The 57,671-nt window shown below is 43.0% G+C and carries 58 protein-coding genes (2 of these 58 cut by a window edge); 18 read left to right on the top strand and 40 right to left on the bottom strand.

Going from position 1 to position 57,671, the window contains the following annotated elements:
- The 24 genes from DSL64_RS19740 to DSL64_RS19625 all read right to left on the bottom strand — a co-directional run.
- Positions 1 to 479, bottom strand: partial view of an SMP-30/gluconolactonase/LRE family protein gene (locus tag DSL64_RS19740; RefSeq protein WP_310587860.1) — the 5' portion only. The gene continues 436 nt to the left of window position 1, outside the view; the window shows 479 of its 915 coding nt (coding positions 1–479); the start codon lies at positions 477 to 479; the stop codon falls past the left edge of the window.
- Between the two features lie 87 nt (positions 480 to 566).
- Positions 567 to 1,148, bottom strand: coding sequence for a GTP cyclohydrolase II (locus DSL64_RS19735; protein WP_115832652.1), 582 nt, complete (start codon positions 1,146 to 1,148; stop codon positions 567 to 569).
- A 203-nt stretch (positions 1,149 to 1,351) separates the two neighbouring features.
- The gene (locus DSL64_RS19730; protein ID WP_115832651.1) at positions 1,352 to 1,711 is read right to left on the bottom strand and encodes a DUF4180 domain-containing protein; all 360 of its coding nucleotides are present in this window, start codon (positions 1,709 to 1,711) and stop codon (positions 1,352 to 1,354) included.
- A gap of 34 nt (positions 1,712 to 1,745) precedes the next feature.
- Positions 1,746 to 2,384 carry an ankyrin repeat domain-containing protein gene (locus DSL64_RS19725; RefSeq protein WP_158547953.1) on the bottom strand — a complete coding sequence of 213 codons (639 nt, stop codon included), beginning with the start codon at positions 2,382 to 2,384 and terminating at the stop codon, positions 1,746 to 1,748.
- A 38-nt stretch (positions 2,385 to 2,422) separates the two neighbouring features.
- A complete protein-coding gene (locus DSL64_RS19720) occupies positions 2,423 to 2,956 on the bottom strand; it encodes a DinB family protein (RefSeq protein WP_115832649.1) in 534 nt (177 codons plus the stop codon).
- A 119-nt stretch (positions 2,957 to 3,075) separates the two neighbouring features.
- On the bottom strand, positions 3,076 to 3,606 hold the full coding sequence (locus DSL64_RS19715) for a PH domain-containing protein (protein ID WP_115832648.1): 531 nt from the start codon (positions 3,604 to 3,606) through the stop codon (positions 3,076 to 3,078).
- A 53-nt stretch (positions 3,607 to 3,659) separates the two neighbouring features.
- The gene (locus DSL64_RS19710; protein ID WP_115832674.1) at positions 3,660 to 4,088 is read right to left on the bottom strand and encodes a PH domain-containing protein; all 429 of its coding nucleotides are present in this window, start codon (positions 4,086 to 4,088) and stop codon (positions 3,660 to 3,662) included.
- A 191-nt stretch (positions 4,089 to 4,279) separates the two neighbouring features.
- On the bottom strand, positions 4,280 to 4,633 hold the full coding sequence (locus DSL64_RS19705; RefSeq protein ID WP_115832647.1) for a TfoX/Sxy family protein: 354 nt from the start codon (positions 4,631 to 4,633) through the stop codon (positions 4,280 to 4,282).
- Between the two features lie 141 nt (positions 4,634 to 4,774).
- A complete protein-coding gene (locus DSL64_RS19700) occupies positions 4,775 to 5,200 on the bottom strand; it encodes a VOC family protein (RefSeq protein ID WP_115832646.1) in 426 nt (141 codons plus the stop codon).
- Positions 5,201 to 5,305: 105 nt separating this feature from the next.
- Positions 5,306 to 5,677 (bottom strand): hypothetical protein, encoded by a 372-nt coding sequence (locus DSL64_RS19695; protein ID WP_115832645.1) that lies wholly within the window; start codon positions 5,675 to 5,677, stop codon positions 5,306 to 5,308.
- A gap of 174 nt (positions 5,678 to 5,851) precedes the next feature.
- A complete protein-coding gene (locus tag DSL64_RS19690) occupies positions 5,852 to 6,328 on the bottom strand; it encodes a hypothetical protein (protein WP_229217155.1) in 477 nt (158 codons plus the stop codon).
- Between the two features lie 193 nt (positions 6,329 to 6,521).
- Positions 6,522 to 7,205: a DUF6624 domain-containing protein gene (locus DSL64_RS19685; RefSeq protein ID WP_115832644.1), complete on the bottom strand. Its 684-nt coding sequence runs from the start codon at positions 7,203 to 7,205 to the stop codon at positions 6,522 to 6,524.
- 16 nt (positions 7,206 to 7,221) lie between these two features.
- Entirely contained in the window at positions 7,222 to 8,328 is a 1,107-nt protein-coding gene (locus DSL64_RS19680) for a Gfo/Idh/MocA family protein (RefSeq protein ID WP_115832643.1), read from the bottom strand.
- 408 nt (positions 8,329 to 8,736) lie between these two features.
- Entirely contained in the window at positions 8,737 to 9,117 is a 381-nt protein-coding gene (locus tag DSL64_RS19675; RefSeq protein WP_115832642.1) for a T9SS type A sorting domain-containing protein, read from the bottom strand.
- A gap of 149 nt (positions 9,118 to 9,266) precedes the next feature.
- A complete protein-coding gene (locus DSL64_RS19670) occupies positions 9,267 to 9,578 on the bottom strand; it encodes a type II toxin-antitoxin system PemK/MazF family toxin (RefSeq protein ID WP_115832641.1) in 312 nt (103 codons plus the stop codon).
- Positions 9,571 to 9,801 carry a hypothetical protein gene (locus tag DSL64_RS19665; RefSeq protein ID WP_115832640.1) on the bottom strand — a complete coding sequence of 77 codons (231 nt, stop codon included), beginning with the start codon at positions 9,799 to 9,801 and terminating at the stop codon, positions 9,571 to 9,573. Before DSL64_RS19665 ends, DSL64_RS19670 begins: the two co-directional genes overlap by 8 nt.
- 337 nt (positions 9,802 to 10,138) lie before the next feature.
- Positions 10,139 to 10,522, bottom strand: coding sequence for a T9SS type A sorting domain-containing protein (locus DSL64_RS19660; RefSeq protein ID WP_147300387.1), 384 nt, complete (start codon positions 10,520 to 10,522; stop codon positions 10,139 to 10,141).
- 213 nt (positions 10,523 to 10,735) lie between these two features.
- A complete protein-coding gene (locus DSL64_RS19655; protein ID WP_115832638.1) occupies positions 10,736 to 11,977 on the bottom strand; it encodes an MFS transporter in 1,242 nt (413 codons plus the stop codon).
- A gap of 169 nt (positions 11,978 to 12,146) precedes the next feature.
- Complete coding sequence (locus tag DSL64_RS19650) at positions 12,147 to 12,923, bottom strand: 3-ketoacyl-ACP reductase (protein ID WP_115832672.1); 777 nt, start codon at positions 12,921 to 12,923, stop codon at positions 12,147 to 12,149.
- Between the two features lie 79 nt (positions 12,924 to 13,002).
- On the bottom strand, positions 13,003 to 14,148 hold the full coding sequence (locus tag DSL64_RS19645) for a Gfo/Idh/MocA family protein (protein WP_115832637.1): 1,146 nt from the start codon (positions 14,146 to 14,148) through the stop codon (positions 13,003 to 13,005).
- Between the two features lie 154 nt (positions 14,149 to 14,302).
- Positions 14,303 to 15,121 carry a sugar phosphate isomerase/epimerase family protein gene (locus tag DSL64_RS19640; RefSeq protein WP_115832636.1) on the bottom strand — a complete coding sequence of 273 codons (819 nt, stop codon included), beginning with the start codon at positions 15,119 to 15,121 and terminating at the stop codon, positions 14,303 to 14,305.
- Positions 15,122 to 15,317: 196 nt separating this feature from the next.
- Entirely contained in the window at positions 15,318 to 16,703 is a 1,386-nt protein-coding gene (locus tag DSL64_RS19635) for a glycoside hydrolase family 88 protein (protein WP_115832635.1), read from the bottom strand.
- 93 nt (positions 16,704 to 16,796) lie between these two features.
- Complete coding sequence (locus tag DSL64_RS19630) at positions 16,797 to 17,711, bottom strand: helix-turn-helix domain-containing protein (protein ID WP_229217154.1); 915 nt, start codon at positions 17,709 to 17,711, stop codon at positions 16,797 to 16,799.
- 12 nt (positions 17,712 to 17,723) lie between these two features.
- Positions 17,724 to 18,278 (bottom strand): DUF4126 domain-containing protein, encoded by a 555-nt coding sequence (locus DSL64_RS19625; RefSeq protein WP_115832633.1) that lies wholly within the window; start codon positions 18,276 to 18,278, stop codon positions 17,724 to 17,726.
- 120 nt (positions 18,279 to 18,398) lie between these two features.
- On the opposite strand from DSL64_RS19625, the gene DSL64_RS19620 reads away from it, so the two are divergent.
- The 5 genes from DSL64_RS19620 (at position 18,399) to DSL64_RS19605 (ending at position 22,341) form a co-directional block, all read left to right on the top strand.
- Positions 18,399 to 20,168, top strand: coding sequence for an ABC transporter ATP-binding protein (locus DSL64_RS19620; RefSeq protein ID WP_115832632.1), 1,770 nt, complete (start codon positions 18,399 to 18,401; stop codon positions 20,166 to 20,168).
- Between the two features lie 260 nt (positions 20,169 to 20,428).
- On the top strand, positions 20,429 to 20,665 hold the full coding sequence (locus DSL64_RS19615; RefSeq protein WP_115832631.1) for a helix-turn-helix domain-containing protein: 237 nt from the start codon (positions 20,429 to 20,431) through the stop codon (positions 20,663 to 20,665).
- Between the two features lie 43 nt (positions 20,666 to 20,708).
- On the top strand, positions 20,709 to 20,924 hold the full coding sequence (locus tag DSL64_RS19610) for a hypothetical protein (protein ID WP_115832630.1): 216 nt from the start codon (positions 20,709 to 20,711) through the stop codon (positions 20,922 to 20,924).
- Between the two features lie 169 nt (positions 20,925 to 21,093).
- Entirely contained in the window at positions 21,094 to 21,267 is a 174-nt protein-coding gene (locus DSL64_RS28985) for a hypothetical protein (RefSeq protein WP_158547952.1), read from the top strand.
- Positions 21,268 to 21,279: 12 nt separating this feature from the next.
- Entirely contained in the window at positions 21,280 to 22,341 is a 1,062-nt protein-coding gene (locus DSL64_RS19605; RefSeq protein ID WP_115832629.1) for an NAD(P)H-dependent flavin oxidoreductase, read from the top strand.
- A gap of 348 nt (positions 22,342 to 22,689) precedes the next feature.
- On the opposite strand, the gene DSL64_RS19595 is transcribed toward DSL64_RS19605, so the two are convergent.
- The 3 genes from DSL64_RS19595 to DSL64_RS19585 form a co-directional block, all read right to left on the bottom strand.
- Positions 22,690 to 25,242 (bottom strand): penicillin-binding protein 1A, encoded by a 2,553-nt coding sequence (locus DSL64_RS19595; protein WP_115832627.1) that lies wholly within the window; start codon positions 25,240 to 25,242, stop codon positions 22,690 to 22,692.
- An 81-nt stretch (positions 25,243 to 25,323) separates the two neighbouring features.
- On the bottom strand, positions 25,324 to 25,719 hold the full coding sequence (msrB, locus tag DSL64_RS19590; protein WP_115832626.1) for a peptide-methionine (R)-S-oxide reductase MsrB: 396 nt from the start codon (positions 25,717 to 25,719) through the stop codon (positions 25,324 to 25,326).
- Positions 25,720 to 25,768: 49 nt separating this feature from the next.
- A complete protein-coding gene (locus tag DSL64_RS19585; RefSeq protein ID WP_115832625.1) occupies positions 25,769 to 27,316 on the bottom strand; it encodes a DUF5723 family protein in 1,548 nt (515 codons plus the stop codon).
- Between the two features lie 332 nt (positions 27,317 to 27,648).
- Here DSL64_RS19585 and DSL64_RS19580 point away from each other — a divergent pair, with 332 nt between their 5' ends.
- Entirely contained in the window at positions 27,649 to 29,079 is a 1,431-nt protein-coding gene (locus DSL64_RS19580) for a circularly permuted type 2 ATP-grasp protein (RefSeq protein ID WP_115832624.1), read from the top strand.
- 129 nt (positions 29,080 to 29,208) lie between these two features.
- On the top strand, positions 29,209 to 29,940 hold the full coding sequence (locus tag DSL64_RS19575) for an esterase family protein (RefSeq protein ID WP_115832623.1): 732 nt from the start codon (positions 29,209 to 29,211) through the stop codon (positions 29,938 to 29,940).
- Between the two features lie 58 nt (positions 29,941 to 29,998).
- Here DSL64_RS19575 and pheS read toward each other — a convergent pair whose 3' ends face one another.
- Entirely contained in the window at positions 29,999 to 31,039 is a 1,041-nt protein-coding gene (gene pheS / locus DSL64_RS19570; RefSeq protein ID WP_115832622.1) for a phenylalanine--tRNA ligase subunit alpha, read from the bottom strand.
- 390 nt (positions 31,040 to 31,429) lie between these two features.
- Between pheS and DSL64_RS19565 the strand changes: the two genes are divergently transcribed.
- The gene (locus DSL64_RS19565) at positions 31,430 to 31,822 is read left to right on the top strand and encodes a LytR/AlgR family response regulator transcription factor (RefSeq protein ID WP_229217153.1); all 393 of its coding nucleotides are present in this window, start codon (positions 31,430 to 31,432) and stop codon (positions 31,820 to 31,822) included.
- 101 nt (positions 31,823 to 31,923) lie between these two features.
- Here the strand turns inward: DSL64_RS19565 and DSL64_RS19560 are convergent, their stop codons facing one another.
- On the bottom strand, positions 31,924 to 32,643 hold the full coding sequence (locus DSL64_RS19560; protein WP_115832621.1) for a porin family protein: 720 nt from the start codon (positions 32,641 to 32,643) through the stop codon (positions 31,924 to 31,926).
- Between the two features lie 161 nt (positions 32,644 to 32,804).
- Between DSL64_RS19560 and radA the strand changes: the two genes are divergently transcribed.
- A complete protein-coding gene (gene radA, locus DSL64_RS19555) occupies positions 32,805 to 34,178 on the top strand; it encodes a DNA repair protein RadA (protein ID WP_115832620.1) in 1,374 nt (457 codons plus the stop codon).
- Positions 34,179 to 34,261: 83 nt separating this feature from the next.
- Here the strand turns inward: radA and DSL64_RS19550 are convergent, their stop codons facing one another.
- The 3 genes from DSL64_RS19550 to DSL64_RS19540 are packed head-to-tail and all read right to left on the bottom strand — an operon-like array spanning position 34,262 to position 36,835.
- The gene (locus tag DSL64_RS19550; RefSeq protein WP_115832619.1) at positions 34,262 to 35,410 is read right to left on the bottom strand and encodes a hypothetical protein; all 1,149 of its coding nucleotides are present in this window, start codon (positions 35,408 to 35,410) and stop codon (positions 34,262 to 34,264) included.
- Positions 35,411 to 35,444: 34 nt separating this feature from the next.
- A complete protein-coding gene (locus tag DSL64_RS19545) occupies positions 35,445 to 36,362 on the bottom strand; it encodes a DUF58 domain-containing protein (protein ID WP_115832618.1) in 918 nt (305 codons plus the stop codon).
- Positions 36,363 to 36,382: 20 nt separating this feature from the next.
- Positions 36,383 to 36,835 carry a septal ring lytic transglycosylase RlpA family protein gene (locus DSL64_RS19540; protein WP_115832617.1) on the bottom strand — a complete coding sequence of 151 codons (453 nt, stop codon included), beginning with the start codon at positions 36,833 to 36,835 and terminating at the stop codon, positions 36,383 to 36,385.
- Positions 36,836 to 37,078: 243 nt separating this feature from the next.
- Between DSL64_RS19540 and DSL64_RS19535 the strand changes: the two genes are divergently transcribed.
- Positions 37,079 to 37,426, top strand: a complete 348-nt coding sequence (locus DSL64_RS19535; RefSeq protein WP_115832616.1) for a DUF3276 family protein — start codon at positions 37,079 to 37,081, stop codon at positions 37,424 to 37,426.
- Positions 37,427 to 37,590: 164 nt separating this feature from the next.
- Positions 37,591 to 38,691 (top strand): redox-regulated ATPase YchF, encoded by a 1,101-nt coding sequence (ychF, locus tag DSL64_RS19530; protein WP_115832615.1) that lies wholly within the window; start codon positions 37,591 to 37,593, stop codon positions 38,689 to 38,691.
- 346 nt (positions 38,692 to 39,037) lie between these two features.
- On the opposite strand, the gene DSL64_RS19520 is transcribed toward ychF, so the two are convergent.
- Positions 39,038 to 40,318, bottom strand: a complete 1,281-nt coding sequence (locus DSL64_RS19520) for a type IX secretion system plug protein (protein ID WP_115832613.1) — start codon at positions 40,316 to 40,318, stop codon at positions 39,038 to 39,040.
- Positions 40,319 to 40,423: 105 nt separating this feature from the next.
- On the opposite strand from DSL64_RS19520, the gene DSL64_RS19515 reads away from it, so the two are divergent.
- On the top strand, positions 40,424 to 41,014 hold the full coding sequence (locus tag DSL64_RS19515) for a Uma2 family endonuclease (protein ID WP_115832612.1): 591 nt from the start codon (positions 40,424 to 40,426) through the stop codon (positions 41,012 to 41,014).
- 48 nt (positions 41,015 to 41,062) lie between these two features.
- Here the strand turns inward: DSL64_RS19515 and abc-f are convergent, their stop codons facing one another.
- Positions 41,063 to 43,003 (bottom strand): ribosomal protection-like ABC-F family protein, encoded by a 1,941-nt coding sequence (gene abc-f / locus DSL64_RS19510; protein WP_115832611.1) that lies wholly within the window; start codon positions 43,001 to 43,003, stop codon positions 41,063 to 41,065.
- A gap of 178 nt (positions 43,004 to 43,181) precedes the next feature.
- Between abc-f and DSL64_RS19505 the strand changes: the two genes are divergently transcribed.
- The 3 genes from DSL64_RS19505 to DSL64_RS19495 are packed head-to-tail and all read left to right on the top strand — an operon-like array spanning position 43,182 to position 44,192.
- The gene (locus DSL64_RS19505; protein WP_115832610.1) at positions 43,182 to 43,406 is read left to right on the top strand and encodes a type II toxin-antitoxin system HicB family antitoxin; all 225 of its coding nucleotides are present in this window, start codon (positions 43,182 to 43,184) and stop codon (positions 43,404 to 43,406) included.
- On the top strand, positions 43,403 to 43,603 hold the full coding sequence (locus DSL64_RS19500) for a type II toxin-antitoxin system HicA family toxin (protein ID WP_115832609.1): 201 nt from the start codon (positions 43,403 to 43,405) through the stop codon (positions 43,601 to 43,603). Before DSL64_RS19505 ends, DSL64_RS19500 begins: the two co-directional genes overlap by 4 nt.
- A gap of 10 nt (positions 43,604 to 43,613) precedes the next feature.
- Positions 43,614 to 44,192, top strand: a complete 579-nt coding sequence (locus DSL64_RS19495; RefSeq protein ID WP_115832608.1) for a precorrin-2 dehydrogenase/sirohydrochlorin ferrochelatase family protein — start codon at positions 43,614 to 43,616, stop codon at positions 44,190 to 44,192.
- 78 nt (positions 44,193 to 44,270) lie between these two features.
- On the opposite strand, the gene DSL64_RS19490 is transcribed toward DSL64_RS19495, so the two are convergent.
- The 6 genes from DSL64_RS19490 to cobA all read right to left on the bottom strand — a co-directional run bounded on the left by DSL64_RS19490 (position 44,271) and on the right by cobA (position 53,594).
- Positions 44,271 to 44,741 (bottom strand): nitrate reductase associated protein, encoded by a 471-nt coding sequence (locus tag DSL64_RS19490; RefSeq protein ID WP_229217152.1) that lies wholly within the window; start codon positions 44,739 to 44,741, stop codon positions 44,271 to 44,273.
- The gene (locus DSL64_RS19485) at positions 44,738 to 46,201 is read right to left on the bottom strand and encodes a rubredoxin (protein WP_115832606.1); all 1,464 of its coding nucleotides are present in this window, start codon (positions 46,199 to 46,201) and stop codon (positions 44,738 to 44,740) included. The genes DSL64_RS19490 and DSL64_RS19485 overlap by 4 nt, the downstream gene beginning before the upstream one ends.
- A 9-nt stretch (positions 46,202 to 46,210) precedes the next feature.
- Positions 46,211 to 49,912, bottom strand: a complete 3,702-nt coding sequence (locus DSL64_RS19480; RefSeq protein ID WP_115832605.1) for a nitrate reductase — start codon at positions 49,910 to 49,912, stop codon at positions 46,211 to 46,213.
- A gap of 48 nt (positions 49,913 to 49,960) precedes the next feature.
- Positions 49,961 to 51,271, bottom strand: coding sequence for a NarK family nitrate/nitrite MFS transporter (locus DSL64_RS19475; RefSeq protein ID WP_115832604.1), 1,311 nt, complete (start codon positions 51,269 to 51,271; stop codon positions 49,961 to 49,963).
- Positions 51,272 to 51,400: 129 nt separating this feature from the next.
- Positions 51,401 to 52,759, bottom strand: a complete 1,359-nt coding sequence (locus DSL64_RS19470; RefSeq protein WP_115832603.1) for an alginate export family protein — start codon at positions 52,757 to 52,759, stop codon at positions 51,401 to 51,403.
- Positions 52,760 to 52,835: 76 nt separating this feature from the next.
- Entirely contained in the window at positions 52,836 to 53,594 is a 759-nt protein-coding gene (gene cobA, locus DSL64_RS19465) for a uroporphyrinogen-III C-methyltransferase (RefSeq protein WP_115832670.1), read from the bottom strand.
- Positions 53,595 to 53,874: 280 nt separating this feature from the next.
- Here cobA and nirB point away from each other — a divergent pair, with 280 nt between their 5' ends.
- From nirB to DSL64_RS19450, 3 genes are all read left to right on the top strand, one after another.
- On the top strand, positions 53,875 to 56,391 hold the full coding sequence (gene nirB, locus DSL64_RS19460) for a nitrite reductase large subunit NirB (RefSeq protein ID WP_115832602.1): 2,517 nt from the start codon (positions 53,875 to 53,877) through the stop codon (positions 56,389 to 56,391).
- A 105-nt stretch (positions 56,392 to 56,496) separates the two neighbouring features.
- Positions 56,497 to 56,850, top strand: a complete 354-nt coding sequence (nirD, locus tag DSL64_RS19455) for a nitrite reductase small subunit NirD (protein ID WP_115832601.1) — start codon at positions 56,497 to 56,499, stop codon at positions 56,848 to 56,850.
- A 9-nt stretch (positions 56,851 to 56,859) separates the two neighbouring features.
- On the top strand, positions 56,860 to 57,671 hold the 5' portion of the coding sequence (locus DSL64_RS19450; protein WP_115832600.1) for an ATP-binding protein. 619 nt of this gene lie beyond the right edge of the window; only the first 812 of its 1,431 coding nucleotides appear in the window; its start codon is at positions 56,860 to 56,862; the stop codon falls past the right edge of the window.

The raw sequence follows: 57,671 nt of genomic DNA, 5'->3' as shown, positions 1-57,671 counted from the left end.
TCGCGCTTCCAGTAATCACGTTTATATAATGGATCAGTCAGGTAGATACCGCCTTTCGGATCAATCCAGAGGTCGTTCGGGCCGTTCAGTAGCTTATTGCCGAATTTGGTAACAAGCACCGTTGGTTTTCCTTTTTTATCAAATGACCATACCTGATTTTCCTCATCGGCACAGGTAACCAGATTTCCTTTTTTATCAAAATACATACCGTTGGATCTCCCCGCCTGATCGGAAAAAGTGCTGAATTTGCCGGTCTCGGCGTCCCAGCGGATGATCTTGTTGTTAGGCTGATCTGTAAAAAATACATTGCCGTTTTTATCGGCTACAGGACCTTCTGTAAATTTATACCCGTCACCCAGTTTTTCAACTTCGGCTCCCGGCGCTACAATTGATTTTGAATCCATAATTTGTGCAGACAGTAATACAGGTAAAAGCAGTGTTGCTGTAAGTATTGAAAAAGTTCTTCCGATTTTTTTCATTTGTTTAAACTGAGTTGTGTTCGTGGTAAAAAGCTTGCCAAAGGTATACTTTTACTTGTCTGCCGGATATAGTAGAGGTAACGTAGGTCAGGAAATACCATATCCGTCACCCTTCTTTTCTTCCAGGGATTTGCGCAGCTCTTCGTTGTCTCCGGCATCAATGATAATGGCTTTTACGCCCGTTACCTTAATACCGTATTGGGTTAGCGTAGCAGTTTTTTTGATGTTATTGGTGAGCATGCGGATTGAGGCAACCCCAAGATCATTCAGAATTTCAGCTGCCTTGGTATAGTCACGCGCATCCTTCACGAAACCTGCCGCTTCATAGGCATCGTCCTGTGTCATACCTGCTTTTTTGAACTCCTTACTTTTTAGTAAAGCAAAGTGGCCGTTGGCTTTTCCCTCCTGATCCAGCCAAATCACGATACCTTTTCCCTGTTCCTGTATAAGTTGCTGAGAAATAGCCATCTGTTCCCGGCAATCGCATTCTATGCTGTTGAAATGATGCCCGAAAATACAAGACGAGTGTACCCTGCAAAGGACATCTTCTTCTCCTTCTACATTACCCATTACAAGGGCAAAACTTTCTGTCTGGCCATCGTAATACATCACCTCTTTAAATTCCCCGTAAAGTGTTTTTAGTGATCCTTCTGCAAGCTTAATAATCATGGTGTGTCGTTATATCTTTTAAAAAATTTTGTGATCGGCCTAACCTGCTCCAACTGGTGACCAAGGCACTGCGAATTTGTATGTCGAAAGCAAATGGTGTTCAATGTGAACGTTCATCACATGGGTTGTATTCTATAAATGAAATGGCTTATCCTTTTATGTGAAGATGACTGTGTGTCTGATTAGTGTATGCGCACCGTGAATCAGGCAGTTAGTTTTTGCAAAGCTGCTTCAATGGAATCAACAAAATTGATGTGTCCCTGTTTATTGCTTTCAAAAATAAAATCGCGGATGCTTTTACTCTGATAGGGCGCGAAATCCCCAACAATCGCCAGGCGCATCCGATAGTTGGAAAATTTCTGGAGAATTTCTCCGGCAATACCTGTTTTCAGATCAAAGAAGATGGGGGTGATATTCTTCTCATGCAGAATGATTGCGTCGAAGTTCTGATAGTAGAGGTTTCCCATTAAGTCCAGACCGGTTTCGGCATCAGATATAACAATTTCATCTGCTACTACCTCAGCGATCCGCATTCCATTTACAGCGTGTGATTGAATTTGCATGTGTTTGTGGTTTAGTTAAATTACAAACAACCTATCATTGCAAAAGTTCGCGCACCAGGGTATCATGTTCCGTAAGCATGTCTGAAACTGTTTCTCCGTCTTTGTTCGGTATCGTTTTATCAGCACCATGGGCGAGCAGAAGTTTGATGCACGCTCCATAGTCGGATAGTCGAGCCGGATCGCCGAATTTTGAGCCGCGTACAGCCCAGAACAGGGGAGTGGCTTTGAAATCGATACATAATTGATTGACTTCCGAACCGGCTGAAAGTAAAGTTTTTACAACAACAGGACGACCGCACCAGGAAGCCCAATGCAAAGCGGTGCCACCATGTGTACCCTGATGGTTAATCACTGCCCCGTTTCGGATATACAGCATCGCAACTTCATCAGCATGGAGACTGGATGCTGCAACGAGCGGCGAGTCTTGTCCCGCGGATACACCAAAGCCATTTACGTCGGCACCATGAGAAAGAAACAATTGAGCAATGTGGACAGCTTCTTCATCGGTATAGGTTCCGGAAAAGACACCGTCACAAATGCGGTGCAGCGGATGTGCTTTAGTGGTATTTTGGTTGTCGAAAGGAAGACCTTCATTTGCCAGGCCCGGATTTGCTTTGAGTGCTGCTCCAATGCCTGCCAGGTCGGCTTGGTCGATCAGGTGTTTGATATTCATATTCATCGCTTTAAACCCTGAATGTACAAAATGTGATACTAATCTTTTACTTTGGACAGGTTTATCATTTGATCAATGCGCGCTTTTTGTCTGAAGTGGTGCCGGAAATGCATTTCTGCAAATTGAAACCATTGTAAAGAATTGAAGTATCCTAAACCGGGATGTTTTGTTTTTGAATGCGGAGCATGGGCTATTATCCGGGGATAAAAATTATTGTATTGCTCTTTCAGATTTTGCATCGCATGTTGTATCCGGGCTTTGTTTGTCGGTTGAGGAAGCAAATGATTGGAGGAAGCGCCGACTATTATTTGGTCAGGAAAGTCATTGTTCGCAAAAAGTTGTTTGCCAAATTCCGTGGGTTCCAGTTCTGCGTTTTCATACGTATGTAAACACTCGCTAATCTGTTCTAAGTAAAAGCCGGCATCTGTGATAAGATGGATATACAATTGTCCTATTGACCAGCCTTGTTCGGGTTTGAAAGTCAGGTCACTTTCTGAATACTTACGAAGAGCAATGAGCCATGTGTCAATAGTGCGGTTGAAGTTTTCAAGCAGAAGAAGGTTGTGGCTCATGTTGATGGATATCAATTTTGATGCTTACCGATCTATATATGTGTAGCAGGTGAAGATTAGGTAAATCTTGGACATTATTTGCCGCAAATTTGCGGCGAATAGATGGTGTATTCGATGCATCAAACCCGTAATGGAGTTACGGATGCCAATTTCTCAGTCCAGACCGAGGGTTCGTCTACGGTAAATTTTTCAACCAGTCCATTAGAAGTCGTAACCGCCAGGCCATTATTTAGTAGACCCAGTTTCTTATAACTGAACACACTCTCGATATCTGTCAGAGGGATGGATAGTTCATGAGGCTGAATGTTGAGTCTGTGAGATTTGAAGACAAGCCTTTTGTCGGTGAGTACCAATTTGCCACCAACAGCTTCAATACCTTTCAGATGGGTGCCAAAGGATTGTAATACCATTAACTCATTATTGTCCAATTCAATTTTTGGACCTTGCTCCTGCGGGCTTTTGGTTTTGATAAAACGAGCAGTCAGAAAATAGAAGAGCCAGGAAATGATTCCTGAGATTAGCATACGCCTCAAAGATGATAAGAGTGAATCTTCATCTATAATACCTGCTTGGATCATACTCTCGATAAATGAGAACAGCCCCATAAATACACCGAAGAAAATAGCTGTGTTTTTCTGGCTTCTTGTCATATGTAATAAATGTGTCTTGTAGTAGTAGGGTTGGTGTATGGTGGTAGGAAAAATCAGCCGGGCTTCACAATTTGTATTTCAGGATTAATCCTCAACAAGTTTGTGATGACCTCATCATTATTTTCCGGTGAGATGTAAATTTTGTCGAACCGGTTATATCTGATTGTTAGTCCATTTGGTGAAAGTGCCGGTTTTAATCCGCTCCACATAGTCTTCCCCTTTGTGATTTCCCTGATATTCGATATTTTGATCTTTCCTTTTATAAATCCTGAGTAATAGTATAATTCGTCCTCGGTGATTTTATAAGAGGTATCAAAATAGATCCATAAAATTTGAATTAAAATACCCAAAAGAGGTAGTAGAATGGCCGGACGTTCAAAGAATGTTTGCGGATCTAGTAAGAAAATAATGATGGGAAGGGCGATCGCCACCAATAATAAGTAGTTGATAAATCCTCTTCTGGCAGACTTATATTTTTTCATTTTCATTAGATTTGATTGGTATCTAAGTGGCCTGCCCCGGCAATTAAACAGAAATTTGAAAAGCGAGCAGTTAGTAATTTCAGAGACGCTGATATCCAGTGATCACTCTACAATCTACTGTTTTTTGAGAAGGATTCAAACTGGTAATCAGAAATGAATGTTTTCTTGTAACTGAAAGATTATATCCAATTTTATTTTTTCACTTTCTTCTTCGCTACTACTGCCATAGCATTGTAATCCAGACAAAGATTCAACCAGAATGCAAAATCAGTATGGGTGCGGTAACCAATCGGATCGACATAACAATAGCCGGGTAGTTCTTTCCCCTTCATGATCATCGGTACATATCCGGGCTTTTCAGCAAGCTGTTCGGTTAGTTCAGGATCGAAACGGCACATCAACTGGTCGTCGCCCACGTTGATACACATTTTGTGATTGACCATAAACGCCAATCCGCCAAACATTTTCTTTTCTTCTATCAGATATTCCTCTCTTTGGCTCAGATAGTCGCGTACGCGGTCGGCTAGTTCGTGGTTGTAGGGCATAGGGGTAGAGGCTTAGGGCATGGGGAATAGGGATATGGGCTGAATGATGTTGAAAATAGGTTTCGGTAAGGTTCGGGTGTCACAATAAGATTTTAGTATCCAAATTCTTATTGTAAGTCCGGCTTTCCAATAATTCCATTCTTATTCGCCTTCACTCAAAAACGCCGGATTAAAGACAGCTTCCCAAAGATGTCCGTCAGGATCCTGAAAATAGCCTGCATACCCACCATAGAAAGTATCGGCAGCAGGTTTGATAAGCCTCGCACCCGCTCTTTGCGCCAACTCCATCACAGTATCAACTTCCTCTTTGCTATCCACATTATGTCCCAAAGTGAATTCCAGAGTAGAAGGATTTTGAGGAGCAAGACCGGTATCATGTGCGATACTATCCTTGGGCCAAAGTGCTAATTTCAGACCATTGTGAAGATCAAAAAAGGCAACTGCACCGTATTCGAATTCTGTTCCAATGATACCTTCCGTGGAAAAACCTAGCCCATCCCTGTAAAATTCCACCGACTTTTCCAGATCTGTTACTCCCAATGTTAATACTGAAATTTTTGGTTTCATGTGTTTTTGTTGTTGGTTGATTTAGGAGAGAAATAGTTGTGCCAAGAGATGTTAGTAGCTGGAAATGAGATAAAATACTGATAAGTGTGATTTGAGTATATGGTCCTAATAAGTCCAGCTTTTAGTTACAGATAATTTTAACCTCTGACGGGCAAGACTGTCAAGCTGCTTACTATTAAATAGCTCCAAAAGATAACCTAGCGGTCTTTTCCCTTGTGCACCTTCTGCTCTTTGTTCTCCCTGTGCAGAGTCAAGTTTCATTGCATGGTTATCAGCCGTAGTCAGACTGTCAATCAGTAAATAGTCATTCTCATTCAGGATTTGTTCTGTAAATCCACTGTGATCAGACTCAAGAATTTCCTGTATTGCCGGAGAGTTATTATAACCTTTTTTTAGTAGCTCCCGGAGGTATGTCAGTTTAAATTGGGTAATGTATGTGGATTTGTAATCGGCTTTCAAAGACCTTGTTCTTTGCATGCTCTTACATCTTGTCAATGTCCATAGCAAGCAGAGACAAATAAGAATGGTTAATATTTTCTTTACCGCCATGCAGTCTGTAAAGATCAAAACCTGAATTTTCATTTCAAAGCAATGGTTTTGGCTGGTAACCGTAATATTTCGTAAATCATGTTTTGTCACGTAACCGGTGGCTCACCTCTTCCCTTTCAAAAACTGGTAAGAACGGTGCCCCGCCAACGCAACATCCAGTTTTTCGAGCAGACCATCATTTTTGAAAGCGTACCAGTTGTTTTTGAGCAGGTACAGGCTTACGAAGGATGCGGGGTGGGTGAGGATAAAGGTTTTGGTTTTTTCCAGGAGTACGTTGTATTCTACTGTTTTCTGTTCAATCCAGTAATTTAGACTATCCGTTTTGCCGGTTTTGCGGGCTTTGTTTTCTGCTGAGGTGTAGGTTTTGAATAGCTGGTCGTAGGGCTTCTGTACGGTTTCCTGGAAAAGCTGCCAATCGGGATTACTTCTGAATTGGGTAACGATGGACCTCGATACATCCAGCGTATCCAGATAAATGTGCGTGCCGGGTTCCAGAAAGAAAAACAGTGCTCCTTTCATTTGGGATACATTCAGCTGGTATAGGTCAGGAACGAGGTCGCCGGCTAGTTGCAGATTCACTTGGCCGCTGGTTAGTTTTACGGAATGGACGGTCGCCGCGAAGCCCTTTTCTCTTGTGAGTAATATCGCTTTTCGCCCTCTGAGTGAAGTTGGTGCGGATATATCAATCGTTACGATTTGGGCGAAAACCGAATTTAAACATACTATAAGCAGCAAAACCGGGAGTGTTGTTCGTAACCAATGATGCCACATACTATCTGGACTTCATTTTCAGGACCTCTTCCAACGTCAGCACTCTGTAATCCACCTGCAGGCGCTTGGCATTTTCTTCCACCGTGAGCTCAAAACCGGCTTCTTTTCTGCGCTGGTTCACATTGGCAGGATCCGAAACAGGCCAGATGATAAATGCCTGCTCTGCCTTGCCGGTCTGCTTATTTTTCGTGCTGAAGCTAATGGCTTGCGTGCCATATACCTGCTCCTTTTCGGATTGCACCAGCCAGCGGTCGAGCATCATGGCATATTGGCGAAATGGAAGTTGCTTTTCCTTCGCTGCTTTTTCTACAATCGGGATATACTGGTCAATTTTTTCTGAATGCTGGATGACATAAAAAACCGCTTCGTCGGTAGGGGAGCCTACCATTGAAGTGCCGGGATAGCCATATTGCTTTATAATTTCTTCCACCCGTTGCAGGTTCGATTCGTTCACTTCATTTTGCAAATCCCACAAATGGCTGGTCAGGTTTTCACGGTCGACCTGGTAATGTTTTGCCAAAGAGTCTGCTTTCTGAGGTTTCTGAGCGAGATGCATCAGTTCACGAAACTTTTGATCCATTACATAGATACTGTCGAGCTCCTTTTGCAAAGAGACATTGATATTTTGTCCGGAAGAATAAACACTGACCAGCAGGCCAACGCACAGTAGCGCAGCAAATCTCATAAGCAGATAGAAGGTGTTATTTATTGATAAAAATTTTAGCACCGTTTTTACGAATTGACTCATATACGGCGTCAATCACGACCATATCTTTCAGCCCCTCATGACCTGTAACGTTGGGATCTGGCTTGTTATTGAGAATACAATCCGCAATTCCATCCATCTGATTGGCCTGGTGGTTTACGTCCGGCGCTTCGAGTTTTCCCTTATGCGTAGTACCGCGTATAGGTCCGTAACCAAAAGCAGGATTTACTTCCGCCCAACCTTTTTCACCCATCAATTTAAGGCCCTCAACATGGTTGAAGTTGTAGGTACAGCCACAGTTGGCAATGATGCCACTAGGAAAACCCAGCTGGAATGTGATGGTTTCGTCCACCTCTTTAAATTTAACCGGGTCGGTTTTACTTTCCTGCGCCGTCACCCAAATCGGCTCCTCGCCCGTGCAATAGCGTGCTCCGTTCAGGGAATATACGCCCACGTCCATCATAGCGCCTCCACCCGCCAGCGATTTTTTGAGTCGCCATTGCGTAGGATCGCCAATTTTAAAGCCAGCGTAATTATTTACATGCATGATCTTGCCGAATTCCCCGGCTTCACGCATACGGATGAGTTCCAGGGTATGTGGTTCAAAATGCAGTCGGTAGCCGATATAAAATTTGACATTTGCTTTTTCGCAGGCAGCGATCATCTCGCGGGCTTGTTTGGCATTGTCGGCAACAGGTTTTTCGCATATCACATGTTTGCCTGCCGCGGCGATTTGCAATACATGTTTGTGATGGAGTGAGTTAGGGGTGATCACATATACCAGATCAATGTCCGGGTTGTTTTTAATCTGTGATACCGTCTCGTAATTGTAGGTGTTTTTGTCCGGTATGTCGTATTGCTTTTTCCATGTTTCGATTTTGGATGGGGTACCGGAAATCACGCCTACGATTTTAGCCATTTTACATTCCTGCATTCCTTTTGCGACGATGTTGGCGTATCCACCCAGACCCATGATGGCCACGCGAAGCTGTTTGTCCTGCCTGTTGGAAGTAAGCTCGTTAGCAATAGCGGGAAAAGCAGAGAGCGCTGCGGCACCCAAACCTAAGGATACTTTCTGAAGAAAATCGCGACGGGAATGCATAGTATGATGGTTAGATGAAATGGAAGTCTGATTGATTTTACACCATAAAGGGGAATTGAAGTGAAATCTCCTTTGTGGCTACAAAATTGCAGGTTAAAATAACATACCAGGGGAAAATTAAGGAGGCTCTATCGGAGCCAGGGAAGAGTTCGTAAAGTGAAGGATTGGTCAATGAAGATTGATTCTCATATGTATTTCGGTGCGCTGCACCTATTATTTATAACGTATATTGCTTTTCTACAAATATTGCGGCGCTCTGCGCCTTTTCTTTAAGGTCGGTTACGAAGTGAAATTCCGGAAGGTCACACAACTGCCTTTTTTGAGGTGAGACTTCTTAGGTGCAGAGCACCGAAATAAAAAAGCTCCTCCTTTCAGAAGAGCTTTTCTATTCTATACTTTTCGGATTGCTTATTTGACCGAAAGCGTTCTTTCAGTTTCCTGAGAAGATACTTCGAAAGATTTACTTGTTGTTTCGCCCTGGCTTGTTACTTCGATCTGGTAGGTGCCGGATTTCAGCTCATCCACATTCAAAGTACGTCCAAATTTCAGGTTTTTCTTACCTACGGTTTCCTGATAAACTACGTCGCCTTTTTCATTTTTGAGCAGAAGCGTAGTGTTGGCATCCACATTGGCTTTTTCTACCAGTACATTAATTTTCCCACCTTTGGTCGCATAAATGCCTGTAGCGAATCCGGTAGCTTTTTTGGTTTCTTTGTCTTCTGCGTTGGCAGTGAAGGCAGTAGCAATAAGAGCAAGGGCAACAGCGAAGGTTTTGAATGTAGTTTTCATGGCTTTGTATATTTAATATTTTCTGATTGTTTGTGCTAATTGAACAGTACAAATATAGCGGCTATATAAGGTACTATGTAATACAAAGTACATGAATGGTAGGGTTGCTGGGATGGATGGCGGGATAGTGGTTTGGAGAATCAGGGTAGTTAAAACAGGGCCTTAAGTTTCAGGTTTAATTCAGCTAATTCGATATAAGAAAGTTTACCAAGTAACCCTCTTACAAGACTTCTGTCAAGTGTAGCTATTTTATTAGTCCTGACTAGTGAAACTTTCTTTAAGCCATTTGTGGTATTGGGAGATAGCAAAATATCTGTAGCCTCCTGCCAGCCTGTTTGTGAGGTTATAAAACAAGCAGTTATGTCTAATGCAGTTTCCGTTAGAATAATAGCCGGACGAAGCTTGCTGCCACTCAAATCTGTGAATGGAAATGACAGGAGGACAATATCGCCCTTAGCCATTATATACTTCCTTTAAATCATCACTCGAATAGACTTCTTCCTCTTCGTGCAAAAACTGGAAGGATGCTGCAGCGGACGTGAGTTTTTGGATACCTTGAATCAACGATTGTTCCTCATGCCTTTTTATGAGGAAATCAGCAAAGTCAGAGATTTCTTCAGCCTTTTCAACGGGGAGTCCCTGAATGGCCTTGATAGTACGCTCGATAATAGCTTGTTTGTTCATAATGACAGGCTTTAAAACAAATTTAATGATTTCTGCTGAAAAATGCAGGAACTAGAAAAGGCGAGGTGAGCCACATTTGGTATTTTATTCCAGCACTACTTTTCTCCTGCTAATTCTCTTTTTGCATGCATCATGGTGCTATGAGCTTTTGTTCTGGATAATGTGGGTTGGCCAAGTCGCAGCGCGACGAAATATTGGTAGATAATAAATGATGTAAAATTAAAGGGAAGGTGCAGCGCACCGTAACTAACGAGATAAAGACATTTTATGTATACATCATCTTAAAACAAAAATGGCTCCCGTTTCCAGGAGCCATTTGCTGCATATATTTTGGTCTTTAGTTAATCGCGATGGTTTTTGTTGAAGTCTTTTCAGATATCTCAAACTTGCGGCTTTGCTTTTCACCTTTGCTCACCACTTCTACCTGATAAGTTCCGGAGTTAAGTTGGTCCACATTCAGTACACGACCGAATTTTTGAATTTTTTTACCAACCGTTTCCTGATAAACTACCTCACCTTTTTCGTTAGTAACCAGTAACGTGGTGTGCGCATCGGCATTCACTTTGTCTACCATCACATTCACTTTACCACTTTTATTGACAAACATTCCAGTACCGAATCCGGCTGCTTTTTTGGCTTCTTTGTCTTCTGCATGTGCAGAGAAAGTAAGAACAGAAACTAATGCGATTACGCTGGCGAAGGTTTTGATTGAGTTTTTCATGGCTATGGCTTTTTTAGTGATAGCAGCTTCATTGCCGCTGTTTGTTTGTCTTAATGACATAACAAATGTAAGTGCTATAACAGGTACTATGCATAACAAAGTACACGAGTGGTAAAGCGCTGTGACGAGTGGAAAGCCTAAGGGATAAAGCACAACAAGACTGCCGGTTTGAATCAGCAGTCTTGTTTTTAAAATGATCTGTTTTGGCAAGGATCAGTGTTTTTCTACGTAATCCATATCCTTGGTAAAGGTTTCTTCAATGAAATAGAGTGCCAGCAGTGCCACTGCACTAGTTGCCACGCCTATAACGAGTCCACTTTGTATTACGCCCAAGTCAGGCTTGAACTGCACAAACAATGCTGCCAGCGGGATCGTCGCTCCACGTACAAAATTGGGAACGGTAGTAGCAACTGTAGCGCGCAGGTTGGTTCCGAAAAGTTCTGCGGCGATGGTGATGAACAAAGTCCAGTATCCATTGCAAAAACCAAGTAAAGCGCAGAGCGTATAGAAAGAGAAAAGATCTTTGATAGGGATTAACAGGTAACTAACGACCATCGCGAGGGAGAGGAGAATAAAAATACCAATGACTTTTTTCCGACTCTTCATATACTGACTGAGTAGTCCGCTGACGATATCGCCAAAAACCTGTCCGGAGAATGCCAGCATGACTGCCTTTCCTGCATTGATACCTTCAATACCTTTTGCAATACCGAATTCGGGGGAGAAAGTGATCAGAATACCTACCACAAACCAAATCGGCAAACCAATCAGAATGGCCATCAGGTATTTGGACAAACGAGCCCAGTTGGTCAGGATCATCATCACATTTCCTTTCTCGATCGATTTCTCTTTCACTTTGTCAAAAATTCCTGATTCGAATACGTTGAAACGAAGCACCAGCAGCAATAGCCCCATTCCGCCACCTACAAAGTAGGAGATCCGCCATGCAAACAAATCAGCAACAAAGTAAGCAAGGATGGCTCCCAATACACCCAATGTGGCGACAAGTGTAGTTCCGTATCCTCTTATTTCCTTAGGAAGTACTTCCGTAACAAGTGTGATACCTGCACCAAGTTCTCCCGCCAGACCAACACCAGCGATAAAGCGCAGTACTGCATACTGATCCAGCGAAGTGACGAAACCGTTGCCGATATTGGCCAGCGAATACATAATAATAGAACCGAAAAGAACGGAAAGTCGTCCTTTTTTATCAGCGATAACTCCCCACAACACGCCGCCTATCAGCATACCTGCCATTTGGTAATTGAGGAGTGAAATACCTTCTGTGAGTAGCTGGTCGTCGGGAACATTGAGTGCTTTAAGACTCGGAACACGCACGACACTGAAAAGAAAAAGGTCATACATATCCACCAGGTAACCCAGTGCGGCTACGATGACAGGCACCTGTAAAAGTTGCGAAAGCAACGACGGACGTGATTCTGAATTTATGGACATGGGGTTTAGCTGAGAGTTTTAATGGCGGGCGTTAGAGCCCACCATACTCGACTCGTTTATCTGTGAATTACATTTTTAAGCAAATTCCAAACAGCTGTTAGCATATAGCTTAGCTAACGAAGGTTAAAGTTCGACCGCCGACCGCCGATGGCCGACAGCTGACTGCCGCTTATAGCCTGTCGATCAACATTCCTCCATCCACACCGATTACTTGTCCGGTAGAATAGGGGAAGTCTCCTCTTGTGAGTGAAGCGACTGCTTTTCCTACATCGTCCGGAGTTCCCCAGCGAGGCTGAAGGGCGATGCCGCTCTGGAAGAGGTTGTCGTATTTTTCCTGCACTTTGGAAGTCATATCGGTGGAAATAATTCCCGGTCTCACTTCGTAAACAGGAATATTGAATTCCGCCAGTCGTACCGCGAAAAGTAGATTGGTCATAGCAAGTCCGGCTTTGGAAATGCAATATTCCCCACGGTTAATAGAAGCAACTGTCGCAGAAATAGAAGTGACGAAAACGATGGACGCTTCAAAAGCATGGTTATTCTGTTTGGTATGCGCCATTTTTTTGGCAATCGCCTGAGTCAGGAAGAATGGGCCTTCCAGATTCGTCCTCATTACTTCTTCGTAATTGGCGGCTGTTGTTTCCAATATGTCAAGGCGTTCGCGTGGTGCTATACCTGCATTATTGACCAGAATATTGATATTTCCGAAACCTGAATATGCTTTTTCGATAATTGTTTCACGGTCTGCTGCGCTGGCAATACTTCCCTGGCAATACAAAACCTCTGCACCTAGCTCACGGAGTTCATTCAGCGCCTCTGCACATCCTGCTTCATCGCGTACACCATTAATAGCCAGATTATAGCCTTCTTTTGCCAGTGCTTTGGCAATCCCGAAACCGATACCACGGCTGCCGCCTGTGATTAGTGCTACTTTTTTTACTTCCATGGTTGAAGATTTTTTTGCCACGAAAACACGAGTGAGTATTGAATTCGCTGCCCAATTGCGCATCCGTGGCAATCTTTGTTTAAAGTTCTTCTATATTGACCCACTGGCGTTTTTCCCAGCTTTCGATTCCTTTCTCAGCCAGTTGTACACCTCTTGCACCTGCTTTCAAATCCCATGGGAATGGTGTGTCTTTCACGATATGTTTCAGATAAAGCTCCCATTGTGCTTTGAATGCGTTGTCGAAATTTTCCTGCTCCGGTACTTTAGACCAACCTTCGAAGAATGGAATAGGCTGTGGAATATCAGGATTCCAGACAGGCTTTGGCGTATTGCCATAGTGCTGGATATAGCAGTCACGCAGCCCGGCAACGGCAGAACCATGAGTTCCGTCTACCTGTAATGTCAAAAGGTCGTCGCGACGGACACGTACTGTCCATGAAGAGTTGAATTGTGCGATTACATCACCTTCCAGTTCGAAAGTGGCGTAGCAGGCGTCGTCGGCAGTACAGTTGTACGGTTTGCCATTTTCATCAATACGTTCAGGAATGTGAGTAGCTCCCAAACAGGACACTGCCTTTACATTCCCGAACAGGTTATCGAGCACATAGCGCCAGTGACAAAGCATATCCACGATAATACCACCATCGTCTTCCTTACGGTAGTTCCAGGATGGACGTTGGGCAGGAATGCTATGGCCTTCAAATACCCAATATCCGAACTCACCACGTACAGAAAGGATTTTTCCGAAGAACCCATTTTCCATCAGTCTCTTTAGTTTCAGCATACCCGGCAACCAAAGTTTATCCTGAACTACACCGTTCTTCAGGCCGGCCTTTGTAGCCAAGTCGTACAGTTCCAGTGCTTCTTCAGTGGTAGTTCCGGTAGGCTTTTCGCAGTAAATATGTTTACCGGCAAGAATTGCTTTTTTGATAGCCGGTGCACGACGGCCGGTTACCTGTGCATCAAAATAAACCTGATACTGAGGGTCGTTTAATACGGAATCAAGGTCAGTCGTATACTTCTGGACTCCTGATTGCTTACAAAGTGCCTGCAGTTTGCTTTCGTTACGTCCTACCAGAATAGGATCCGGCATAATCACCTCGTCGGCGGAGATTTTTACGCCACCCTGTTCAATGATCGCCTTGATGGAGCGCAGTAAATGTTGGTTGGTACCCATACGGCCGGTTACGCCGTTCATGATAATGCCAATGGTATGTGTTGTCATGTTTGTTTAGCTATTAGCTGTTAGCGATTGGCAGTTAGCTTTGAGCGCTATGCAGCGGTTAGAAATATCTTGTTACTAAATTTATATAGAGCGATGTGAACTTATTAATTGAAAGTCTGTTCGAGAAAAACTAACAGCTCAAAGCTCTGAGCGATCAGCTCTCTAAAAATGCTGTGGTAATCTCATTAAGGAAAAGATGCTGGTCTTTGGCCCAGTGGATATTTGAGAATATCTCTACTTCACAAAAACCATTGAAGCCGGTTGCTTCCACCCATCCACGAATTTTTTTAAGATCAATACAGCCTTCACCCATCAAGCCGCGGTCGTTGAGCAGATCAATGGTGTTGACTTTCCAGTCGCAGATATGGTAGGCAAATAGATTTCCGTGCGCTCCGCATCGTGCGATTTCTTTTTCCAGATCACCGTCCCACCACAAATGGTATACATCCACAGCCACGCCTACAAACGGAGAGTTGAAAGACTCTGCCATGTCGTTGGCTTGTGCAAGTGTGTTGATGGCCGAACGATCTGCTGCATACATCGGATGCAAGGGTTCTATGGCCAGTTTTACATTCAGCTTTTCGGCCAAAGGCAATATGGCTTCAATACCTTCCCTGATCTGTTCGCGGGACTTTTGCATGGACTGATCCGGTGAGGCACCGCATACGAGTACGATCATGGGAGCACCCAGTGCAGCGGCTTCTTCCAATAGTTTTTTGTTGTTATCAATAGCCTGAGCGCGTCCGGCACCAGAGGTATGAGGGAAAAAACCACCGCGTACATACGATACAATTTCGAGTCCGGCCTGGCGGATAATCTCCCCGGAGCGGAGCGGCCCAATACCTTCGGTTGCATTTTGCCATACGCTGATTCCCTTCACACCCGCAGCCGCATAATGCTCCACCGCTTCCGGCAGCGACCACAGCTTTGTTGTAATGGTGTGAATACAGCAACGATCGAGAGAAAGAGACATTTTTGAATTAAGAATTAAGAATTAAGAATTAAGAATTAAGAATTAAGAATTAAGAATTAAGAATTAAGAATTAAGACCGGGCCGCCGTTGCAGTTAAGAATTAAGATTATGCCGTCTCTGCGACTAATATTATGCCGCTGTCGCGATTAAAAATCGGCTTAGGCTTTGATATCCGAGTATAAGAACTTTTCATTCTTCACTCTTCATTTTTAACTGCTCCTAAATACGTATAGTAAGGCAAGTCCTTATTGATTCTGTGCAGGTAGAGCGCGAGTTCGCGGGCGTGGTAGTCGCCCCACATGCTTGATTCCCCGCTTGCTATTTTTTGTCCTGCGGGTACGTTGTCCCACCCGTTTGGCTGATGGTAAATCGAATGCAGAATGAGTCCCTGGTGGGTAGGATCAGTTGAAATATAAGGCTCAGCAAAAAGACTGTCCAGGGAAGTCAGCCCGGCTTGCCAGTAGCGCGATCCGTCTTTATTTTTATCGTTGAGGTATTTTCCAAGTCGAAGTAATCCCTGAGCACCTATAGCAGCTGCAGAACTGTCGATCGGTTCAAACTCATTGTATGGATCCGAAGTGCGGGATGTATAATCGCCCAGCTTGTGGATTTGCGGAGCGCCAGTGTCCCAGTAAGGAATTCCGTCGGCAGTCGTATTGTCGATAAAGAAATCACAGGTTGCTTTTGCTGCTTTGAGATATGTTTTTTCAAGCTCTGCACGGCCGCCTAACGGAGCAAGTTCCTCGTCTGAAAAACTTGATAGCGATTCCAGTTGTTCAGCGAATCCGAGCATTGCCCAGGCAAGGCCGCGTGTCCAGGTAGTGAATCCGGAGAAACCTTGTTGAGAGTTAGGGCAGCGGAAATTACCATCGTTGGTATTAAATACGCTTTCGTGTGCAGTTCTGCCCCATATATCGTAGCTATCTCGGCCTTCACCATAGAAAACGGAATACTTGGCAGTCGCCAGAGAGTGATAAGTTCCTCTTTGCAACAAGCTGGTTTTAACATCATTTTCGCCCATAAGGCTATGTCCAAGCTTGTGAGAAACGATGAGTGCTCTTACCGAACGGATTGTATCTACAAAAAGTGAATGAGGTCCGTTGAAAGAATGTATAAAGCCCTGCCCGTCTCTGGTATTGGTCCAGCGGTGAGCCTGTACGGAGCCTGAGACCTTTAGTGCCACTTCGTAAAAATTTCTTTCCCATTCATTCTCAGGAATCCTTCCTTCATTCATGAGGCGAACCAGGTTTCCGTAAGTACTCACATTATTGAACCCGTGATCGTGTACACCAAAATGGCTCACATGGGATGCCATGTATTTCACTGTATTGGCTCTGGCACTTTTCAAGAATTCCTCTTCACCAGTTGCATCGTACTGCAATACTTCCGCTCCATACTGAAATCCCTGAGTCCATTCTGTCCAGCCGCGCAGTGTATACTTACCATTAACCGTAAAGACGGGTGTTCCTTTGGAATTGTCGTATTCTTTGGTGATCAACCGGATTTTCTCGGCTGAAAGCTCCCACAACTTGTCAATCTTTGATTGAAGCGAGGCGGCTGTAAGGTCGTTACGAATCTGCATGAGTTGAAATAAATAGTATTATTTAGCCTTTTTATTTTAGGATAATACAAAGATATTTTTCTCAACTTAGGACATCAAGGTACATTTTTGATATTAAATGGCACTTTTCCGAACTCTTTCGCGGTACTCATTTGGCGTAAGTCCGGTTTTCCTTTTAAAAATTCTGCCAAAATAAGAAGGGTCGTCTATATGGATATGGTAGGCAATTTCTTTACTACTCAGATTGGTGAAGACGAGCAGACGTTTGGCTTCCAACAGTAATTTGTCCAGGATATATTCCTGTGACGATGTACCAAGGCACTTTTTTACAATTTTACTCAGATAGTCGGGCGATACGGACAGCGTGGTAGCATACTGCTGCACTTCATGTTTTTCAAGAAAGTTTTTTTCAACCAGCTCCTGAAACCTGCCAACCAGCTCTGGTACAGAACGGGATGATGAGTCGAGCAGTTTAGCCTCTTTTTTTGCAAGAACGCCACATTTTTGTAGTAAAAGTCCCAGATACCTGCCAATGATCGCCTGATCGGTTTCATCATGCAGGTGATCGGACACCATATTCTCTAAAAGATTATGAAAATAATGGCATTCAGTGTCAGACAGTGCGACAATGGGCTGACGGCGTCCCGGCTGAAAAAACGGGAATTGTGCCAGCGAAGCAGCTGTAGGGTTATAAAATGAATAAAAATCTTCCGAAAACGCGACGATAAAGCCTTGACAAGGCGTTGAGAAATGAAGCAGATGTACTTGTCCGGGGGTAAGAAAATGGAGTCCGGCACCCTGAACAGGATACGAGTAAAAGTCGATTTCATGGAAACCTTGTCCTTTCTCAATAAAGAGCATTTCGTAATACGTATGCCTGTGGGGAGCATCGGTGGGCAAAGGCGTGATGGGCAGAGAAACAGGTATTTCCTGATTTTGAACAGTACTGTTTTTGAAACGATAGATTTTTAAATCGGGAATTTTACCGGGAGACTTGGGAAGAGAATGAATAGGTATGGCATCCGACATGTAATCAATAGTTTACGACTTCCTCATACTGAACAACCTTTTCAAAAGCCATAACATCAGTAAAACTACCAGCACGAATGCAATTAACGGTAAAAAAATTGCCAAACCGGAGAACCCGAATGCTGCTACATTCTCGGCAGTTGAAACAACCGGATTACCGATTCCGGCTGTGGTTTTAGAGGATAAAAGGCGAAGTAAACCGGTACCAGCCTGAACAACCCCCGCCGTTCCTCCTCCGATGATCAGCCCGAGTCCCCAGTGTAATACCGGATTCTCAATCGCGACAAAAGATGTGGTAAGTAAAGTTCCTGCAATTACGGCCGCGGGCGTAGCAATGGTATCAAGCAGGTTGTCGATGAAAGGAATGTAATAACCGCCGATTTCAAAAATAGTAGCTGTAAGCAGAACCAGAAAAGCGGGCCAGGTGGCGAGCCATTCGAAATTAACTCCTGGGCTGATCCAGCCATTCATTGCAGCAATATTAGCCGCTAACATGGGCAGAAATACCCTGAAACCACAACTGGCGCTGAGTCCTAAACCAAGACAAATACTAAGAAAAAGCTCCATGTGATCGTGTGCGTGTAGATTTGGTTGAAAGGTATATAAAAATACGTTTTTTTAGCGGGCTGTGACTAATTTTGCTTTTTCGTTGTTGACTTCCATACCAGTTAAATAGCAGAACAATTAGTGAATCAGGAAACCAAAAGCGGCCAGATATTCGACCTTCCCACGCTAAGGCGTTTGTATGTATTTGTAAAGCCCTATCAAAAGCAGTTTTATCTTCTTATAGGTATTATTATGCTGAATGCGCTGCTGGCGCCGCTTACCCCGCTTCTGATTAAATATACTATAGATACGCCTATTGCCAACGGGAATTATTCTCAGCTCACACTCATGCTAGTAATCATGGTGGTGGTGACTTTAGTACAAGGCATTGCGCAATTCTGGAATACCTATATGTCGGGCTGGCTGGGACAGTATATTATCCGTGATATAAGGGTACAGTTGTATGAAAAAATCATTGGTCTCCGACTCAAATTTTTTGATCAGACTCCCATCGGTCGACTGGTGACCAGAACGATTTCAGATGTTGAAACGCTTTCCAACGTGTTCAGTGATGGTATGGCGGCTATTGCCGGCGATATTCTGCAGCTGACGCTGATCATTGCTGTGATGTTCTACACCGACTGGAAACTATCCATCATTAGTTTATCGATGATTCCGCTGATGCTTTTTTGTACTTATGTTTTTAAAGAAAAGATCAAAGATTCCTTTAACGAAGTACGTGCCGCTGTTTCTAACCTGAACTCATTCGTGCAGGAGCATATCACCGGAATGAGCATTGTGCAGATTTTCAGTAGCGAACATATCGAATACAAGAAATTTCAGGAGATCAATAAGGTGCACAGGGATGCCAATATCCGGTCCATTCTGTATTATTCGATTTACTTCCCTGTTGCGGATGTGATTGCGGCCGCCGGAACCGGGCTGGTGGTTTGGTATGGTTCCAAACAGATATTGGATGCCGAGGTGACTTTCGGGACAGTGACCGCTTTTGTGATGTTTATCAACCTTTTCTTCAGACCAATCCGTCAGTTGGCCGACCGCTTCAATACCCTTCAAATGGGGATTGTAAGTACCGACCGTATTTTGAAATTGCTGGATAGTGACGAGTACACAGCCAATGAAGGCACATTTGATCCTGAAATCATCAAAGGAAAAGTAGAGTTTAAAAATGTATGGTTTGCCTATAATGAGGAAGAATATGTTTTGAAAGACATCAGCTTCAAAGTAGATGAAGGTAAAACTGTAGCGTTGGTAGGTGCAACCGGTGCGGGGAAATCGTCTATTATCAACTTGCTGACGCGCTTTTATGATATCAACAAAGGAAACATTCTGGTGGATGATGTAGAAGTGGAAAAGTATGAGCTTAATGCCTTGAGAAAACATGTTGGTATTGTATTGCAGGATGTTTTCCTTTTTTCTGATACGATAGAAAACAACATTCGTTTGGGTGATTTTTCTATTACAGAAGAAAAGATCATTGAAGCGGCACGGTTGGTAGGTGTTCATGATTTTATTGAAAGACTGCCCGGCGGATATCAATACAACGTGATGGAACGCGGGGCAACCTTGTCCGTAGGTCAGCGCCAGCTGATTTCATTTGTACGTGCGATGGTACACGAGCCGAAAATCATCGTGCTGGATGAGGCAACTTCTTCAGTGGATACAGAAACCGAAGAACTGATCCAAAAGGCCATTGAGAAACTGATGAAAGGGAGGACCGCCATCGTCATTGCCCACAGGCTATCGACCATTCAGGAAGCTGATAAGATCATCGTGGTAGATAAAGGAGAAATTATGGAAGAAGGAAACCACGAACAACTTCTGGAAAAGGAAGGTTTCTATGCCAATTTGTACCGAATGCAGTACAAAGAGGTGTTGAAGATTGGATAAGGTTTACGATGTTTTGGATAATTGTACCGGTGCAGGGGGTAAAATATCAGATATTTATACCGGTGTACGGGGTAAAATATCTGAAAATGGCTGATCAACTTTTACGTTTAAATACACAGCAATTTCATAATCGTGATAACCGCTGAATAGTTTTTTTTATTAGAAATAGTTTGACATTTCAATTTGACTGATTATTATTGTCAGCCATTCAACGTTGTGAAATGATTAAGTCAGTTTAGTTGCACTTAACATGGAGCAATATGCATCATACATCTAATCATCTCTCGCTTCCGCACCCCAAGATCTATCTGTTATCTGATACAGAGTGGATAATTCTTGTTTACCTCACAAATGGCTTAACTTCTAAGGACATCGCAGTTCACATGAATGTGATGCCCAAATCCATTGATAATTACAAGAATCGTATTGGTAAGAAGCTTGGAATGCAGGGATATGGTGCCTTGTATAAGTATGCGGTGATAATAGATTTATTTTAATGAGTTACTTATTTTTAATTCAGGATACCTAAAAATTCATATTATGAATCGTCAAACTATGCTTCTTATTATCGGATTGCTGATTTTTTTCATCGGCTGCTTTTTTAGAATGTATGGCAACGTGGAAGATGGTATGTCCATTATGACCGTCGGGTTATATTTGACAATTGTTTGGCTGATTGATGCATTGTTACGTATAAAAAAGGAAGTTTATAAACTCAGGAATGAAATTAAAGAGTTGAAGAGTAAGGGCTTATAAAAGCTAATCTGATAAGCTTGACAACATGTATTGGTTTTATCTGGGTATAGCATCTATCCTGTCTGTACTACTCTTGGGAATTTATATCAAATTTTATTTGAGAAGGTAATCCACAAGTGAAATCTAAGAATGAGCTGTGGTAAATATCCTCTCTTAATCAACCCACACTATGAAATCACTCATCACCACGGGAGTATCCGCGATCATGTTTGCTATCTGTTGCCATCTTTTATACAAGATGTTGTATCTGGATCAGGATTTAGAAAAGATTGATATTGTAGCTTTGCTGGCTGCGCAGATATGGATTGCGGCAAGAGTAGCGTTGAAATACAAAAGGACATAAAATAAAGACCTTATGAACCGGACCAATCAGCTAATAAATCTTCTTAAAGTAAAATACCCTCTTGTTCAGGCACCCATGCTTGGTGTTACTACTCCTGAAATGGTGGCGGCGGTGTCTAATGAGGGAGGGCTGGGTTCGCTTCCTGTTGGTTTGCAGTCTCCCGAAAAAACGCTTGACCTGATCCGTAAAACAAAAGCACTTACTGATAAACCGTTTGCAGTTAATCTTTTTGCACATGATATGCCGGCTATTGATGTTGCGGCAATCAGCGCTATTCAGGATAAACTGGTTGTTATAACGAATCGATACGGTTTGGAACATCCCCTGGTGGATATTGAAAAACTTCAGCATTACTCATACCGTGAACAGGTTGAAATACTGATCAGCGAACATGTGCCGGTGGTTAGTTTCACCTTTGGAGTAATTGATGCTGAAAGTATTCAGCGTTTGCACGATGCCGGAATCGTTCTGATCGGTACTGCTACATCGGTACGGGAAGCGAAGCAACTGGAAAGTATGGGTATTGACTTAATCACGGCACAGGGAATTGAAGCAGGAGGACATAGAGGTACGTTTTTCTTTGACGAGCCTTTGCCACAAATAGGAGCTATGTCACTCATTCCGCAAGTTGTGGATGAAGTATCTGTACCTGTATTGGCAGCTGGTGGCATCATGGATGGAAGAACGATAAAAGCTGCGATGATACTCGGTGCTGCAGGAGTACAGGTAGGTTCTGCATTTTTAAGAAGTAATGAAAGTTTGAGTATTGATAATTACAAACAAGTGGTGCATGAGAGTGTGGACACGGATACCGTCCTGACGCGAGCATTTTCTGGTCGTTGGGCCAGGGGGATACGTAATACTTTTCATAATGAAGTGGAGAAACTCAATCTTGATTTTCCTGCTTATCCACTATTAAATGATCTTACCGTACCAATCAGAACGGCTTCTCAAAAGCTAAATAATAAAGAATTTACCACATTATGGGCGGGTCAATCTGCGCATTTGGCTAAGTTGAAAACTTCTGCGGAGATAGTCAGGGAGTTGATAGCAGAGGCGGGATGGTCAGAATAATGAATTGTTAAGTATAAAGTTTTAAAACATATGAAAAATCCCAAGACCAGATTTATAGTTACCACAATCCTGGCATTAATCATGTTATTTTCGGTTGCGTATGGATTTTATCAGAAAGGTTTTGTGATGACATGGGACGAATTCTATAGTAGCCCCTTGTTTTTTAATTCAATGATGTCGATCGTATTCAGTCTGAATTCATTTCATTTTTACAAGGCTATGAAAAAAACATATAGATGATGAGAAGTATGCATGCTTTTCTATCGTAAATACGGCCGAATAAATCTTTATAAAATTCCTTAACAATAAAAAATGGCAGCCTTCGTAATCGAAAGCTGCCATTTTTTATTATCTCCTTCTCGCTGTATCCAGCGGTATAGGTGGTGGACCAATCAGGTCATCTTCATCAATTTTTACACCTGTACTGTCACTATCCACATCCAGCGAATCGCTTTCTGCCGGTGCCCATTGGGTTGGACAGTTATATTCTTTCGTGACTTTAAAATTTGGTTTCGGAAAAGGGCCAGGCTCTATGCCAACTGCCTTGTCTCTGTAAATTTTTTCGAGGAACCTACCAACAATAGGCAGGGCGGTTTTGGCACCTTCCCCCAGATTGGTAGTACGGAAGTGAATACTCCGGTCGTCGCCACCTACCCAGGCACCAACCACCAGGTCGCGTGTTACACACATAAACCAGCCGTCGGAGTTGTTAGATGTAGTCCCGGTTTTTCCACCGATTTCATTGCCATTTTTAGTGACGTCATAACGCCATCTGATACTTCCCGACGTTCCTCCCGGTTCTTCTACACCACCTTTCAGCATCTGAACCATCAGGAAAGCCGATTCAGGACTGATGGCCTGACGATGCTCAGGCAAGAATTCTTCTATCACTTTACCGTTGCTGTCTTCAATCTTATTTACCAATATCGGTTCGGTGTAGGTGCCGTTATTGACAAAAACACTATATGCCGCCACCATATCATACAAAGACACATCAAACGGTCCAAGCCCAATGGAAGGTAATCCTTTCAACGGAGTGGTGATACCCATTTTTTTCGCATAACGGGCCACATTCGCCGGGCCTACCTGATCCGTTAGTTCAGCTGTAACAGAGTTGATAGACTGAGCCAGCGCACGTCTCAGTGTCATGTTGGCATAACTGAAAGTACCCGTTGCGTTTCTCGGTTTCCATTCTTTTTCTTCACCGTCTTCGATATACTTTTTCATAAACGGCTTATCCACAATCTGGTCGCAGGGACTCATATTGAAGGAAGAATCATCAATGGCAGTGGTGTAGACAAATGGTTTAAAGGTTGATCCTGGCTGGCGTTTTCCTTGTTTTACCGCATCATATTTAAAGAAGTTGTAATCAAGTCCGCCTACCCATGCTCTGATCTGTCCCGTGTGCGGATCCATGGCCATCATACCTGCTCTCAGAATACGCTTGTAGTAATCCAGCGAATCCATGGAGCTCCAGTATTTCTTCATTTCGCTACTATTCTTCCAGTCATACACCATCATAGTATCCTTTTTATTCAGGTAATGAAGGACGCTGTCCGGGTTGGATGGAAACTTTGCAGCCAGTGTACGGTATCTGCTGGTACGTTTGATTACGTTAGTCAGAAAATCAGGAATTTCCTTGCCGTTTTCATCTACCCATGGATTCTGTTTTCCCCAGTGATCTTCAAACACACGCTGAAGCTGCTTCATTTTTTCAGTCATTGCTTCCTCCGCATGTTCCTGCATGTGAGAGTCAATGGTAGTGTATATTTTCAGACCGTCGGTATACAGGTCATATCCATTTTCATCACCCCATTTTTTAACAAAGTCAACTACTGCATTTTTGAAGTAATTGGCGTTGCCGTCGTAGGGCGTTTCGAATTTGGTTTTCAGCTCAATGGGCAATGCGCTGATAGAATCAGCCTGTTTTGCAGTGATGTAGCCATATTTTTGCATCTGGCCGATTACCACATTCCGGCGTTCAAGCGAACGTTTCGGATTGCGTATCGGATTGTAGGTAGTTGTTGCCTTCTGAAGTCCGACCAATACGGCAGCTTCCTGAATATTAAGACTATCCGGCGATTTACTGAAATAGGATTTGGCAGCAGTGTTAATTCCATAGGTATTACTTCCGTAATCCACTGTATTGAAATACATGGTCAGGATTTCCTGCTTCGTGAAGTTTCTTTCAAGCTTGATGGCGGTAAGCCACTCCTTCGTTTTATAAATAATAGTACTCAACACGGGAACAGAGCCTAAAAGCCCTCTAGCCCCGCTTCTGCGTGTTTTGAAAAGCTTTTTTGCGAGTTGTTGTGTAATCGTACTACCACCTCCACGATCTGTTGCACCTGATACAATTCCGATGGCAACGCTGGCCATGGCCTTGTAATCAATACCAGAATGTTTGTAAAAACGGATATCCTCTGTCGCTATCAAGGCCTTAACCAGATTCGGAGAGATCATCTCCGCGGTTACCGGTGTGCGGTTTTCAGTGTAGAACTTGCCGATCAGCACGCCATCTGCGGTGTATATTTCTGAGGATTGGTTGACCTTTGGATTCTGTAAATCTTCTACACTGGGCATACTTCCCATTAACCAAAGGAAGTTTGTTTCTACGCAAAAAATATAAAAACACGCACCCAAAAAACCATAAACTACCGTTTTCCAAATGATGCTGATAGAGCGGTAGTATGCAGACTCTTTATCGAATTTGCTATCCCACCAGTCAGACAAGGCCTGTCGCTTTCTGTTATATGAATCCAGAAACGCGTCGGCTTTTGTTTTACCTGCTATGAGGGAAAAAATCTTGTAGAAAATAAAGCTAAAAAACGTTGAGATCTGTGTTCCAATAAACTGGAACATGGTTTTTATTTTGTAAAAGAACGATCTGATTACTTCCATCAAACGTTAAAGGTTCGTAAGGTTTCAAAGATAAGAAAAGCCGGACAAATCTGATGAAGTCCGGCTTTTCTTATCTGTATTCTATTCAGCTTTATCAAATTTCAGTGCAACGCCATTCATGCAATAACGAAGTCCTGTCGGACGTGGACCATCGTTGAATACGTGTCCAAGATGCCCTCCACATTTCCTGCACACCACTTCGGTACGAATCATACCATGGCTTTTGTCTGTAATTTCTTCCACGTTTTCGCTGGCAATGGGTTGGAAAAAACTTGGCCAGCCTGAGCCCGAATCATACTTGGTTTCTGAGCTGAATAATGGTGTTCCACATGCAGCACATGCGTAAGTACCTTCTTCCTTATTATCATTAAAGGGATGTGAAAAAGGACGCTCTGTACCTTTTTCAAACAAAACAAAACACTGTTGTCCTGTCAGCTCCTGTTGCCATTCTTCTTTGGTTTTTTCTATTTCTCTCATGATGATTGCGTTTTAAAGCAGTGCTAAAAAAATAACACCAAAGCAAAGTTTATCGTTTACTGAATATCCGTCTCAGCCATGAATCTTCTGGTGGCCAGCATTTGTTTTGAGATTCTGGCGGTTTTCTGAATAGTCCGGCCGAAAGCCCGAAATATAAATTAAATGCTTTTGGCTTTCCTATATTAATCAATCCCGGAAGATGGTCGGTTCCGATCCATAAAGGTCCGATTCGTCCTGCTAAACCAATGGAGGGAGTGCGGTAACGGTTCATCAATACAAGCGGTACGGAAATTTCGTACCATTTATGCTCGTAGCGAGGCGTTACACCAACGACTGATTCGGCTTTCATTCCAAATGCAGAACGGGGAATGAGGTTGTGCACCCAAAGCGCATTGACGTATACATTGGGTTTGATGTTATAATCGACACTCGCCTGGAATGCAGTCGGCAGTACAGACGTGACGTTTGGAGCGAGTGACCCGCTTACGCCCAGTGACGAATTAATGGCATTAAAAACTCCCTCTGAGCCTTCCAGTTTCTGGAAATCGTCGAAAGTGAATTGTCTGTTTGCTGTTTGTACTTCCTGTTGTAACAGATAATTGGGGTTATTGAAACGAACCCGACCTATGTCCGTAAGCGATACTGCAATGCGATACAGGTATTTGTTCTTTGAAGCATCACGTTTGCGAACGCCCTTTTCGGTATAAGTATATTTGTTGATGTCCGGGCGATACTCGTAAACAGCACCGATGTCAAATCCCCATCCGCTACCCGGAGCAGCGTTGCCGAGTAACCAGGCGGGAGTAGGGCGGATGTTCTGAAATGCCTCGTCTCGGGTCATTCCATATTTTGCATTAATCTGATCTACTTCGATGATCTGTCGCTTGTTGTCCCAAGCAGGATCAGGCGAAAGACTGAACGAAGAATTCTCAATGATCGCATAAGCATTGTACAGACCGATCAGTCGTTTTACAGTAATACCTGCTTTCAAAAAATCAGTTTCGTTGTCTATAACTGTCCCTCCTAATGTCATAGCCAATTCCCCCATGGCATTAAAATGCAGCCTTCCGGATTGGTTGTCAAAGCGTGGTCCCTGTAAACCTTCCAGTCGTGTGGTTTTACTGATCAGCCTGGCGAGTGGCTCTGTCATGTCGTCCATATTGAGTATAAACCGGGTACGGGTGGTTAACGCAATTCCAGCCCTTCCTTTCATGATGGGAAACATGATGGATGGCAAACGAACGTCACCGCCGACATTCATAAACTTATCCTTTCCATTCAGTTTTTCCTTAAGATATGTTCTTGGAAATTGTGTAACACCCCTTTCGTTTCGGTATTGATCGGGCACGCTGTTCGTAATAAGCGCCATGAAAGAATAAGGAGCATCATATTTAACAGCATTATTTCCCATGTAAAACTGGGCGCCGACCAGATTGACATATACGCTGTAACGATTGTCTGAAACGAAGGCCGGATTATGGTAAAGTGCGTTGGTTCCCGAATAGTTACCCATGGAAACACCGGGAAGATGCTGCGCTTTACTTCCGAAAGAAATAACTGTCAGTAAAACGAAAGTCAGCAGCAGATTTTTTTGCATAGTGGAAGTAAAACGGAGAATACCTTATTTACTGTATTTCGGGTGCAAAGAAAAGGTCTGGACACCTGACTTCCAACCTGTACGGAATCATGAACGGAATATAATTTTGACCCCACTGGTTTGGTATGATATTATTAAAATGGTTTTATGATTATTTAAGGATGGACCATATGTTGGTTTCGGAGGAAGAATTGATGAAATTGTAAAAAAACCAACCTTTGCTTATCAATAGTGATATGAATTTATATTTCATATATATTTTGTAAATAAAAACTTAGACCATATATTGTTCTGTAAAATATTAATATATACTTATTCAAATTTTGTATTGTATGAATTTCTCATTCTCCGGCTATCAAACGGAAAATTTCTTTGACGAGATGTTTACCCCGGACGGAGGAATCCGGCCAGGCTATGAGCATTTGAAAGCTAAATTTGAAAATCTCACACACGAAGATCTTACTAACCGGCAGTTGGCCACCGAACGTGCGCTGCTATCAATGGGAATTACTTTCAATGTGTATTCAGAAGGAGAGGGTACTGAGCGGATTATGCCGATCGATATTATTCCGCGTGTATTGCCAAATGCTGAATGGGAATGGCTTGAAAAAGGATTAAAGCAGCGTATCAAAGCGCTGAATATGTTCATTGATGATGTATACAATGATCAGAATATTCTGAATGATGGTGTTGTTCCCCGCGACCTGATAGAGTCAAGTAAGTGTTTTCTGAAACCCTGTATCGGTTTGAAACCGCCTAAGGGGATCTGGTGCCATATTACGGGTACCGACTTGATTAAAGGTGATGATGGTACATTTATGGTACTGGAGGATAATTTACGCTGTCCTTCGGGTGTGTCGTATATGCTGGAAAATCGTGAACTTTCGAAGCAAATATTTCCTGACGTACTGGCACGCACGGGAGTCAGGCCGGTTTCTGACTATCCTACCAGACTATTGCAAATGCTTCAAAATCTGGCAGACAGGCCTAATCCTACGATTGCCGTTTTAACACCCGGAATTTATAATTCTGCTTATTTCGAGCATTCCTACCTCGCTCAGCAAATGGGCGTGGAGCTTGTGGATACGCGTGATCTGGTGGTTTCAGACGGATACGTGAAAATGCGAACCACAAGCGGATTACAGATTGTGGATGTGATTTACAGAAGAATGGATGATGTATTCCTGGATCCTGAGGCCTTCAATCCTGACTCGCTGTTGGGAATTCCGGGCATTTTTGAAGTGTATAAAAAAGGACGCGTTGCTCTTGCCAATGCGCCTGGCACGGGTGTTGCTGATGATAAAGTCGTGTACGCTTACGTTCCCCGTATTATCCAGTATTACCTGGGAGAGGAAGCGATTATACCCAATGTGCGAACTTATATCTGTGGAGAGAAAGAGGATTTTGATTATGTGATGGAGCACATTGATCAGCTTGTTGTGAAGGAAGCCAATGAAGCAGGTGGTTACGGTATGCTGATCGGGCCAAAAGCCAGCAGTGAAGAGCATGAATTGTTCAGGGAAAAAATCAGAAATAATCCCCGCAACTATATTGCTCAGCCAACGATTTCTTTGTCGCGCGTTCCTTGTATGGTAGATGGTCACTCTGAAGGGCGTCATGTCGATCTCAGACCGTATATTTTATATGGAGATGATATCAACGTAATACCGGGCGGATTGACACGTGTGGCATTAAGAAAGGGTTCGCTGGTGGTTAATTCGTCACAGGGAGGAGGAGGAAAGGATACATGGGTGTTGTATTAAATAATGATTAACAGTTGCTGACAGGCTGTTAATTATCATAGGTGATTGCTATATTTTGTGGCATCTTCACCGGATTAGCTTTGTCGGAAACTGTTATATCATATCAACATCTAAAACCTGTAGTCTGAAATGCATCGTGAAATTACGCAATGGTATAGCCCTTCACTGAATAAGGAGATGGAAGTGGCTGTATATGGTCACTATGGATTTGCCCTTTTACTGATTCCTACAGCCGCCTCAGATTTTTTGGAATATGAGCGGAACGGAGTGATTGAGAGTATTCAACCCTACATTGATGCTGGCAAAGTAAAGGTTTACTGCATCAACAGCATCAATGGTGAAAGCTGGCTGAATCCATTCATGCATGGTTATGACAAGGCGGTTCGGCATCAGCATTATAATGATTACGTGATCAAGGAAGTAATTCCATTTATCAAAGACACGACAAGTAGTAACAATATGATCATCGCAGCGGGTGCCTCCTTCGGCGCGTTTCATGCTGCAAACCTGTTTTTCAAACATCCGGATCTGATCAATGGTATCATTGCTATGAGTGGTTGTTATGATCTTAGTGTATATACGGATGGCTATTACGACGATAATGTATACTTCAATTCACCCGTTCATTATTTGGCTCAATTAAGAGCTGAGTGGCATCTTTCGCTTTATCGTGAGAGCAGGCATATTCATTTCGTCACAGGATCCGGAGCCTACGAACGCCCGGATTATGCTCAACAGATATCTTCTATATTATCTGCGAAGAATGTACGGCACGAACTGGATATATGGGGGAGCGATATACCACATGAATGGTGGGTATGGAAGAAAATGCTTCCTTATTACATTGAAACAAGGTTTTAATATACAAAAAACGGACTGGCGACCAGTCCGTTTTTTGTTTCTATATGACGATATTCTATTACGCTCCTTCAAATTGACGTAAGAATCTCACATCGTTTTCTGTGAACAGGCGCAGGTCATTAATGCCGTAGCGAAGCATGGTGATTCGCTCAATACCCATTCCGAATGCAAATCCTGTGTACTCCTGACTATCGATACCGCAGTTTTCAAGTACGTTCGGGTCTACCATACCTGATCCCGCGATTTCTACCCAGCCGGTATGTTTACAAATATTACATCCTTTCCCCTTACAAATAAAACAAGTCACATCTATTTCTGCACTTGGCTCGGTAAATGGGAAGTAAGACGGGCGCAATCTGATTTTGGAATCCTTACCGAACATCTCCTTTGCAAAATGGTATAAGGTATCCTTAAGATCTTTAAAGCTCACATTTTTGTCAATATAAAGACCTTCCACCTGATGAAACACGCAGTGTGCACGCGCAGAAATGGCTTCATTACGGAAAACACGTCCCGGCATGATAGAACGCAGCGGAGGTTTCTGGCGCTCCATTAATCTTACCTGCACATTGGATGTATGCGTTCTGAGCAGTACATCGTCCTTAACTTCACCTTTGCTTTTTGAAATGAAGAAGGTATCCTGCATTTCACGTGCAGGGTGGTTGTCTGCAAAGTTGAGCGCGCTGAAATTATACCAGTCTGTTTCGATTTCCGGTCCGTAGGAAACATTGAATCCCATACGTTCGAAAATCTCAATGATTCTTCTGCGAACGATCGTAAGCGGGTGCAGACTTCCTTGCAGATTGGGAACGACAGGCAATGTAAGGTCGATCAGCATTTCCGGCTTTTCATCAGCACTGTTTTCAAGTTGTTCGGTAAACTCCTGAAAACGTTCCTGAGCACGGTTTTTCAGCGTGTTCAGTTCCTGCCCCATAGCCCGGCGATTTTCCGGAGCCACGTTTTTAAGTTCATCAAACAGTTCTGAAACTGCGCCTTTTTTACTGATAAAGCGCATGCGGTATGCTTCAAGCTGCTCCTTATTAGCAATACTTGTCTGATCTATTTCTGAGATGAGTTCCTTTACCCGGTCGGTAATCATATTCTTAATTTTTATGAGGGAAATGACAGGCTTATTTCCTGCTCATTCCAATGTTGTATTTGCTTCGATTGCTCCAGGTGAAAGACTACACGTTCAGCGCAGTGTCTCCCCAAAGCGGTACAAATATAAATAATGTTGAACGGGTTGAAACGATGAACACTTCATATAGACCTGATATTTACAAAAAAGCGCTTTAATAGCTCATTTTCGTATATGCGTAAAATTACGTGTTTTAATACGGCAGCTTACGCATTTTTGCTTAGTAAATTTTATTAAAAATTTGAAAATCAATCGATTGTGAATACGCGCGTATTATTACGTATTTACCTGAGGGGTTGTATTGCCGTAAATTTGAATCAGAAATACAGAACAATATAATTGTCCAGCGATATGAAAACTTTTACATCGGTTCCGCTTCCAGGCATTACAGCCAGTAATTCAGGTGCTACTTACGTTTCCGTACAGTCCATGGGAAGGACTATATTTCTGTCTCCTGATATGATCACTTTCATGGAAGGAGAAGGTAATTATACATATATATATACGACATCAGGCAAAAAATATCTGGTTTCAAAAACCTTGAAATCATTAGCCATGAATCTGGATTCAGATTTTGTGAGAGTACATAAATCCTATCTTGTGAATACCAAATATGTAGTAGAGCGTATTGAGGAAGAAAGAACATTGAAAATGTCTTGTGGCAAGGAAGTGTCTATATCTCGCAGAAAAATGAAGGAAATCACGGGTATTCTTGATCACGCTGATATCAGTGCGACAGCATAGCTGTGAATTAAATTAGTGGGTTATTTATAACATACAGTAGCCTTCGCTTGGATCGAAGGCTACTTGTTTTTTTAATATGTTATTGAGTGTAATTGACAGTATCAGAAAATTTTAATACCCAGTGTTACCTGCCATGAGGTAATTTTTTGTTTCACAGAACTCTTTCCGTCTACAGGCTGTCCTTCCAGTTCGAAGCTTGCCAAATTAGTGAAAGATCCCTCTTTTCTCACGTCCAGACTGAAACTGCCCAGATCCAGACCAGCTCCTAACTGGTATCCAAATGCCGCTTCAGACATCGCATCACCAAGATTTGAAGTGTACTGACGGAATGCATCGCGAAGGCGTTGGTTATCACCAATCCGGAATGAGGTAACCGGCCCCGCCAAAATCCTGAAAGGACCGCCCTTTAAACCAATCAGCAAAGGCACATCAATATTGCTGTACTTTATATTTACTGAGGTGGTAACAGGTGTTTGCTGATCGTTGCGAATAATGTCAAAAGTTCCTCCTTTCGTAGAAACCAGTACTTCAGGCTGGATAAATATCGTACGCCCAAATCGCGCATATATACCGCCCACAGCTCCTGTACGTGTGCTGAAGCTCTGTTTAAGATTATCTCTTACTTCCTTGCCATCATATCCCAGATAGGGATTTCCTGCGTCGTCGTAACGTGTGGTGAAAACATCTCCCATTGTGAGCCTGGAAAGATTTACCCCTCCCTTAATGCCAAATGCAAAACCTTTTTTTTGTGCCTGAGCCGCTGTTGTACCGATGAGCATCAGTAAAAAGCATGAGCAGGCTAATTTTGTCGGGATCTTCATGGATCAGAAATTAATTTAAAACCGGATAATAACGTCAGAATGCAAAAAACTATACCCGTCATTTTTATTTTTTGAGTAAACGGATTTTGGATAACCGTTTTAGGAGATTTTTTGCACTATTTTGTTGTTCAGTTAAGACAAACAAACTTTAGATAACCCCTATGGCCAAAGCCAAAACTGCCTATTTCTGTCAGGAATGTGGGTATAATTCACCCAAATGGGTGGGAAGATGTCCCTCCTGCGGAGAATGGAATACGCTTGTTCAGGAAGTGATTGAAAAGGAAGACAAAAAGCCTGGTGTAACCTGGAAGTCAGTGAATCTGGCAAGCCGGCCGAAGGCAATTACTGAAATTGTATATGAAAATGAACCCCGTATTATCACTAAGGATGGTGAGCTGAACAGGGTGCTGGGTGGTGGTATTGTACAAGGTTCGCTCGTGCTGATAGGAGGGGAGCCGGGAATCGGTAAATCGACTCTGATGCTGCAAATTGCACTTACCTTATCCGATAAGCGTGTTTTGTACGTTTCCGGGGAGGAGTCGGAGCAGCAGATTAAAATGAGGGCTGAGCGGATGGCTTATCAGAGCGATAAATGTTACATTTTAACTGAAACGCATACTGAAAACATTTTCAGACAGATTGAAGAATTTAAGCCTGAAGTGCTTGTAATTGATTCCATCCAGACGATGCAGTCAACTTATATAGAGTCGGGAGCAGGCAGTGTTTCTCAGGTACGCGAGTGTACGGCTGAGTACATGAAGTATGCGAAAGACACAGGCGTTCCGGTGTTTTTGATTGGACATATTACGAAGGATGGTTCTCTGGCTGGCCCCAAGGTTTTGGAGCATATGGTGGATACTGTGCTTCAGTTTGAAGGTGACCGGCACACGACTTACAGGATTTTGCGTACGATCAAGAACCGTTTCGGGAGCACATCCGAGCTTGGAATCTATGAAATGCATGGAGCCGGTTTGAGGGAAGTAAGTAATCCTTCGGAGATTCTTATTTCGCAGCGTGACGAACCCGTAAGTGGTATTGCGATTGGCTCCATGATGGAAGGCAACAGACCTCTGATGATAGAAATCCAGTCTCTGGTGAGTGTTGCAACCTATGGAACGCCGCAAAGGAGCAGTACAGGATTTGATGCCAAACGTTTGCAAATGTTGCTTGCAGTATTGGAAAAGCGCGGCGGTTTCCGGTTGGGTGTACAGGATGTTTTTCTGAATGTAGCAGGTGGGTTACGTGTAGAAGACCCAGCCATTGACTTGGCCGTTATTGCTTCTCTGGTATCGTCTTATGAAGATAAATTTATTCCTGCCTCGGTCTGTTTCGCAGCAGAAGTAGGGCTTGGTGGAGAAGTAAGGGCTGTGAATCGGATAGAAAGCAGAATATCCGAAGCGGAAAAACTGGGTTTTAAGAAAATGTATATATCGAAATACAACAGCAAAGGTTTGGAGCTTGACAGACCACAAATGAAAGTGGTGCCCGTCGCACATCTTGATCAGCTGTTTATGGATTTGTTTTTGGGACAATAGTGCGGTTATCCGAAACCAAAAAGTTTAGTCTGACAGGTTTGGTTGAAAGTTGACTGCAGATAGCCGACGGCTGACTGCCTCCATTAATATTTCGCGTAAAAGTTTCTTAACTTCGACGTTACTCTGTCATAAATAGGCTTGCTGAACTCGATAAATAGCTCCTGTGGCGGAGGCGGCGCTAATTCTTTGCTTTTGGTCATACGTAGTTGCCCGTAAGTGAGTGCGCGCTCGTCTCCGATGAAACTTGCCCATTCACACATCCAGTTGTACTCGCCATTGAATTTATCCTGAGTTACGATCCGGTGGGATTTAAATTCACGGATCTGCATATCCAGCAAACCGGAAGAATGAACCATCTTTTGAGTGTGGGTGAATTTGGCAGTAACTTTTTCATATATCGGGATCTTGATTCTGCCCACCGTCTTCTCGGCAACTTTGACACTGTCCGTGCCTGTAAAGGTTTCGGTATTTTTTTCAATCAGGGTTTGTCCTACTACGAAGTCATCAAATTGTAAGGTAATGACGTGATCTGGTTGCAGACCGATTTGTGTGGCTTCATCAGGAGTATAGAATCGTACAAACTTGTTGAGCTGAGGACTTGTTTGCAGGAATTGATCAATCGCATTCTGGAAATACTCGTTACTGAGCTTATAGGTTCTGGAGGTTACAAGCACTTGCTCTACCACTACCTTAAATGATGCGATATGGTAGGCCTGCTTTAGTCTTTCTTTAACATCCCGAAAACCGGGAATCAGAAAATCTGCTTTTTCAAAATGCTGATAAGCTGTTCTGGCTTTCATTCTGTCTCCTTCCGCTAACAACAGCTCAGCTTCGTTATATCTCGTTGTTGCGGCAGTCTCTCTTACCTTGTCTTCATCCTTCTGGAAATCCCGCGGAGTAACTATAATGATACAGGCCGAACAACTGCTTACAGCGCGGTACAGAGCATTGAGGCTTTCATAAGATTTTAGTTCATCTTCAAACCTGAAAGGATTTGTAGATGTATGAGCCAGGTTGATTTGTCTGAGGTATTGTTCCATTGCGGCCGGGTAGGCTACTTTGAGAATATCTGCTGATGAAGTATGTTTAGGATTGCTGCTGAGTTTTTCGACACTGCGAAATACTGAATCGTCGTAGTTACCTTTTTTTAACGACTTCTTGGCAGATCCACATCCTGTAAGTAGTAATGTGACAAAAAAAAGAATTGATAGGGGTAGGAGTTTTTTCATCATTATGGTAAAATCGGATACCAAATGTCAGAAAAAATCACCTCATTTTTGAATGCTTGACTAAATATGCGGTTAGAATAGGATCGAATCCCTGTGCAATGTCGGCGTCTATAAAATCAATTTTATATTGTCCGCATTTCAGTTTCAGTTTTCTATAAAATTCACTGACCGACTGACGGTAAGTTTCGCGTACCTGTTCCGGTTGTACCTTCACTTTTTCTCCCGATTCCAGGTCGATGAATTCATATGGACGGTTTTCAAAATCGAAGGACTCCTCTGTTTTCTTATCTGTAACATGAAACAGGAGAACTTCATGGAGATTGTGGCGCAGATGCTGGAGTGCTGAGAAAATGTGCTCTGCTTCATCAGGATTATCAAACATATCACTGAAAATCACAACCAGAGAGCGTTTATGTATTTTTTCTGCAATCTCATGCAAAACTTCTGCAACTGAAGTTTTATGTAAAGGCTTATTACTCTGCAGAACATTATTCAGTTCAAGCATGATCTTGTGAACATGCGATGGAGTCGATTTGACCTGGGTCTGTACTTCGATCTTGTCTGAAAATGTACAAAGACTTACAGCATCTTTCTGTTTTTGGAGTAGATAAGTAATGCTGGCTGCTGCCATCACGCTAAACGTCATCTTGCCAAAATCCGGCTGAGGATAATACATAGACGATGAGGTGTCAAGTAAGATATGGCAACGAAGATTGGTTTCCTCCTCGTACCGTTTGGTATATAACCGATCTGATTTGGCAAATACTTTCCAATCAATGTGACGGGTAGATTCTCCTGTGTTATAAAGCTGATGTTCAGCAAACTCTACAGAAAACCCATGAAATGGAGACTTGTGTAGTCCGGTGATAAATCCTTCAACAAGTTGTTTGGCCAGAAACTCAATGTTTCCGAATTCCCTGACTTTGGAGATGTCAAGTTCGCGGGGATTTATCATATTTTAAGATGAAAAGAGTTTTATTCTTTCTTATTCATTGAAATGATCTTGCCTGACTTGGGGTCAATTTCTTCATGTTGATCCAATAAAACCATTCCTTCCATACCAACCACCCTGACCGAAACATTAGCAATTCCCTGACTTACGATCTCCAGTTGCTTTGCTGCTTCCTTGCTGATATCCACAAGGCGGTTTCGCGAGTAAGGTCCCCGGTCGTTCACGCGTACTATCACTTTTTTATCGTTGTCAAGATTGGTCACTTCCAGCATTGTATTAAAGGGGTAGGTCCGGTGTGCAGCAGACAACTCGTTGCTTTTGTGAATTTCTCCAAATGAGGTTTTTCTGCCGTGGAAACGGGTGGAGTAGTAAGAAGCTCTTCCTTTTTCTGTTTTTCCCAAAGTTACCTGTGCGAATGCGTCAGGCTGCCAGGCGAAGGCTAAAAGGATGATAATCAGGATCCGATGACAACTCATGTTTGAGGGTTTAGATGAAACATCAATAAGGCTTTTGAGGCCCTACTTTCTATTTTGATTTCCTCTTAAAAAATCGAAATAATATCACAGATTTTTCAAATGTAATAGATAAAACGGAGAATATCATAATTTTAGCATATCCGACTGCCCGGAATCGCTTCAAATAATAGAGGTGAAAACCGATAACGGTACTAATATATTTCGGTTGTTTTGTTCGCAGCAATAAACTTTCTATTTTAGCGTTTGAAAACCTATTTAAAACTTAAAATAGTGGAAGACAGAGAGCAAATCTACTCCAAAAGGGTCAGAGCGGGAAAACGGACTTATTTCTTTGATGTTCGCTCTACGCGATCCAATGATTATTATCTAACGATCACAGAGAGTCGTCGTCATCCTCAGGGTGATGGTTTCACTTACGAGAAACACAAAATGTTCTTGTACAAAGAAGATTTCGATAAGTTTGCAGAAGCGTTGAAAGAGGCAGTTGATCACGTAAAAACGGAGTTGATGCCCGAAGTTGACTTTTCTCAATTCGAAGCGAAGGCTGAAGAAGCTGACGTAATCGGAGAGTCGGATCTTAAGTGGGATTAAAAATTTACTTTTCCTGAAAGAAGCCTTCGGAATCTATTGCGAAGGCTTTTGGTTTTTCTCTTCACTAAATAGTAATTTTGTGCAAATTATTATTTGGCTGTCGGGCAGTGCATTTTTGAAATAGTGCAAATCCCTGTCCGCTTAAACTGCATATCTTTTATAAAATGAGTCTTCAATGTGGGATTGTTGGATTGCCTAACGTAGGTAAATCCACACTTTTTAATGCTATTTCTACCGGTAAAGCCGAAGCAGCCAATTATCCTTTTTGTACAATTGAGCCTAATGTAGGAGTCGTTACCGTTCCTGATGAGCGGATTGATATATTGATCGGACTGGTAAATCCTCAAAAAACAATTCCAACGATTATGGAATTTGTGGATATCGCCGGTTTGGTGAAAGGAGCAAGCCAGGGAGCTGGTTTGGGAAATAAATTCCTTGCTAACATCCGTGAGGTAGATGCGATTGTACACGTAGTACGTTGTTTTCAGGACGAGAATGTGGTACACGTAGAAGGTCGTGTTGATCCTGTTTTTGATAAAGAAATCATTGATATCGAGCTTCAGTTGAAAGATCTGGAATCGATTGAGAAAAAAATACAGAAAACTGAAAAAGGAGCCAGAGCCGGTGATGCGAAAGCAAAAGTGGAGTTGGAGTGGCTTAAAAAATACAAGGAAACTCTGGAAGCAGGCAAGAATGCCAGAAGCCTCGAAATTGATCCTGAATTAAAGGAATCAGTTATTGGCGATTTGCAATTACTTACTGTAAAGCCGGTATTGTATGTTGCTAACGTAGATGAAGAGTCGATGCTTACGGGCAATGAGTACTCGGAGAAACTGCGTGAAGCAGTAAAACATGAAGGTGCAGAAGTGATAGTACTGTGTGCAGCCATCGAATCTCAGATCTCTGAAATCGAAGATCCTGAGGAGCATGAAATGTTCCTTGGTGAATATGGTTTGAAAGAATCGGGATTAAGCAAATTGATTAAAGCTTCTTACGCCCTTTTGAACCTGATCACATATTTCACTGCTGGTGTGAAGGAAGTGAGAGCCTGGACGATCGTGAAAGGCTGGAAAGCGCCTCAGGCAGCAGGTGTGATTCACAGTGATTTCGAAAAAGGATTTATACGTGCGGAGGTAATTAAAGTTGCTGATTACGAGAAATACAAAACAGAAGCAGCCGTAAAAGAAGTTGGTAAAATGGCCGTGGAAGGAAAAGAATATGTCGTGCAGGATGGTGATATCATGCACTTTAGGTTTAATGTGTAAAATTAAGCTAAACTTTTTTAAAGGATCCCCGATGTATGATTATGCTTCGGGGATCTTTTTTTGTGGCAGCACCTCGTAAATAGCAATTGAGAGTAGCAGACAGAAAAAACCAACTGGTATAAAACCAACTACATAAGTCATGCATCCTTTTACCGAGGTTGTAGCTAATTCCAATAGCATGAAAATAAAAGGACTTAGAATCCCATAGATTATGATTACGAGGTCCCCCCAATTCATATAATTTTTAAAGAGATAGCTGGTAGCGTAAGTAAGAGCTACGGATGATAATATCTGAAGTGTGATCATCATACCGATTATTGAGTAAGTTGCTATTTGCTGATGTTTTTTACCGCCTCCGATTCCACTCCACAGTTCTGTAACCAATTAAAAGATCGGATCTTCCTGCCTGCGGACGGTAGTATACCAGAATATCGTAGTCATTTTCTGTAACGCCGTAGTTTCCCTCTATATAGGCTTCATCAGGTTTTTCTTTTCCAACTACTCTGGTATAATCATAGTTGATCACCCCTTGTTTTAGGAATATTTCTGCCTCATAGGCATTTAAAACAGGGTTGTATGCCATTTTATTACGGTCATTGAGCTGCCACAGATTAAATGCGCCATTGACATAATAGGTTGCGGACGGATCTTCCTGGGTTCTCAATGTGAAAACAACGGGCGAATAATCCGCTTCCACACTTCCTCTGCCTGATTCACGCTGGTCTACTATAAATTGGCCATTCAGATCTTCCAGCTGAAGATATCCGTTGTCGGAGCGGGATTTGTCGGGAAATAATGTCAGTTTGGTGTAATCTCCTGTTCTTTCTAGTTCTTCGATTCCGAATCCTCTGGACAGTAAAGTCCGGCTGTCAAAATACCGGAATTCGTTTCCTCCGGGAAATGTATTTTCGAGATCAAAAAATGTGTATTCCAGCAGATAATCGAAAGGTCTGACATTGGTCGGTTTGAAACCAGTGCGTATCTGATCCCATCTGAAATTTTTTCGGATTACCACTTTAAGATCTGTTTGTGGTGCATTGAGCGGATATCCCTTGTAGTCAATTTTAAAATCAATTTGCTGATCCGAAAATTGCTGGCTGATTCCCTGCGAGAAGCGGGCCTCAGCCGCGATACTTACTTTGGGATCATAAATCATAAATCTTCTGGACAGAACCGCTTTGCGATCATGATCGCTATACACTATCAGAACATAATTGCCTGATAACTTCAATCGCGGAACATTAAAACGGTAGTGGAAATACGGAACCTTGGTGCTGAAAGATTGTTCGTATTGGATCACCGGATATTCATTGTATTCAAAAGTGTACTCGATTTCGTTCAGCACCGATTTGGTCCAATCTGCATTACAATGGAAAATCTTGACCCTGTATCCTGCAAAGGAAGCTGTCAGATCGTCAAATTCAAGAACAAGCGGATTGGCACTTTGAAGAGGTAATATGGGCGGCCCAATAAGCCGGCGCGGATTTTCAGGCTCATTAATACTTGGATAAAGCAGAACGGTGGCTATGTTCTCGTTGTAGATATAATCTTCGAATTTAATATCGGCAGGCTGGCTGCGTGCTGATAAACAAGCTATTATCAGTATAAGGGATAAAAAGTATCGCATAAACAGAATTTATAAAATAACGTTATCTTGTACGATAATCGTGTAAAGAACGAATTAATGCCTTTTTTACAGAAATAACTATTTTTGTTTTAAAACAATGAACCAATGACAGCACAACCTCAAAAAACCTACTCAGAAGAGGAATACCTTGAATTGGAGCGCGAAGCTGACTACAAAAGTGAATATTATCGTGGAGAAATATTTGCGATGGCTGGTGCAGGTTTCAATCATAATCGCATTACGGAGAATTTGTCTGGAGAATTTTATATTCGGTTGAAAGGGAAACCATGTAATGGTTATTCCAGCGACCTTCGTATTCATATTCCTGAGAACGGTCTTTACACTTATCCTGATTTTCTTATCATTTGCGGCAAAAATGAGTTTAAAGATGAGAAAAAGGACGTACTACTTAATCCTTCCGTGATTGTTGAAGTGCTGTCTGCCAGCACATCCGGCTACGATAGGGGTGAGAAATTCCATTTTTACAGGAGTATCCCTTCCTTAAAGGAATACGCAATTATTGATTCTTTATCTGTTGGAGCAGAGGTTTGGAGGAAAAATGAAGAAGGGATCTGGTATCTTGCTTCGGAGGCTTATGATATTGATGGATTAATCGAAATAAAGACCGTTGACGTCTCTCTGAAACTGACGGATATTTATGCAGGAACAGAGGATATTATCCCTGCAAATCAATAAAAAAAGGAAGCATCGCTACCTCCTTTTCTGAATTAATTTCTTCTGATACTATCCTGCCAGTTCTTCCACTTCAAGCATCGCTGTTTCCCAGTCACCATTGGCTTTTTCAAGCTTTTGCCTGATTTCAGCATAAGTCCGGTTCAGGTCTGCAAGTGCTTTGGCATCGTTATATACGGAAGGTTCAGCAAGTTTTACCTCGGTCTCCGCTTTTTGGTCTTCAAGTTTACTGATCGTATTCTCCAGTTCGTCAATCAGTTTTTTCGCCTTCTTTAGTTTCTGAGTTTCCTCATTAGATAAGGATTTGTTCTTAGGCGCAGCAGGTGCTGGTTGTGCTTTTGCTTTTTGCGGGGGCGCACTGCTTACTACGGCTTTGTCGCTCACGGCAGACTGTAATCCACGCTCTTCAACCCAAATTTCGTATTCTTCGTAAGTACCAGGGTATTCTTTAATCTGATGATCTTCGATATACCAGATTTTGTTGGCTATATTTTCAACAAAGTACCTGTCGTGAGATACAACGATATAACTTCCCTCGTACTGTTGCAACGCCTGGATCAGAATATTTACCGACTGCATGTCAAGGTGGTTGGTAGGCTCATCGAGCAGTAGGAAGTTTGCCTGAGAAAGCAATACTTTGGCAAGCGCCACACGCGATTTTTCTCCTCCGGAAAGTACCTTGATTTTTTTGAATACGTCGTCACCCGTAAACAGGAAACAACCAAGTACTGTTCTTAACTCAGTTTCAGTCTTATTTGGATTAGCGTATTTAAGCTCCTCTATCAGGTTATGGTTGACATTCAACGATTCGAGCTGGTGTTGTGCGTAGAAGGTGAACATCACGTTATGTCCCAGTCTTCTTTTCCCTTCAATAGGTTCATCACCCGCTACAACCCGTAGGACAGTAGATTTTCCACGTCCGTTAGCTCCGATCAAAGCAATTTTGTCACCACGCTCCATACTGATATTTGTGGCGTCCAAAATTACTTTTTCACCATAAGCTTTGGAGGCATCTTCCAGCTGGAACACATGACGGCCTGGCTGCGTAGTGAATTGAAAACGGAAGTGAACTTTCGCGTTTTCGTCTACTACGGCATCTACAACGTCCATTCTATCCAGGGCTTTTACACGGCTTTGTACCTGGCGCGACTTCGTTGCTTTTGCTTTAAATCGCTCGATAAAGCGCTCAGTCTGACGGATTTTAGCCTGCTGATTTTCATATGCGCCGCGCTGAATTTCATTACGCTCATCTTTTTCTTCCAGATAATAGGAGTAGTTCCCAGCGTAATAAACCAGCTTTCCGCCCGACACCTCTACAGTTGTATCAATCGTATTGTCAAGGAACTGGCGATCGTGACTTACTACAATTACAGCTCCCTCGTAACTCTGTACATATTTTTCAACCCACTGAATAGATGGTAAGTCAAGGTGGTTGGTAGGCTCATCGAGCATCAATAATGACGGTTTTTGCAAAAGCAATTTTGCCAGCATTACACGCATTCTCCATCCCCCGGAAAATAATCTCAATGGTCTTTGAAGGTCATCAGTCACAAAACCCAGACCTTCCAGTATCGCTTCAGCTTTAGATTGAACGCTGTAACCGTCCAATGCTTCAAATTCGTCCTGAACGCGAGCCAGCTTATCTATCAATTCATCCTTGTAGTCATGCTCCATTTCATGCAGGATATTATCGATCTGTACCTGCAGTTCATTCTGGCGCTCGAAGGCCTGCATGGCAACAGAAAGTATAGAGTCGTCGCTTTGGTAAGAAAGCAAATCCTGATTCAGGAATCCGATAGTGCAATCCCCGGATTTTGATATATGGCCACCATCTGGCTGAAACTCGCCGTTGATCATACGAAGCAACGTCGATTTACCTGTTCCGTTCAAACCGATAAGGCCGATCTTTTGTTTTGGCTTAATATGAAGAGACGCACCGTCGTACAAAGCACGGTCGCCTAAAAAGTAACTTACATTAGTAATCGCGATCATGCCGCAAAGGTACGGGGAAAGAAGGAGATAGTAAAAAGGTAGTTGTTGGAATAGTTATAAAATGAAAACGCTGGCCGGAAATGCAACATTATTATTGTAAATTTGTTTTGGTTAGTAGAGTTGAAATGGTTATAATCTCTCTATCAATATTTACTATGACAGTTAAACAAATCAGTAAATGAACTATACATATAAACTGCGATTACTTCCAGAATCTGACGGCGGATATACGGTTTTTGTACCTGCCCTTCCAGGTTGTATAACGTATGGAGAAACTATTGATGAAGCGATTGAAATGGCTAAGGAGGCAATATCGCTTTATGTAGAAGACTTAACAGATAGAGGAGAGCCGATACCAGATGATAGCAGTACACTGGAATATTCTTTAAATTTGGTGGCATGAATTTATCATCCAAGTATCTGATCAAGCTCTTGGAATCAAATGGCTATGTATTCAGAAGGGCAAAAGGATCCCATTTTGTTTTTTATAATTCTGAATCTAATAAAACAGCAATCGTACCTGTTCATGGTGGTAAAGATCTGAAAAAAGGAACCTTTCTTAGTATCCTAAAGCAGGCTGGAATCGATTTGAACAATTAAATTCTTTCTTTTGAATAATCTATTCCCAATATTCCTGAAACTTGAAAATCTGCATACATTAATTGTTGGCGGAGGCTATGTAGGTTTGGAAAAAATTACTGCTGTCATAAATAATTCGCCTGAGGCCAAAGTGACCCTGGTGGCTCCTGAAATTGGCACTGAGATAAGAGAAATTGCGGTATCTAATTCCCTGATTACTTTGGTTGAGAGGAAGTTTGAAGAGACCGATCTGGAAGCGAAGGATTTGGTAATCGTTGCCACAAACGATAGAGTGGAAAACGAAAGAATTAAAGCACTTGCCGCCGGTAGGCACCTTCTCTGTAATGTTGCCGATACACCCGCCCATTGTGATTTTTATTTGTCCTCTGTTGTTCAAAAAGGCAATCTGAAAGTAGCCATTTCAACAAACGGAATGTCACCAACCATGGCAAAGCGCTTGAAAGAAGTATTGAATGAAGCTTTGCCGGAAAATCTGGAAGTAGCCATGGAACAACTCAAAGCGGTGCGCGATATGTTAAAAGGAGATTTCGCTCATAAAGTGGATGAGCTGAACAGGATTACATCGGTGCTGGTTGATAAGAAGAACTAAACCTTAATAGGCGCAAAGAATCAGTTCATTCAAGAAACTCAGCGTAAATTCTCATCACTCAGCGTTTAAAGCCAAAACTCAAACTACTCCAAATTCCCGCAACGCCACCGGAAAATTCTTTCCTTCATGCCCTGAACGGCTCAGTTTTACAAGGGCAAATCTTTGTAAAGTGTTCAGGTTAATCCACTCTTTCAGCGAGACTCCCGGGCATTCCCATTCTTTTGCCTTTTGATGAATTTCGATTGGCACTTCACTGATATTGTTCCAGTTATCATCGATAAATGTAAGTGTGCTGGCTTCATAGCCAAAGTAGCTTTTTACCAATTTTCTGACAAAGTTTTCATACTGCTTTATTTCATCTGTCTGAAAGCAGGGTAGGGTGGCAAGCAGTTCTTTATCCGCAAGACTGAATTTTGCCCATTCATGCAATTTCAGTTTCACGCCACAGCTGTCGAGCTTATAGCGGACAATCATTGGAACACATTTGAGCGTACTTACAAAATCACTTTCGAAGCCGAAAAAGAAAGTAGCAACAGGATGGATAGTCATGATATAGCGATTTCAGATATGGTAATTTTTTCGAATTCAGCTTTCGGTGTGTCGCAGGTTGGACATAGATAGGTATCTGAAAGGTCCTGAAACAAAACTCCGGCAGGAATATTCTGTAAAGTATCACCAAATGCGGCGTCATAAATGGTGAAGCAGTGAGGGCATTGGTGAGCTGTCTGGATTTGAACCGGGGCTTTGGATACCTCTTCCGTTTCATGTCTGTTGTTTTCCGGAATATCGCGAAAACGTTTGTTACTGAATTTTCTGCAAAGTCGCTCTACCTGTCCGGCCAGATGGATTTTATACAGACCCTTTTCAAAGAGTATGTGATTGCGGCTGTTCGGATTGAAATTTTCGGTAAAATAAAGATCATAAACACTCCACAATGATAATTGACCAATTTGCAAAAGAGGCCTTTTTCTGATTAGTACAGAACCGAATACTTCCGATTTGGGCTTGGTTTGTATACCAAAACATAATCCGAAGGTACGGGTGTCGTTTTTTTCAATGTAACGGATGAGGTCTTGTTTAAGCTGAGTTCCTTCGCTGGTGTTATCCTCTGTTTGCCAGGCGAGTTCATTGGCGGCATGCCGGACATTGATATTATGTTTACCCAGAATATTACTCCATTCACTTCTGTATTGGTCCTCAATACCTTTGATAATAATTGATTTCCAAGGCGTAGTGCATATTTCTCCAATGCGTGTTTTCATGCAGAGGTTACATACATCAAGAAGAAATTCAACCGAAAATTGCTCATCGCGACGATAGAGTCCAAGCCATGTACGGGATTCGTAACGGTTAAAGCCTTCGTAGTAAGGCAGTGAAAATGCAGGAAGCTCCAGCTCTTGTGTAATGGGTAGGGCAATGTAAGCTAACTGCTCTTTTACGATAGCAAATAGCTCCGGTAAATCTGCTGCCGGCCTATTTAATAATTGGTTTTCAATCTCTCTTGCTACTTTACCAATCTCATTTGTATATACGAGTTCCTCCCATTTGTAAAGGATGTTACTTTGCTTTGGCCGAACGTACAGATACCAGAAATGAGGTTCCGGAGAGGATATAAAATTCAGATTTCCGGTAAAAAATGGCGTGAAGCTCTGGTTGGAATCGGAGATATTAACTTTTAGCTCCGGCATGTGTTCAAAGCTGTCGAATACGGTATGGTATTCGTTTGAGTCTAGCCATTGTCCCGTTCTGAACACGTCCTCACCGCAATAGGAGCTGATGATATTGGGATGCTTTTCTGGGTTGATATTGTATTGAATGCCAATTGCTTTGAGATCCCGCTCCAGAAATTTCATCTGTTCGTAATGAACCGTCATCAATAGCTGCTGTCGTGCTCCGAATCTGACATCCTGAACATCCGCTTTTCGGGCTGCAGAAAGAATTCCTTTGAGAACCCCGGGGGAAGCAATTCCGCCTGGCAGGTTGATTTTTACGTTATAATAATCTCTCATAGCAATTTTCTAAACAAGTACAGCTTCATTCATTTTCTCCAAAATGGACCTCACTTCGGGTCGGCAAGAGCCGCATCCGGTTCCTGCGCCTGTTTTTTGGCACAGTTGCTGAAAATCAGTACATCCACCTTTGATCGCATTTTCCAAATTACCCTTTCCTACATTGTTGCAGGAACATACCAGTTTCCCTTCCAATGGTTCAGCTTTTTGGCTTGCCCTGAGTAATTGCAGACGTTTTTCTGATAGTTCAATTCCATTTGCAATCAGATCCCTGAATTCCAGAAATTCGTTTTTGTCGCCGATCAGTATACATCCCACCAGCCGGTCGCGGTGCACAATGCATTTTTTATAATAACGTTTCGACTTATCTATGAATGTAATTTCTTCGTAGCTGCTGTCATTGGCGGGAGCCTCAGTCAATCCAACGCTGCAAAGATGCAGTCCTTCCATTTTCAGGATATTCATGGAGGTGCTACCCTTGTAGGGCTGTGAAATATCACCTGCGATAAATTTCGCCGCCACTTCAGCCTGTTGCTCAGCACCGAGTGTAATTCCCCACATTTGTCCGCGCCACTCTGCAATTTCACCGGCTGCAAATATGTCGGGATCGGAGGTTTGCATATAGTCATTTACGATAATCCCGCGTTTCGATGCAATACCTGCTTCTGTGGCCAGCTCAATGGTCGGGACTGTTCCGATAGCCATCACAACCACCTGACAATCAATTTTTCTTCCTGATTTTAACCGGATACCATCCACTTTGTCGGAGCCGGAAAAAATGGATACTTCATCGTTGAAATAAATTTCCACACCCCGATCTTTGAGATCCTGGTATAGAAGTTCAGAAGCAAGTGGATCAAGCTGTCGTTCCATCAGTCTGCCACTTCTTTGGATAACGGTAACCCGAACATTCATTTCCCGGAATGATGCTGCCAGTTCCAGCCCCAGTATACCTCCCCCTACAATCACTGCGTGGGGAGATGGTTGTTTCAAAAACGGAAGTAGTGAGTCGGCATCCAGGCGCGAGCGCATGTTGAATATTCCGGGAATTTTGGGTACACCTTTTGGCATGAACGCGCGGCTTCCCATACCCAGAATGAGTTTGTTATAAGTATGCTGATTGCCTCTGTCGTCTGTAATCGTTTTGTTCTGACGATCTATATGGGTCACACCGACGCCCTTGTGGACGTGAATGTTATTGGCTTCGAACTGGTCTTCTCTCAGTTTTACAAGCTGCTCCCAGGATTGGGAGCCACTGATATAGTCGGGTAGTAAAACCCGGTTATAGAATGGATAAATTTCTTTTGAAAAAACGTGAATTTCGTCTTCCTGATTCAGGTTTCGGTATGAATTAATGAACCCTAAACCGGCTGATCCGGCTCCGATAATGATGATTTTCTCAATGGGTTTTTTGTATAAACACACTTCTACCGCCGAAAATTTAAAGTCCGGTTCTTTGGATTTCGGGTCGACAAGTGGACTTGTAAGGTTATTTGCCCGTCCCAACGAACTACCCAGAATCTTTCCCCAATGCATGGGTAAAAAACAAAGTCCGGCTTTTACATCCTCTGTGATCTGCGCTTTCACTCTCACTTCTCCTCGTCTGCTCGTAACCGTCACAAGTTGCCCTTCCCGGATATTACGGGTCTGAGCATCTTTCGGATGGATTTGTAAAAACGGCTGAGGTATATGCTGGTTCAGCTTCGCTACGCGTCCGGTTTTAGTCATGGTATGCCACTGATCTCTGATACGCCCGGTCGTGAGTACCAAAGGGAAATCCTGATCTGTAGCTTCCGAGGTGTTTTCGTCGTTTACTGCGAATATTTGTGCCTTTTTGTTAGGAGTATAGAACTGATGATCAGTGAATAATCTTTTTGTACCTGTGTTGCCGGGAGCCGAATTGCCGGAATCTCCAGGGACGGTGTCTCTGGTTGAGGAATGGAAGCCTTTCAGGCTATTTTCGGAATGTTCGCTTCGCTTCATTTCAATGCCTCCGGCATTTTTTCCGGACTCAGCTCCCCGTGCCAGGTCGCCTTCGCGCCTTTCTTCCCCAAGCCCCATTCCCCATGCCCTTTCGCCCTCTGCCCTAAACGGCCACTGAACACTACGATTGGCTTTTAATAAATCATAATTAACCCCCGTTACATCAATCGTTGTTCCGGCAGTGATTTGAGCATATTCATCGTAAACCTGCGAAACATTCTCATACTTGAATGACTCGCCGAATCCCATTTTCTCAGCGAACCGCCAGATGATTTCTGCATCCGGAAGTGCCTCTCCCGGAGCTGAAATGGCTTTGGGTAAATGTGTAATCCTTCTTTCTGCGTTGGTCATCGTTCCCTCTTTTTCCAGCCAGGCAGCGGCAGGGAGCACGACATCAGCAAAAACAACAGTGTCTGCACGGTTAGAAATATCCTGAACGACTACGAATTTTGCATTCTTCAGCGCTTTTTCAGCAATACTTACATCCGGCATACTTACCAGCGGATTGGTATTAATAATCCATATAGCTTTTAGCTTTCCATTTTCCAGAGCCTCGAACATTTCTGTCGCGGTGAGTCCGGGTTTATCGGCAATTTTGACCGGACTGTTCCAGAACTCTTCCATTTCCTGTCTGTGAACTGGATTTACTACCTCACGATGTGCGGGCAAAATGTTAGCCAATCCACCTGTCTCACGACCTCCCATGGCGTTGGGCTGGCCGGTGAGCGAGAACGGGCCATTGCCAGGTTTTCCGATTTTTCCCGTAATCAAATGCAGGTTAATCAGCGACAGGTTTTTGTTTACCCCTATAACCGACTGGTTGAGGCCCATGGTCCATAGCGACAAAAATCCTTTCGCTTTTCCTATCCAGGTTGCTGCTGTTGCAATGTCAGCCGTACCAACACCGCAAATCTCAGCAGCTTCCTGAATAGTTCTCTCAAAAACCTTATCTCTGAACGCCGTGAAACCATCGGTATGATCAATGATAAAGTCGTTATCAATGTAGCCTTCCTCAATAAGTAGTCTGCCGATTGCGTTGTTCAGGACAATATCCGTTCCCGGGTTGATCGCCAGATGCAGGTCGGATGACCGTGCAGAATCGGTACGTCTCGGATCAACACAAATCAGTTTTACATGCGGATTCGCTGCTTTGTGCGCTTCAATTCTTCTCCATAATATGGGGTGGCACCAGGCAGGGTTGGCACCGGTGATAAAGAACACATCCGCTTCTTCAATATCATCGTAACATACCGGCACACTATCTTCACCCAACGCAAGTTTGTAACCCACCACAGCCGAACTCATACAAAGCCGGGAATTGGTGTCAATGTTATTGGAGCCAATAAAACCTTTTATCAGCTTATTGACCAGATAATACTCTTCCGTCAGACATTGTCCGGAAACGTAGAAAGCGACAGAATCAGGACCGAATTTTTTGATGAATGTTTTAAAAACAGCAGCTGTACGTTCCAAAGCCTCATCCCAATTCACCCGTTGCATCGGCATCGCCTTGTTCATGCGCATTTGCGGGTACAGCAGTCTGTCTGACTGATCCATAACCGTATAATGCAGGTTCATACCTTTTGAGCAAAGTTTTCCCTGATTGGATGGGTGACTCTTATCGCCTTCCAGACTTAGTTGTCCGTTGGTATCCTGATGAACCACGACACCACAACCCACGCCACAATAGCAGCAGGTAGATTTAAATGAATTGGCGGTTGGTTTCATGATGAAGAATTTTGGATGTACTGTTTTTATTTAATGCTTAAATTTTTGTCAGGCCTCCGCTGTTTCCAGTGAGCCCACTTCCGGTACGATCTCGGTCGTTTTATCAAAATTGATTAAAGCCACTATAGCGGCGACACAAGCGATGGCTACACCGATATAAACAAACGCCTGAGAGTAGGTGATGGAACTGGACTTGAACAGGAAGCCGGCAAGTACTGCACCCACATTTCCACCTGCACCTACAATGCCGCTAACAGACCCGATCGCTTTCTGGTTGATGAATGGTACAATAGCATAGGTTACTCCATTTGCCATCTTCAGGAACATGGCAAAAGCAAGCATGGTAATCACCGCAACCACTATACTGCCGCTTTGGGCGAAGAGTGCAATACCAATGCCTTCCATCGCGAGCAATGCTGCCAGTAATCTTCCTTTCCCGATCATACCGAATTTGCGTCCTACTTTATCAGCAACGATTCCTCCAACTGCTCTTGCGAACAGGTTCATGAATCCGAATGTTCCGGCAAGAATCCCAGCCAGAGCAAGGGTCGTGTTGAAATTTTCGAAGAAGTACAGAGCAGCTATATTGTCGAAGGTGATTTCTATTCCGAAGCAGGCACCATACGCAAGAAACAGGGCCCAGGTACGGGGATCCTTAGCCGCGATAGCCAGTGACCCCTTCGTTTTAGCTGCTTTGGGATTAATAACACTCAGTTCTTCAAAATTACCGGCTGGTGTATCTTTGGTGAAACGGTAATAAAGTACTGCAAATACGAGCAGCATCACACCGGGAATGATCATGGCTAATCTCCATGCAGACTCAGGCAGGTAACCAGCTCCTACGAATCCGGCAAAGATCAGGGGCATCACCATATTGGTAATTCCGCCACCCAGATTTCCCCATCCACCTGCAACAGCATTGGCGGTACCAACAATCTTCTTGTCGAACATGACCGAAGTGTGGTACTGTGTAATCACAAACGAAGCTCCGATGACACCGATAGCGAGTCTGAATAGAAGAAAGCCTTCATAGGAATGAACAAGACCGACCGTCATTACTGGTATAGAGCATATTCCCATGAGTGCTGAATACGTTTTACGTGGTCCCCAGGAATCGCAAAGTTTACCAATCGCAATGCGGGCCACTACAGTAGCGGCCACCGATGCGATAATGATATTTCCGATCTGCTCTTTGCTCAGGCCTAAGTCCGTTTTGATCACAGTCATGAGTGGGGCAAGACCGAACCACCCGAAAAAGCATAGGAAAAAGGCCATCCAGGTAAGATGGAAAGTGCGCATTTGTACGCCTTTGAAACTGAAAATGTTTAATTTTTCGAGTGGTTTATTTGTAGTTTCCATGCGTTTGGTGTTTTGAAATTCTTATAAATGTTCTTAATAGGTTGTCACGCTGAGCGGAGTCGAAGCGTTCAACTCGCTACTATCCTTCGACTCCGCTCAGGATGACGGCTGTTAGCGGATAGCTTTGGGCTATTTCAAAAATTCAGGTTTGATATTGATCATCAGATAAGCCCAGTTGGACATCTTCTGCGGATCTTTTACACCTTTTACATAAGCCAGACTGTTCGTTGCCAGAAATGTGCAGTATCCTCCCTGAAAGCTGATGGATTTAGTAAGGCTATAAGTCGCGATGATATCGAGTTCATTACCAAAATTAGACGATAGGGCTTGCGATTCACTGTTACGAACTTCAGCAGCACTCGAAAAATGGTGCAAGTCTGTTTGTATCGAAAGTTTTTGAGTAGGGGTGAATGTGGAATGTATGTAAAAGTCTGATAGTCCGCCTTTTCCAAATCCATTTGCAACATAAAAGTAATCCATTTGTCCCCAGAACTTGTGAGGGGTTCCGTACAAAGGATCGAAAGTATGGTTGGTTTTTGAAGCGGATTGTGAACCTGACATATAATCAAAACCGGGACCAACTGTGAAATGCTTGCTTACCTTGTAGAGGCCTTTCACGGAATACATGTATGCACTTAATTGGGAGCCGTCTTTATCCTTTCCCGTCTGTAGATAAGCGCTTGCGTTCAGGTTCCAGCTCTTTCCTATTTTGCTATTCAGGTAAGTTCCGGCAGTAACGCGGCTTCGGGTTCCTTTGCGGTATACTTTAACTCCGGTTTCGTTCAGGTTGTATTTTTGAAAATCGTCTTTAAATACCAATAGAGAAATATTTCCGGCATTCAGCTTTTTGCTTGCGTAGGCAAACTGCATCGATTTGTACATTGTGCCGATTCCATTCGTTCCTGCAGGATATCCTGTTGGCACGCCATCGTACAAACCACCTGTTTTTAGTTCACGGTTTTGGTTATACGCAGCGCCAAGATGAGCAGTGATTCCATGATGTGCATATTTCAGTACAATGGCGTCGTGTCGTCTTCCCTGTTGCAGCCAATCCAGATTTCCCAGCAGACGGCTGTCGTCGTAAACAAGTTCCTGTCGTCCGATTTTTAATCCCAATTCTTTGCCAGTCCTGGTAATGTTAGTATCCAGTAAGCTGATTTCAGCCCAGGCTTCGTGTAACATCAGTCCATTCAGAGCAGTATTGGTAAATCTGTTGTTGGTGGAAGCGTCCTGCCCCCAAACGCGTACGTCTTGCGCGGCTACGAAGAAATTCATCCGATATGCCTTATAGCCGACGTTCAACCTGGTTCTTTGAGATGTAAAGAACGCAGGATCTTCACCTTTGTTCAGTGGTGTTCCTTGTCCCTGAAGGAATTCAGTCCGGGTTCTCAACTGTCCCGATACGGTCAGCTGTGCGAATCCTTCAGCCGGTCGAAGTGTTCCTGCAACCCATAAGCTCAATGCAAAAAAGTAAATGACGTTTCTCATTTAAATGAATTTTGTAAAATGGAGAATTGAACGGGCGCGGCTGATTGTACTGGGGTAATCTTCTTATAATGATCTTCTATTGTTCCTGATAAATATTTCTCAGATATTCCTTTGCGTAGGAGGGGTTAAGAGCAACAACTTCCCCTAAAATCATAATGGCAGGTGCGCCTATGTTATTTTCTTTTACCAAATGTGGCATTTCCCAAACCTGGCCTATCACACTCTTTTCGTCCGGTCGGGTGCCATTCTGAATAACAGCCATGGGCAGGTAACCTCTTCCAAAGTGTTTATACAGATCGCAGATTTCTTTAAGTTTATTCACGCCCATTAAAATTACGACGGTTGCTTTGGATTGTACCGCGAGGCGGATGTCATCGGATAGTTCTCCCGAACGGGTAGTTGCAGTAATTACCCAGAAGCTTTCACTTACTCCTCTGCGCGTAACCGGAATATCCAAAGAGGCGGGAACGGAGATGCAGCTTGATACGCCTGGAATATTTTCTACCGTAATCCCGTGTTCACGAGCATATTCCATTTCTTCATGCCCCCTCCCGAATACGAATGAGTCACCACCTTTCAATCTTACAACATGTCCTCGTTTTCTTGCCAAACGTACGATAAGTCCGTTGATCTCGTCCTGTGAGAATGCAGCATCACCTGATTTTTTACCCACATACATTTTAAGCGTGTGTTCTGGTGCGTACTCCAGTAGTTCGGCGTTGGCCAGTTCATCATACAGGATCACATCTGCGGATTGTAATGCCTTTATACCTTTCAGTGTAATCAGCTCTCCGTTTCCCGGTCCTGCTCCAACAAGTGTTAGTCTAGACTCCATCGCTTTATACATTATATATGGTGAATATTAGAAATGTACTATGAATAGTAAAACATAACTATTTGTAATTGTTGGTCCAAAATTAAGGTCATTATTTTTAAAAACAATAATTTAACCAAAATTTGTGTTTAAAAATTAACCATTTAAAGAATAAAAAGTTAGGATTTGCTAAAAATGCGATTTAGTTTTGTTCTGTAATATTTGATGTGCAAGAATGTGTATTATTAAAATATTGCAATAAAATAATACTGTTATTCAAAAATTATAGTTATTATTCACTATGGAAACGCAAAAAACTGTCCAGATCGTAGTAGTTGGCAATGGTATGGTGGGCTACAAATTTTGTGAGAAACTGTTGGCCAAGCAGAAAAACAATCATGATTTTGCCATCACTGTGTTCGGAGAAGAGCCACGTGTAGCCTATGACCGAGTACATTTAAGTGCTTTTTTTGCCGGGAAAACGGCTGACGATCTGACATTGGCTCCTGCGGATTGGTATACTGAAAATGGTATCAGGCTTTTTTTGTCGGATCCTGTGGTGGATATAGACAGAGAAGAGAAGTTGGTAAGATCTCATCATGGACATGTAGTGCATTACGACTATCTGGTAATGGCTACTGGCTCTGGTGCATTTGTGCCTTCTATTCCCGGTGTGGAAAAAGATGGAGTTTTTGTTTACCGGACAATAGAGGATCTTGAACTGATTTTGTCCTATGCTAAAAAGGCAAAGAAAGGTGCTGTTTTGGGTGGTGGTTTATTAGGATTAGAGGCTGCAAAAGCATTACTGGATCTTGGTCTGCAGGAAGCTCACGTCGTAGAATTTGCTCCAAGACTCATGCCGAGGCAAATTGACGACGCTGGATCCCGTATGCTGCAAAGTCAGTTGGAATCGCTGGGATTAAATATTCATTTGGGAAAAAGTACACAGGAGATTAAAGGCGGCGATTGTATCGAAGGGATGCAGTTTGCTGACAATTCATTTCTGGATGTAGATATGCTTGTAATATCAGCAGGGATTCGTCCCCGGGATGAACTCGCTAAAATAGCTTCGCTGGAAACGCATCCAAGAGGAGGTATAATTGTAGATGATCAGCTAAGAACTTCCGATCCTCATATTTTCGCGATCGGAGAATGCGCGCTCGCGCACCACATGATATATGGTCTTATTGCACCTGGTTATGAAATGGCTGATGTGGTAGTGACCAATCTGATCGGTGGTGAAAAATCGTTTTCTCCATTTGATATGTCAACCAAACTGAAGCTGATTGGAACAGACGTAGCCAGTTTCGGGGATCCGTTTATTGAAGAACCAGCGTGCAGAACTATACGCTATGAGAATAAGGCCAAAGGTGTATACAAGCGTATCAATGTTTCTGAAGATGGGAAGCAGCTTTTGGGTGGAATTCTGGTTGGTGATGCGGATCAATATAATATGCTTTTACAAACCTGTAAAAGTAAAACAATTCTACCCCCTGATTCGGAAGATCTGATCCTGGGTTCGCGCGGTGGAGAAGAAGCAGGAGCCGGAGTGATGAGCTTTCCTGATGATGCACTGATCTGTTCTTGCGAAGCTGTTACCAAAGGAATGTTGTGTCATGAGGTGGGTGAAAACGGGCATACCACTATTGATGCGATTAAAAAATGCTGCAAAGCAGGAACGGGTTGCGGTGGATGTTTGCCGATGGTGAAAGATATCATCCAGGGAGTGTTGAAGGAAAAAGGAGTTTACGTTCGAAACGTGATCTGCGAGCACTTCGATCATTCCCGCCAGGAGTTACTTGATCTTGTGAAAATGAATGGGATCAGAACCTACAATGGTGTGCTTGATCACTTCGGGCATGGTGATGGTTGTGAAACCTGCAAACCTTTGGTGGGATCAATACTTGCGAGTTTATGGAATGAGAATATTCTGGAAAAAGACCGCGCTACGATACAGGATTCCAATGATCGGTATTTGGCTAACATCCAAAAAGGAGGAACTTACTCGGTAGTGCCAAGGATTCCGGGAGGAGAAATCACACCAGAAAAACTGATTGTGATCGGACAGGTTGCGCAGAAGTACGGTATGTATACCAAAATAACCGGAGGGCAACGTATCGATTTGTTTGGTGCTCACCTGAACGATCTGCCGGATATCTGGGAAGAATTGATCAACGCCGGTTTTGAAAGTGGTCATGCTTATGGAAAATCGTTACGTACTGTTAAGAGTTGCGTGGGGTCTACATGGTGTCGTTTTGGTGTCCAGGATTCGGTTTCTTTTGCTATTGAAGTTGAGGATAGATACAAAGGGCTTCGTTCGCCTCATAAATTGAAGTCTGCTGTTTCTGGTTGTGTGCGTGAATGTGCAGAGGCACAAAGCAAAGACTTCGGGATTATTGCCACAGAGAAAGGCTGGAACTTGTACGTGTGTGGTAATGGTGGTTCAAAGCCTCAGCATGCGCAGTTGATTGCTACGGATGTGGATAGTGCGACCTGCCTGAAGTTGATTGATCGTTTCCTGATGTTTTACATTAAAACCGCTGATCCACTCACACGTACTGCTACATGGCTGAATAAAATGGAAGGTGGTATCAACTATCTGAAAGCAGTAGTGGTGGACGATGTATTGGGTATAGCAGACCAACTTGAAGTGGAAATGCAGGCATTAATAGACGTTTATAAATGCGAATGGAAAGAGGTGGTTGAAAACCCTGAGCTCAGAAAACGCTTCTCGCACTTTGTAAATGCACCGGTAAAAGATCCTACGGTTCAGTTCGAAACGATGCGGGATCAGAAACGGGTGAAGGAGTGGGCGTGATGGTAATGGTTAGTTGTTAATGGTTAATTATTAATTGTTAGCTGGCCTGAAAGGCCTCCCGCTCTGAAGTTCGACATATGTATTATCCCAGATAAGAATAAAATCATGGAACCTGTAAAAAACACAAAAGACAGAATCACGTGGCACAAAGCTTGCCATGTAGAAGACATTCCTGCAGATGGCGGCGGTTGCGCGCTGATAGAAGGAAAACAAATCGCTATCTTTAACTTTTCCAGAAGAGGAGAGTGGTATGCAACGGACAATATGTGCCCGCACCGCCAGCAGATGGCAGTAGCCCGGGGAATGATCGGAAGCCAGGAAGGAGAACCTAAGGTGGCATGCCCATTCCACAAAAAGACGTTTTCGTTGCGTAGTGGTCAGTGTCTGAACGACGAAGCATACAGTATTAATACCTTTCCTGTAATGGTTAAGGAAAATCAGGTGTATATAGGATTGTAAAAAATTTACATGGAGAAAGTGGATAAACGCGTGGCCGGAAGTCTCACGCGTTTTTACGTTGTAGCCCTTTTTGTTGTGGCATTCCTCACATTGGGCGGACTGTTTCTGATACGAAAAACGATCAGTAGTCTCAATTATGACGGTCGCGTGGTGAATGTTGCCGGACGACAACGCATGATTAGTCAGCGGCTCACTAAGCTTTCTCTGGTGAAAATACAGGATATACCTTACAGCGATTCGGTAAGTTTCGACTCACTTTTACACGTCTGGAAAAAGAGTCATGTACAACTTGCAGAAAAAAGACTTGAGGTAGGAGAGGAAACCGTGGTGTGGAAAAGCGTCGCTCTGGACGCGATGTTTGCTAAGCTTGATCCTGTTTTCGAAACCATGTATCAGGCGTTTGACAAGATCAACAATCCTCAGGTTGTCATTGAGGAAAAGAAAGAGCAGTTAGCGACTGTATTAAAGATGGAGCCGCTCTTTCTTTCAAAAATGAATGAAATTGTATTTCAGTATGATAAGGAGAGTTTTGAAAGGCTGAAGAATCTGGAAAGGATAGAATGGATCATGGATATCATGACTATTCTGGTGTTGCTGGCTGAAGGTTTGCTGATATTCCGGCCAGTCGTGAATGAAACGAGGAGAGCGGTTCGAAAAATGTATGAATCTCAGGAAGCTTTGATGAGAGCAAACGACAGTCTGGAAGAAAAAAACGTACAGCTCGTTGAGGCGCAGGAAGCAATTTTGAAAATAAAAGAAGAGAAATATCATCTGAGGCTCCAGGAGGACAGGATCCGTACAGCTGCTATTATTGAAGGCCA

This window comes from Dyadobacter luteus, assembly GCF_003383615.1.
GTDB lineage: Bacteria > Bacteroidota > Bacteroidia > Cytophagales > Spirosomataceae > Dyadobacter > Dyadobacter luteus.
The sequence above is the reverse complement of the archived record's forward strand: the minus strand, read 5'-3'. Positions and strand labels throughout refer to the sequence as shown.

Bases quoted from the DNA above. Each gene is read 5' to 3' on its own strand.
- cobA (WP_115832670.1), bottom strand. From the start codon at position 53,594: ATGGAGTCTAGACTAACACTTGTTGGAGCAGGACCGGGAAACGGAGAG.
- DSL64_RS19515 (WP_115832612.1), top strand. From the start codon at position 40,424: ATGACAGCACAACCTCAAAAAACCTACTCAGAAGAGGAATACCTTGAA.
- DSL64_RS19705 (WP_115832647.1), bottom strand. From the start codon at position 4,633: ATGCCCTACAACCACGAACTAGCCGACCGCGTACGCGACTATCTGAGC.
- DSL64_RS19730 (WP_115832651.1), bottom strand. From the start codon at position 1,711: ATGCAAATTCAATCACACGCTGTAAATGGAATGCGGATCGCTGAGGTA.
- DSL64_RS19565 (WP_229217153.1), top strand. From the start codon at position 31,430: ATGAAAACTTTTACATCGGTTCCGCTTCCAGGCATTACAGCCAGTAAT.
- DSL64_RS19700 (WP_115832646.1), bottom strand. From the start codon at position 5,200: ATGAAACCAAAAATTTCAGTATTAACATTGGGAGTAACAGATCTGGAA.
- DSL64_RS19640 (WP_115832636.1), bottom strand. From the start codon at position 15,121: ATGTCTCTTTCTCTCGATCGTTGCTGTATTCACACCATTACAACAAAG.
- DSL64_RS19575 (WP_115832623.1), top strand. From the start codon at position 29,209: ATGCATCGTGAAATTACGCAATGGTATAGCCCTTCACTGAATAAGGAG.
- DSL64_RS19475 (WP_115832604.1), bottom strand. From the start codon at position 51,271: ATGGAAACTACAAATAAACCACTCGAAAAATTAAACATTTTCAGTTTC.
- DSL64_RS19635 (WP_115832635.1), bottom strand. From the start codon at position 16,703: ATGCAGATTCGTAACGACCTTACAGCCGCCTCGCTTCAATCAAAGATT.
- DSL64_RS19540 (WP_115832617.1), bottom strand. From the start codon at position 36,835: ATGAGTTGTCATCGGATCCTGATTATCATCCTTTTAGCCTTCGCCTGG.
- DSL64_RS19630 (WP_229217154.1), bottom strand. From the start codon at position 17,711: ATGTCGGATGCCATACCTATTCATTCTCTTCCCAAGTCTCCCGGTAAA.
- DSL64_RS19735 (WP_115832652.1), bottom strand. From the start codon at position 1,148: ATGATTATTAAGCTTGCAGAAGGATCACTAAAAACACTTTACGGGGAA.
- nirB (WP_115832602.1), top strand. From the start codon at position 53,875: ATGGAAACGCAAAAAACTGTCCAGATCGTAGTAGTTGGCAATGGTATG.
- DSL64_RS19695 (WP_115832645.1), bottom strand. From the start codon at position 5,677: ATGCAAAGAACAAGGTCTTTGAAAGCCGATTACAAATCCACATACATT.
- DSL64_RS19710 (WP_115832674.1), bottom strand. From the start codon at position 4,088: ATGAAAAAATATAAGTCTGCCAGAAGAGGATTTATCAACTACTTATTA.
- DSL64_RS19725 (WP_158547953.1), bottom strand. From the start codon at position 2,384: ATGAATATCAAACACCTGATCGACCAAGCCGACCTGGCAGGCATTGGA.
- DSL64_RS19685 (WP_115832644.1), bottom strand. From the start codon at position 7,205: ATGAGATTTGCTGCGCTACTGTGCGTTGGCCTGCTGGTCAGTGTTTAT.
- DSL64_RS19485 (WP_115832606.1), bottom strand. From the start codon at position 46,201: ATGAGAGATTATTATAACGTAAAAATCAACCTGCCAGGCGGAATTGCT.
- DSL64_RS19655 (WP_115832638.1), bottom strand. From the start codon at position 11,977: ATGTCCATAAATTCAGAATCACGTCCGTCGTTGCTTTCGCAACTTTTA.
- DSL64_RS19610 (WP_115832630.1), top strand. From the start codon at position 20,709: ATGAATCGTCAAACTATGCTTCTTATTATCGGATTGCTGATTTTTTTC.
- radA (WP_115832620.1), top strand. From the start codon at position 32,805: ATGGCCAAAGCCAAAACTGCCTATTTCTGTCAGGAATGTGGGTATAAT.
- DSL64_RS19715 (WP_115832648.1), bottom strand. From the start codon at position 3,606: ATGACAAGAAGCCAGAAAAACACAGCTATTTTCTTCGGTGTATTTATG.
- DSL64_RS19480 (WP_115832605.1), bottom strand. From the start codon at position 49,912: ATGAAACCAACCGCCAATTCATTTAAATCTACCTGCTGCTATTGTGGC.
- DSL64_RS19605 (WP_115832629.1), top strand. From the start codon at position 21,280: ATGAACCGGACCAATCAGCTAATAAATCTTCTTAAAGTAAAATACCCT.
- DSL64_RS19550 (WP_115832619.1), bottom strand. From the start codon at position 35,410: ATGATGAAAAAACTCCTACCCCTATCAATTCTTTTTTTTGTCACATTA.
- DSL64_RS19500 (WP_115832609.1), top strand. From the start codon at position 43,403: ATGAATTTATCATCCAAGTATCTGATCAAGCTCTTGGAATCAAATGGC.
- DSL64_RS19670 (WP_115832641.1), bottom strand. From the start codon at position 9,578: ATGGCTAAGGGCGATATTGTCCTCCTGTCATTTCCATTCACAGATTTG.
- DSL64_RS28985 (WP_158547952.1), top strand. From the start codon at position 21,094: ATGAAATCACTCATCACCACGGGAGTATCCGCGATCATGTTTGCTATC.
- DSL64_RS19470 (WP_115832603.1), bottom strand. From the start codon at position 52,759: ATGAGAAACGTCATTTACTTTTTTGCATTGAGCTTATGGGTTGCAGGA.
- DSL64_RS19505 (WP_115832610.1), top strand. From the start codon at position 43,182: ATGAACTATACATATAAACTGCGATTACTTCCAGAATCTGACGGCGGA.
- pheS (WP_115832622.1), bottom strand. From the start codon at position 31,039: ATGATTACCGACCGGGTAAAGGAACTCATCTCAGAAATAGATCAGACA.
- DSL64_RS19595 (WP_115832627.1), bottom strand. From the start codon at position 25,242: ATGGAAGTAATCAGATCGTTCTTTTACAAAATAAAAACCATGTTCCAG.
- DSL64_RS19560 (WP_115832621.1), bottom strand. From the start codon at position 32,643: ATGAAGATCCCGACAAAATTAGCCTGCTCATGCTTTTTACTGATGCTC.
- DSL64_RS19545 (WP_115832618.1), bottom strand. From the start codon at position 36,362: ATGATAAATCCCCGCGAACTTGACATCTCCAAAGTCAGGGAATTCGGA.
- DSL64_RS19585 (WP_115832625.1), bottom strand. From the start codon at position 27,316: ATGCAAAAAAATCTGCTGCTGACTTTCGTTTTACTGACAGTTATTTCT.
- DSL64_RS19580 (WP_115832624.1), top strand. From the start codon at position 27,649: ATGAATTTCTCATTCTCCGGCTATCAAACGGAAAATTTCTTTGACGAG.
- DSL64_RS19615 (WP_115832631.1), top strand. From the start codon at position 20,429: ATGCATCATACATCTAATCATCTCTCGCTTCCGCACCCCAAGATCTAT.
- nirD (WP_115832601.1), top strand. From the start codon at position 56,497: ATGGAACCTGTAAAAAACACAAAAGACAGAATCACGTGGCACAAAGCT.
- DSL64_RS19660 (WP_147300387.1), bottom strand. From the start codon at position 10,522: ATGAAAAACTCAATCAAAACCTTCGCCAGCGTAATCGCATTAGTTTCT.
- DSL64_RS19665 (WP_115832640.1), bottom strand. From the start codon at position 9,801: ATGAACAAACAAGCTATTATCGAGCGTACTATCAAGGCCATTCAGGGA.
- DSL64_RS19520 (WP_115832613.1), bottom strand. From the start codon at position 40,318: ATGCGATACTTTTTATCCCTTATACTGATAATAGCTTGTTTATCAGCA.
- DSL64_RS19675 (WP_115832642.1), bottom strand. From the start codon at position 9,117: ATGAAAACTACATTCAAAACCTTCGCTGTTGCCCTTGCTCTTATTGCT.
- ychF (WP_115832615.1), top strand. From the start codon at position 37,591: ATGAGTCTTCAATGTGGGATTGTTGGATTGCCTAACGTAGGTAAATCC.
- DSL64_RS19490 (WP_229217152.1), bottom strand. From the start codon at position 44,741: ATGACTATCCATCCTGTTGCTACTTTCTTTTTCGGCTTCGAAAGTGAT.
- DSL64_RS19625 (WP_115832633.1), bottom strand. From the start codon at position 18,278: ATGGAGCTTTTTCTTAGTATTTGTCTTGGTTTAGGACTCAGCGCCAGT.
- DSL64_RS19645 (WP_115832637.1), bottom strand. From the start codon at position 14,148: ATGACAACACATACCATTGGCATTATCATGAACGGCGTAACCGGCCGT.
- msrB (WP_115832626.1), bottom strand. From the start codon at position 25,719: ATGAGAGAAATAGAAAAAACCAAAGAAGAATGGCAACAGGAGCTGACA.
- abc-f (WP_115832611.1), bottom strand. From the start codon at position 43,003: ATGATCGCGATTACTAATGTAAGTTACTTTTTAGGCGACCGTGCTTTG.
- DSL64_RS19680 (WP_115832643.1), bottom strand. From the start codon at position 8,328: ATGCATTCCCGTCGCGATTTTCTTCAGAAAGTATCCTTAGGTTTGGGT.
- DSL64_RS19720 (WP_115832649.1), bottom strand. From the start codon at position 2,956: ATGAGCCACAACCTTCTTCTGCTTGAAAACTTCAACCGCACTATTGAC.
- DSL64_RS19650 (WP_115832672.1), bottom strand. From the start codon at position 12,923: ATGGAAGTAAAAAAAGTAGCACTAATCACAGGCGGCAGCCGTGGTATC.